Raw genomic sequence first — 57671 nt, forward strand, 5'->3', positions numbered from 1 at the left:
ACCACCATCGTGCGGAAAGAAAACTCGACTATCGCTATTTTTTCCGCGAACGTTTTTGCGCGGGTCGGCCGTAGGAGGCAACCAACAAATCGTGGAATGCCTGTGCGGCAGGCGCCAGCGGCCGGCCACGAAGCCTCGTGATACCTATGGTGCGAACAATCTCTGGCTCGACCAGCGGGACGCCGACCAAACCGGCCGGATGGTTGCCAGGCACCGCGTAAGCGGGCACGGCGCCGATACCAATGCCCGCTTCGATCAGGCTCACCAGCGCCGGTACATGGCGGACTTCGCAGGTCCACGCCGGCCGCGCTGCGATGGCCGATAAGCCCTGATCGATCAGCATGCGATTGCCGCTGCCCGGCGCAAGCGTCACGCATTCATACTCGGCCAGCTCGGCCCAGGTGACCTGACGCCTCTGCGCCAGAGGATGGTCCGGCCGGCACGCCAGGACGAATGGCTCCTCAAGCAGCGGCTCGAACTCCAGATCCGGCTCCTGTGTTCCCAGGTAACTGACGCCAAAGTCCGCCTCCGAGCGCCCCACGGCCAGCAGGATCTCGGAGGCGGTCTCGTCCAGCAATCGGACGTGGATACGCGGGTACGCATGGTGAAACTTCCTGACGACATCCGCCAAAAAATTACCGATGGCGGAAGGAATGCAGGCCACGGAAACCTGTCCACGAAGGCGGTCAGACAAGTCAGTCATGCCAAGCAACGCGCTCTCAAGCTCGTTCAGGACGTGCCGGGCCTTGGGGATAAAGTTTCTGCCCATGGCGTTGAGCTCCACCTTGCGCGTGGTGCGCTCAAGCAAGCGAAACCCCAGCGCTTGCTCCAGCTTGTCCACCCTGCGTGAGAGTGCCGGCTGGGAAATATGCAGCGTCGCCGAGGCCGCCCAGAAGCTGCCAAGGTCCGCAACAGTCACAAATGCACGCAAGTCTGCGAGATCAAAATTCATTCGATTTCGGCATCAATCGATAGGATATTTGCACTTTACAGCAAATTCCGTCCGCCCGATCATTGCCGCTCAGGCAGGCGTGCGGCCCGTCGGAATACCCGCGCTGCCACGCTACCCGTGGAAGCGATGCATGGCCGGCACGCAACCAAAATAACGGAGACACACGCATGTCCATATCCATTCGCGGTGCGCTGGCCGCGCTGGCGGCATTCCCGCTGCTGGCGGGGGCCGAGCCCGCCTACCCTTCCCGGCCGATTACACTGGTCGTCCCATTCGCGGCAGGCGGCGGCACCGACAGCATCGCGCGTGACATCGCAAAGAACATGTCGGATCGCCTTCACCAGCCGGTGGTCATCGATAACCGTGGCGGCGCTGGCGGTGCGCTGGGTGCTGACATCGTGGCCAAGGCCAAACCGGACGGCTACACGCTGCTGTTCGCCACGTCGACCTTCGCCACCAACGCTGCCGTCGAAGCCAGGCTCCCATATGACCCGGTCAAGTCCTTCACCCCGGTCGCCATGATCGGCCGCGGGCCGCTACTGGTCGTGACCTCCAAACAACTTGGCGTGCAGAACGTAACGCAGTTGATTTCGGCTGCGAAGGCACGACCCGATGGCCTGAATTTCTGCTCGGCTGGCAATGGCAGCATTAACCACCTGGCAGGCGAAATGTTCCGTCAGAAGGCCAGCCTTACGATGACGCATGTGCCCTTCAAGGGCAGTGGTCCGGCCACGGTCGAATTGCTGGCCGGACGCATCGATCTTTTCTTCGCCACCGTGCCGACCATCCTGCCCTACGTACGGGGTGGCAAGGTGTCAGTGCTGGCGGTCACCAGCACGAAGCGCTCGCCGCTGTTCCCCAATGTGCCGACGATCGCCGAGGCTGGCGTCCCGGGTCTCGACATCACCACCTGGTGGGGCGTGCTCGCGCCAGCCCGAACACCGGCACCGGTCATCGACGCACTCAATCGCGCGGTCAATGAAGCCGCCGCTGCCGATCCGGTCAAGGCCCGACTGGTGCAGGAAGGCGCCGATTCTGTCCGGCTCACGCCAGCCGCCTTCGGTCAGGAGTTGAACAAGGAACTCGCGTTGTGGCGCGGCGTGGCAAGCCACCCGGGCATCCAATTGCAGTGACGGGGCTCCCCGCTTCGGTTCGATCAAGGAGACATGGATTGGAAACGGCCACCACAGACGCCCGGGCGCTCACGGACCGCCGGCGACTCCTGCGCGCGGGCGTTGCTGCGGCAGCCTGCGGCATCCTCGGCAACGCGTGGGCAAGCAAGGACTATCCGGCAAAGCCCATCACCGTCATCGTGCCCTATGCCCCGGGCGGGCAAGGCGATGTCTTTGCCCGGCTGATCGGTGAACGACTCTCCCGGGTACTAGGGCAACCGGTAGTTGTCGACAACCGGCCCGGCGCAAGCGGGGCACTGGGTAGCCGGCTCGTGGCCAGGACGCGGGGCGACGGCTATACGCTGCTGTTGGGGCAAACCGGTGAGATTGCGATCAACGGATCCGCGATGAAAGCGCCCGGCTATGACACGCTGAAGGACTTCCGGGCTGTAGCCCTGGTGGGCAACGCCCCGCTGGTGCTGGCCGCACCCGCAGGCGCGCCTTTCAGCAGCCTGGGCGAGTTGCTGCAGACGGCGCGCAGCAAACCAGGCAGCGTGTCCTACGCGTCGTCTGGCACGGCCACGCCGGGCCACCTCGCAGCAGCCGCCCTGGCAATCGGAACCCGGACTCAGATGGTCCATATTCCGTACAAGGGTGCCGGACAGGCAATCACGGACCTGATGGGCGGGCAGGTGCAGTTCTTCTTTTCCAGCGCCTCCGCCATCATGCCTCACCTCAAGGGTGGCAAGCTCAAGCCACTGGCCGTATCCACGCCCCGCCGGGTGCCAGCGCTGCCCCAAGTGCCTACGGTCGCGGAACTGGCCTTGCCGGGCTTCGATTTCAGTCTCTGGGGTGGCTACTTTGCGCCACGCGAAACGCCCGAGGCCATCGTCACGCTGCTCAATGCCGAGATCAACAGGATCATTGCCGAGCCCGCGATCCGCACGCGCTTCGAGGCGGACGGCAGCGCCGTCGAGCCCGTCACGCCAGCGCGATTCGATGCGTTCGTGCGCGCCGAACGCCAAAAGTTCGCGCAACTCGTCAAGGCAGCGGGTGCTTACGTCGAATGACCGTGCCCGCGTATCGCTTTGCCCCTTCCCCTCGCACAATCAAGGACCAAACATGAAAATCGTCGTGCTTCCCGGTGATGGCATCGGCCCCGAAACGATGGCTGCCACGCTCGAGGTGCTGCGAGCCGTATCGTCGCGCTTCCGGCTCGACCTTGAATTCGACCTGGACGTAGCCGGCCATGAGAGCCTGCGCCGACACGGGGCCACCGTGACGCCGGCCTTGCTGCAGAAAGTGAAGTCCGCCGATGGCCTGATGCTCGGACCGATGGCCACCTATGACTTCAAGGATGAAGCCAAGGGCGAGATCAATCCCTCGAAATTCTTCCGCAAGGAACTGGACCTGTACGCCAATATCAGGCCATCCCGCACCTATCCGGGCCTGCAGCACCGGGCTGGCGAGTTCGACCTCGTCGTCGTGCGCGAGAATACCGAGGGTTTCTATGCCGACCGCAATATCGAGTCCGGCGGAAGCGAGATGCTGATCACGCCGGATGTTGTCGTCTCGTTGCGTCGCATTACGCGCCAATGCTGCGAGCGCATTGCGCGCTCAGCGTTCGAGCTGGCCATGACACGCCGCAGGCATGTCAGCATCGTGCACAAGGCCAATGTGCTGAAAATCGGCGATGGCATGTTCATCGACATCTGCCACCAGGTGGCGCGCGAATTCCCGGAAGTACAGGTCGACGACTTCATTGTCGACGCAATGATGGCACATGTGGTGCGCGCCCCGCAGCGATTCGACGTCATCGTCACGACCAACATGTTCGGCGACATCCTGTCCGACCTGACCGCTGAATTGTCCGGCAGCCTGGGCCTGGGCGGCTCGCTGAACGCCGGCAAGGACCATGCAATGGGCCAGGCGGCACACGGATCGGCGCCGGACATTGCCGGCCAGGACATTGCCAATCCTTTCTCGCTGATCGTGTCCGCCGGACAACTGCTTGGCTGGCATGGCCAGCGCAGAAACCTGCCTGCCTTCCTGGCTGCTGCGCGCGCCATCGACGAAGCGATCATCGCCGCGATCCAGGCGGGCGAGGCCACGCGCGACGTCGGTGGCCGCCTGGGCACCGCTGAAACGGGCCGCGCCTTCGCCCGACGCCTGCTGGAAGGGTGACGACATGCGCGACGTTCCTGAGCTACCGGCAGGCGCCTGGGACTGCCACACCCACGTCATCGGCGCGCGCACCGACTATCCCATGATCCCGGAGCGGCACTATACGCCAGGACCGGCATCGCATGAGGACCTGCTTGCCCACCTGTCGCGGCAGGGTCTGCAACGCGTAGTGATCGTGCAGCCCAGCGTCTATGGCACGGACAACCGATGCATGCTCGACAGCCTCGACCGCCTCCAGGGCGCGGGCCGCGGTGTGGCTGTGCTGGACGAGGACGTGGACAACAAGACGTTGCGCGAAATGCACGCACGCGGCGTGCGTGGGCTGCGCCTCAACCTGGAAAGCAGCGGCCTGCGCGACGTCGGCGCCGCGCAGGCGGCGCTCGCACGCCGGGCCGACCGCATCGCCATGCTCGGCTGGCACCTGCAGCTCTATGCCAGCCTGGATGTCATCGTGGCCATGGCTGGCCACCTCGCGAATCTGCCCGTTCCGGTCGTGCTGGACCATTTCGCCATGGTGCCAACCACACTGGCCCATGACGACACGCGCGCGATCGCCTTGCAGCCGCTGCTGCGCTCCGGCAACGTCTACATCAAACTCTCCGCGCCATACCGGCTCGCGTCTGCAGGCATGCCGCCAGACGACGCGGCCAGCGCGTGGGCTGCGACATTCCTGCGAACTGCGCCGCGACACGTGCTGTGGGGCAGCGACTGGCCCCACACCGCACGGGATCCGGGCAAGGCAAGGCACGACGTCTCCGCCTACCGAACGCTACCAGAGGCAGCGCTCGCGCGCTCCATCCCGGACTGGCTTCCCTCGCAGGAGCTCAAGCAGCAGGTCCTGGTGGAGAACCCAGCTCGCCTCTACGCGCCTTGAAGAGAAAGTGGTGAAGATTGGCAAGCGCCGGTGTGAGACGGACGTGAACCGGGCACTGCGTTGCGAAAAAGGCCGACGAGCGGTATCCCCCAGCTCGTCGGTTGAGGACAGCTCGCCTCTCTGCTGCAAGGGTGCAGATAGGCCCCACCGGGGAGCAAATGGAGAGTCAGCGGAGTGAGAAGCGCTCCGCCTTGCACCATAGAGACCGGACAAGTATCAGACAGCGAGTGAAATCGCGTGCGTTTGTCCGTTTACCGCATATTCGCCGTCAACCGACCCGCGCCACTGCATGAGCGAGCCGTGACACGCCATCGCCAATCTGCGCGGGGTCGGCGCCAGCGAACGACAGCCGGAATGTGGGCCGTGCGCGCCGCTCGGCATAGAATCCGGCGCCCGGGACGAACAGCACCTTCTCGGCAATCGCGAGCGGCAGCAGCGTGGCCGCGTCATCAATGCCGTCGATGGACGCCCACAGGAACATGCCTCCCCCCGGCTCGGCAAACCGGATGCGCGCGCCGAACACCTCACGCAGCGCCCGCGCCAACCGGTCGCGCTTGTCGCGATAGACGGCCACCTCGCGCGCGACCTGCGCGGGCAGCCCGCCTGCCTCCAGATAGTACGCGGCGGTCAGCTGGATCCACGGCGGCGTGCACAGGTCCGACACCTGCTTGGCAATGACCGCACGGCGCACGATCTCCGGCGCCGCTACCATCCAGCCGAGCCGCAGCCCGGGTGCCAGCGTCTTCGACAGGCTTGCCAGATGCACGAGCCATGGGCGCGCGTCGGGCACCTGTGTGCACAGGGCGAGCAGCGAGGGCGGCGGCGCGCCGTCGAAGCTCAGCGCGCCGTAGGGATCGTCCTCGACCAGCACCACGCGATGCCGCGCCACCAGTTCCAGCAGCCGCAAGCGGCGCGCGGGCGAAAGCGTCGTGCCGGTCGGGTTGGCGAAAGTCGGCACCGTGTAGATCAGGCGCGGACGCACCGTCGGGTCGGCGAGCATGGCCTCCAGGGCGTCCACGTCCATGCCGTCATGATCGGACGGCACGCCGCGCACATCGGCCCCGGCCAGCCGCAGCGCCTGCAGCGTCGCCGAATAGGTCGGCTCTTCGACCAGCACCATGCTGCCGGGCTCGACCAACGCTCGCACGAGAAAGTCGAAACCCTGTTGCGAGCCGCTGGTGACGAGCAACTCATCCTGCGCCACGACAGCTCCGCGCCCGGCCATCAGCGCCGCCAGCGCGCGGCGCAGCGAGGGCGTCCCCTCCGTCGCGCCGTACTGCAGGCACTCGGCGGGACGTTCGCGCAGCGCCTGTGCGGACGCGGCGCCGATACCCTCCGCATCGAACAGTGCGGCGGACGGATAGCCGCCCGCGAACGAGATCATCTGTGGGTCGGACAGGTACTTGAACAGCTCCCGGATCGGCGAGCCCTCCGGCTCGCGCAGTGCGGAAACGAATGGATAGTGGACTGTCATGGCGCGCTCGTCTTTAGCAGGCCGCGGCGGTCATCTTGAAGATGCCCTGCGCGTTGCCCGCGTCGAAGCCCAGGTCGGTGCGCGTGACGGCCTGCGCCTCGTCCACATAGCGGTCGCGCGTGATGAACTCGTAGAACGAGCCCGGCACCTCGCGCACGACCTCGGCGCCGTCCGCGCCGACGAACGCGCGCCGCACGGGATCGGCGCGGAACGCAGTCTGGCGCACGCGACCGCTCTGTGAAACCTCTACCTTCTCCTTCATCGGGCGGCCAATGCGCTTCTGCTGATCGGCGAGCGCGAACACATCTTCGACGCGGTCGGTGGCATGGTTGAACGCGTTGCCTTCGGTGGCGAGCCACGCCATCTCGGCCGACTCGGCCAGCAGGCGCTCATAGTCTTCCAGCCGCGGCGTCGCGTGCTGGCGCTCGAAACAGCGTGCGAGCACGCCGATCAGCTTCCCCGCGTCATCCAGCGGCAGCGCGCCGTCACGTTCGAGTTCCCACAGCAGCGCCTGCGCTCTGGGCGTCAGCGGATCGGCAGAGGTGCCGGTCACGCGACTGACGGCCTGCCGGAAGCCCTCGCTGTAGCGCTCCGGGTGGAACTCGCTGACGAAGAACTGCGCGATCTCCTCCGGAGCATCTTCATGCGCATAGGAGCGGCCCGTCATGCCGATACGGTCAAGTGGATAGGTACCGTTGAGCCGGTAGCCGAGCGGGCGCAGGATGCGCGTGAAGGCGGCCTCGCCGGCAGGCAGTGCACCGTTGTCCTGCCAGCGTACGGTGCGAAGCGCGCCATGGTCGAAGTGCACCTTGCCGCCGGCGGCAGCCACGTCTTCGGTATAGGCCTTTCCGGTCGGCACGCGCTCGAGGATGCCGGCGAACAGCACCAGGTTCAGCGCATGGGCAATCTCGGCGCGCGCGGGGCGGCCGGGCTCGCCGGCAGGCAGCCGCGTGGGCGTCGCGACCAGATGCGTGAGGCGCTCGGCGGCCTCTGCGCCGAGGTTGATGGAAACGAGACGGGTGACGTTGGAGCTCATGATGGGATGCAACCTGGAAACAAATGGGAAAATTGTGGCGGCCTTCAGTCCACCGCGGCACCGGACAGGCGGACGATCTCGCCCCACGTCTGACGGTCCTTCTTCAGCACGTCGGCGAAGGCCTCGGGCGTGCTCGGCGCGGGCTCCGCACCGAGGTCGCGCATCTTGGCCTGCACGGCGGGTTCGCCGAGCACGCGCGTGAGGTCCTGGCTGATCTTTTGCGCCACCGCGGCGGGTGTGCCGCGTGGCGCGAGCAGGCCGAACCACGGGCTCGCATCGAAACCCGGCACCGGGCCTGCGGCGGCGACCGTCGGTACATTGGGCAGAGCCGACGAGCGGGCCGGCGTGGTCACCGCCAATGGCTTGAGCTTGCCCGAGCGGATGAACGGCAGCGATGCCGGCAGGTTGTCGAACATCACATCGACGCTGCCGCCCATCAGGTCGGCGATGGCCGGGCTGCTGCCCTTGTAGGCCACATGGCTCATCTCGGTGGACGTCATGCGCTGGAACAGTTCGCCCGCGAGGTGCGTGGAGGTGCCGTTGCCGGCCGAAGCCATGTTCACGCGCTTCGGGTTGGCTTTCAGGTAGGCGATGAACTCGGCCAGCGTCTGCACCCGGGCGCGCTCCGCGAAGGCGGGCGACAGCACGACCACGTTGGGTACCCGCGCGACCATCGTGACGGGCACGAAGTCGGCCGCCGCGTCATAGGGCAGCTTCTTGTACAGCGTGGGGTTGATGCCGAATTCGCCCACCGAGCCCATCAGCAGGGTGTAGCCGTCCGCCGGGGACTTGGCGGCCGTGCCGGTGCCAACGATACCGCCGGCGCCGGGCCGGTTGTCAACGATCACCGACTGCTTCCATTGCGCGGTGAGTTGCTCGCCGATCAGCCGCGCCACCATATCGGTGGTGCCGCCCGGCGGATACGGCACGATGATGCGCACCGGCTTGGTCGGGAATTCCTGGGCGCCGGCGATGCCGGGCATCGTCATGCCGAATGCGAGGCCGCTGGCGGCGAGGACGCTGAACAAGCGCTTCATGTTGTCTACCTGTCTTCTGGTTGTTGTTCGTTATTGGCGTGCCGCGAGGGGGCGGCGGGACAAGGTCGCATCATTTCTCATCAAGTCGAGGCTTTCAAGCGAGATTTCGGTATAGGATGATGACTTTTAGTCATCAACTCCGCCTCCCCCCATGCGGCAACGCCTTCCGAGCCTCTCCAGCCTGCGCGCCTTCGAGTCCGCCGCGCTGCACCTGAATCTGCGCCGCGCGGCAGCGGACCTGTTCATCACCGAAAGCGCGGTGTCGCGCCAGATCGCGTCGCTGGAAAGCCTGCTCGGGGTGCAGCTCTTTCACCGCGCCAATCAGCGCATCACGCTGACGGCGGCCGGCGCGCTCTATAGCGGCCAGGTGCGCGAGATGCTGCGCAAGCTGCAGCGCGACACGCTGGACATCATGGCGCACGAGGGCGCGGGCGGCACCGTCGAACTGGCCTGCGTGCCGACGCTGGCCGTCGAGTGGCTGATCCCACGGCTGCCGGATTTCTACGCGCGCCACCCCAAGGTGGTCATCAACATTAGCGCGCAGTCGGACGTGTTCCTGTTTGACGGCACGCCCTACGACGCGGCGATCCACTTCGGCGAGGCGGTCTATCCCGGTGCGCGCGCGGACCCGCTGTTCGGCGAGGAATCGGTGGCCATCTGCCATCCGGACTTCTTCAGCGGCAGGAAGCGGATCGGCGCGCATGACATCGCGCGTGCGCCGCTGCTGCACCTCGCCACGCGCAGTTTCGGCTGGAAGCAGTGGATGGAGGCTGCCGGCATCGACGACGTCAACGCGATGCGCGGCGCGCGCTACGACCACCACAGCATGGTCATCGCCGCCGCGCGCGCCGGGCTCGGCATTGGCCTCGTGCCGCGTTTCCTCGTCGAGGAATACCTCGCGAGCCGGCAGTTGGTGATACCCGTCGCCCGCGCGCTGCGGGCCACGAGCGCCTACTACCTGGTTTCGCCCGACACGCGGCCGATGAGCGACGCGATGCAACGGCTACGCGACTGGCTGCTGGAGGCTGCGGGGGAGTTTGCCGGGCAATCCACCCAGGATTAGCCTCCACAAGACTTATAAGCTGCAGTGTCGATGCGCTTTATGGCGAGGCGGACGGGGCGTGGTGTTGAGGATCGCTTCGCTAACGAAGACCACCAATTCTCTTCTGGGTAACGCCACATCGGAATGAGATTGGCCTGACGTCACGCTTCCCGCCGGCCGTGGCCGTCACATACCGACAGCCAGCGTGTCAGTCGTCCGTATCGAATCAGCCGGGGCCGCTCTATGCAAGCGGGTCCAGATGCTTACCTGACCGGCCGGGCTAGCAACCCTTGCGATTGACCAAGTTGCCAAAGGCAATGGCAACAAGTGGAAGTGCCACGGCAGCGGAACAGAACAATGACGTCTCCCCGAAGGCGTCGATCATTACCGCTGCCAACTCCATCCCAAGGGCCTGACCGAAGAACAGACTCGCCGCAAATAGTCCCACCGCGGTGCCTCTTGCCTGTGGCGCCATCTGCGTTGCCTCGGTCTGCAAGGTGTTGTGAAGCATGTAAAAGCCAAGTCCGCCAAGGAAGCATCCCAGCACGCTCCACTCCCAGCGCGACCCGCCAGCGACGATTGCGAATGCCGCTCCAAGTAAAGCGCCACCGAGTCTTGCGAGACTGCCAGGAGAAAAGCGCCTGATCAATACGCTGGACAGGGTCACGTAAGCCAGGCCGCCCCCTCCGTACATCGCCATCACAGCCCCTGCCGCACCGATACCAATGCCGAAACGCATGTGCAGATAGGCCGGCACAAAGGCAAACCCCGCGAGGGTGAACAGGCCTTCTATCGCAGTAACCAGCAGGATCAGCCTCGCCCATCGTTCACTGAGGACTGCCCTGATTTGATTGGCAAAACTCTGCCTGCTGCTCAAGTCCGGCGCGGCGCCTGATGCCTGCGCTCGCACCAGTAAGGCAGCCACGCCAAAAGCCGTTGCGAGCACGCAAAAGACAACTCGCCAGTGGAGCACATCGGCGAGGAATCCGGATAGCCACTGACCGCCGATCAGCCCACCGACCGTCGCAAACATGAAGCGAGCAAGCGCCTGCTGGCGCTTCTCGATCGGCACCGTATCGCCAATTCTTGCCATGCTCAAGGGAATGATGCCTGCCGCCGCGGCACCCGATAGGCCGCGCGCCAGTGCAAGGAACGTCATGGACGGAGTCATTGCCGCCATGACGTTAGCCATCGAGCAAGCCGCCAGCGCTGCCGATATGACACGAAGCCTCCCAAAACGGTCGCCCAGCGGCCCATATAAGAGTTGCAGGAAACCATAGGCCAGCACAAAGGCAGATATGGACTGTGCTGCTACGCCGACAGGTACGGCGAAGTCCGACGACAGCGCGGGAAGGAGGGCATCGCAGGCGCGCATCGACGCCATGCTCAGGGCCGCGGCTATCCCAAGGGCGCCGCACGTGGCCCCATTTTCACGAAGTCTGCCCGGCGGCGCAGTCATTGACGCATTCTCCCTCATGCCCCGCTACGTTGACTGCGCATGTCGATACGTCACTCAGCCGCCCTGCTGACCCGATAGTCATGCTGCGGATTCGCGATCAGGAAGACGGCGCAGGCCGCGGCCAGCGCCGGCACCGCCAGCAAGCCAAATACATCGCCGAAGTTCCAGCCAAAGCCCAATAGCGCGGCGCCAATGAATGAGCCGGTGACACCGCCGATCCGCCCGATTCCTTGCATCCATGCGACGCCGGTATTGCGCGCCTCGGTCGGATAAAGGCTCGCGGCATAGGTGGACATTGACGTCGCGGCGCTGGTGACAAGGGTTCCGCACAGGAATAGCGATACCCCAAGGAATCCCGGATGGTCGACGCAGCGCCCGACTGCGACGACGAGAACGCCTGCCAGCAAGTACGCAAAGACAATGGTGCGATTGGCGTCGAAGCGATCCATCAGCCAACCGGCGACCAGGTTGCCGAGCAGACCGCCAAGGGGAAACAGCGAGGCCAGCAAGGCACCGTGCTCGATACTGAATCCTGCTTCGCGGAACAGCGTCGGCATCCAGTTCGTCATGAGGTAGTAGATCACCAACCCCATGAAGCACGACAACCAAAGCAATAGCGTGCGGCGCCGATATCCTTCCGACAGGACGAGTGCCAGTGCAGAGCTTTTTCGCTTCGACCCGGGTAGCGCCATTGGTGCGACGAACGTGCAGTCATCCAGCCGCTGTTGCGGCGCAATGCGCTTCAGGATTCGTGCTATCTGCTTGCGGGTGCCGGAGCGCACCGCAAGGAACTGGGGCGACTCAGGAAGCAAGACAAAAAGCAGCACGGCAAGCGCCAGGGGCCCGATGCCGCCGGCCGTCAGGACGCTGCGCCAGCCGAAATGGGGAATCAACCACGCTGACGCCGCGCCGCCCGCCACTAGCCCCCCCGAGAATCCACAGTACATGGCGTTCACGGTAAAGGCGCGAAGCCGCGCTGGTGCGTACTCCGACATCAGGGTGATGGTCGTCGGCATCGCTGCACCAAGCCCGAGCCCCGTCAGAAAACGTAGCACCGTCAGTGCGGTAATGGTCTGCGCATGCGCCGCTACCAGCGTCCACGCGCCAAAGCACGTCACCGCCACCACCAGCACTGCCTTCCGGCCGATGCGATCTGCGACAGGGCCCGCGAAAATGGCGCCCAGACTGAGGCCGACGAGTGCCGCACTCATGACCACACCCAATTCGCCGCGGGCGATGCCCCAGTCGTGGACGAGGGATGGTGCGATGAAGCCGATCGCGGCGGTGTCATAGCCATCGGCCGCTACGACCAGGAAGCAGAAAATAAGAACCAGCCATTGACAGGGGGAAAAGCGTTCGGCGTCGATGAATGACTGCACATCGACGGTACGGGATACCTGCTTCATTGGTTGTCTCCTTGATAGTGGGCAAGCGCTGTTTGCGCTTGCATCCTTTATGCGTTTCAGGCAGCCAGGTAACCGCCGTCTACGGGCAAGATCACGCCGGTCACGTATGTCGACATCGACGACGCGAGGAACAGCACCGCTCCGACCAGTTCCTCCGGTTTGCCAACCCGGTTCATCGGAATGCGGGCCATGAATCGTTCCAGCTTCGCCGGATCGGAGCGCGTCGATACGGTCATCGGTGTTTCGATGACGCCCGGCGCGATGGCATTGACGCGGATGCCGTCGCGCGCCAGATCGGCGGCAAGCGACTGGGTCAGCATCTTCACGGCACCCTTGGATGCGGAATAGCCGAGCGTGTTGGGCTGGCCCGAGAAGGACGCGATGGAGGCGACATTGACTATGGCGCCCCTGGTCCGGCGCATGGCGGGCAGCCAGGCGTGGCAGACATTGAAAGTGCCTTCATGGTTGACCTTCATGACCTGCTGCAAGTTATGTCGGGCATTGGGGCTGTCGATGCCCTCGCGGATGAGGATGCCGGCGTTGTTCACCAGCACATCGACGGGGCCGACACTGGCTTCGACCTCCCCGGCAACGGCGTGGCATTGGCCGGCGTCGGTCACATCCAGCGAGCAGGACCGTGCCGCGTGGCCGCGGGCGTTGATCATGTCGGCCGTCTGCCGGGCATTGGCCTCGTTCATGTCGGTGACGACAACAAGCGCGCCGGCTTCGGCCAGGCCAATGGCAATGGCGCGGCCATTGCCCTGCCCTGCGCCGGTAATAAACGCGACCTTCCCGGTCAGCAGATTGGGAATCATCATGGTGTGTTGCGAGAGAAGAGAAAGAAGCTGTCACGGCGACAGCGCGCGCAGCGCGGCCGCCTGACGACTGAGCCGGTTCCGGCCGTCAGTCCATCGTTGCCAGTGCCTGTCGCGCCGGCGTCGCAAGGCGCTGCGGAGGCGAAACCCTTGTCTGGTCGGCGATGTGGTTGCCTGCCACGTATCCGAAGGTCAGGCCCGGGCCGAGCGTAATCCCCGCCCCGCTGTACTCGCCGCCCATAATGCTGGCGGCGTCATTGCCGGCGGCATACAGGCCGGGGATCGGCATCCCGTGGGCATTGATCACCTGGGCGTGCTCGTTGGTCCTGATCCCCATAAAGGAGCCCAGATCACCCGGCACGAGCTTGAGGGCATAGAACGGCCCGGTGCGCAGCGGCGCGACGCACGGGTTGGGGCTGTGCAGGGCATCGCCCTGGTAACGGTTGTAGGCCTTGCTGCCGCGCCCGAACTCGGGATCATGTCCGTGCTGCGCGGTCTCGTTGTACTGCCGGATGGTGTTCTCCAGCGTCGGCGCATCGATGCCGAGCTGCCGGGCCAGGTCGGCAACGGTCTTGCCCCGCTTCAGGTAGCCGTTGCGCAGGTGGTTGCCGAGTGGCATCGGGAAGGGCTTGACGAAGCCGAGGCCATATCGCCGCAGCGCTGCATGGTCGGCGACCAGCCAGCAGGCGGTTTCCGACTTCCCCTTCGAGGCGGCGATCATCGCCTGCACGAGGTCGTGGTACGAGTTGGCCTCGTTGGCAAAGCGGCGCCCGTCCAGGCTGACGGCGATCACGCCCGGTTTGGCCCGGTCGATGAAGTGGGGCATGATGCCCGTCGAGCCATCCTTGCGCGGCACCAGCGACATGGGCGTCCAGGCGGCGGCATTCGACAGGCTCTGGTCGAAGACACCGCCTACTGCCTCGGCCATGCGGACACCATCGCCCACGTTCGTTTGCGGTGTAGGCGAATAGTGACCATGCCCGGCCTTGACGTGCGGGTAGGTCTGCTTGCGGCGCTCGAGGTTGTGCGGGAATCCGCCGCTGGCCAGGACGACGCCGTGGCGCGCCTTCACAGCGACCTTTTTGCCGTCGCGCTCCACCACCGCCCCCGTGATCCGATCACCATCCTGCAGTAGCTGGATGGCTGGGGCAGAGAGCCAGACCGGAATCGACAGATCAGCTGCGGACTTTGCCAGACGCGCGGCCAGCGCGTTACCGTTGGTAAGCGTCATCCCGCGCCCATACTTGCGCACCTCGAGGAAATGTTTCGCCAGGCGTTTGGTGACATACCAGGCGGATGCCAGCGACCGCGTGACACGCATGAAGTGGACGATCTCCTTGCCCGAGCCGATCGTGACGCCGAACACGGTCAGTTCCGGCAATACCGGTCCCAGCGTCTTGAGCAGCTGGCCTAGCTCGCGAGCGTCGTAGGGCCGCGTCACCATCGAGCGCCCGCCCTGCGCGGCACCGGGGGCCTCCGCATGGTAGTCGGGGAAGGTCAGCGGCATGTCGAACTGGACCGCGGTGTTCGACATAAAGAACTCGATGGCTTTCGGCCCGTTCGCGAGGAAGGCGCGCACGCGCGCTTCGTCGAATCCCGCGCCGGCCTGGTTCCGGATATAGGCGAGCGCCTGGTCGGGCAGCTCATGATGGCCATACGCCCTGGCCAGATGGGTGTTCGGAATCCATAGCCATCCGCCGGAGCGCGCGGTCGTCCCCCCGTAGTAGCTGGCCTTCTCGGCCACGATCACCCTCAAGCCACGGCTGGCAGCAGTAATGGCCGCCGACATGCCGGCGACGCCTGATCCAATGATCAGGACGTCACATTTTTCCCCATACGTTGTAGACATCGAGTTCTCCCTTCAAGAACGCCGGGGCCGAGCAACGCCGCACAACCCCGTCAATGTCGCTAGATTAGAACTAGCGCGCTTGAAATGATCTACTCGTTAACCCTATGCAATAGCATTAGATAATATCTAGTGCTACACTCACGGCATCATCCATCTCTTCGCAGGAACGTACGTGGATCACACCGAGCCGGTGCCTGAGCGCGAGCGCCGTGGCATACAGTCGATTGAAGTCGGGGGGGAAATTCTCAAGGTGCTGGCATCCGAGGCCAGACCGATGGCGCTTCGCGACCTGGTGAAGGCGGCCAATATGCCGTCAGGGAAAATCCACCCTTACCTGGTCAGCTTTGGAAAGATTGGCCTGGTCGCCCAGGACCCGGTCACGGGCCACTACCTGCTGGGGCCCATGGCTATCCAGTTGGGACTGACAAGCCTGCAGACACTGAACCCGATCCGCGAGGCCACACCGTTTGCGGAATCGCTGTCTGAAGAAACCTCGCACGCCGTCGCGCTTGCCGTATGGGGAAATCTGGGGCCGGTCATCGTGCGCCTGATCGATGCGACATATCCCATCCATACGAACATCCGCACCGGCACAGTCATGTCGCTCGCCAATACGGCGACGGGCCGGGTCTTCTCGGCGTTCCTGTCGCCCAAGTTCACCGAGAAGCTGTTGTTGGACGACCGCATACGCCTCGGCCCCGACATCGCACATCCGCTCGACGCAAAGGTGGTGGAGGGCATGATCGAGGAGACGCGCACGCGCGGGATGTCTCGAAGCGTCAACCATCCGACGCCTGGTATCGTCGCTTTCTCAGCGCCGGTGTTCGATTATTCCGGCAATATCGCCTTGGCCATCACGATCATGGGGCCGACCGGTACCCTCGACACAGATTGGGACGGCCCGGTTGCCAGAGCCTTGCACGGATGTGCGGAGGCCGTTTCGAAGCGCCTGGGCTACCGACACTCCCTCTGATTTCCCAGCGGCTCAGGCTTGGCCCAGCAGGCTCTGGGGCGCCGACCCAACTGCTGCCAAGCGCAGGCCGCCCGCTGCTGGCCATTCTTCGATCGCTGGCACCTCCCATTGCCATGGCCCAAAAATCGGCTATGAAGTGGTTCGCGTCTGCCGGCGTGCGCGATCCCCGGTGGAGCAAGCTTCAGCGATATCTACCAGTTTCAGTCACTCGGCTTCGCCCTGCTGAACCAGCAAGCCAGGTAGTCGTTCTAACTTCTAACAAAGTCTCTTTATCGCGGCGGACAACGTTTGACGCGTTGTCCAATAATCCGCCCAAGGGTCTGCGCGCTGAAAGCTGAGGTATTCACGCGCGTCTCTGATGGTCCAGTGAGCACCGCTCTTCAGCTTCGGAAGGTCGTCCCAGGAAACCGGCATCGAGACGCCCATACCCGGCCTGGCGCGCGCTGAGAACGCTGCAGCTGTTGTCTGCCCATGGCCGTTTCTCAGGTAGTCCACGAATATCTTGCCTTTCCGGTTGGGCGGCCCGGACTTCGCGATGAAGCGCTGCGGTAGCGTCGCGGCCAGATGCTGCACGGCGGCGCGCGAAAAGTCCTTTACGACCTCGTAGTTCTGTCTCCCGGTAAGTGGAACAACGACATGCAGGCCTTTGCCGCCGCTTGTCTTCAACCAGGACCGCAGGCCCACTTCGTCGAGAAGTGTCCTCACGAGTAGCGCTCCCTCCTGCATCTTCGACCACTCAAGTCCTTCGCCGGGGTCAAGATCGAGAATGAAGCGGTCGGGTGTATCGATGCGACGCTCTATTGAATTCCACGTATGGAACTCTACGACATTCATTTGGGCCGCCGCGACGATTGCCTCGACAGAGTTGGCCACAAGCAAGGGCGCGTGGCCTGGCCAGCGGCCCCTCGGCAGTTCCGTCAATCCTGGTATCGCTGTCTCGGTATGCTTCTGGAAAAACATGGTACCGGCAATGCCTTCAGGCGCCCGCACAAGCGAAAGCGGCCTGTCCTTCAGGTGCGGAAGCATCAGGCTCGCCACGCTTTCGTAGTAGCGAACCAGATCCAGCTTGGTGATGCCCGTCGCCGGGTCAATGACCCTGTCAGGGTTCGTCACCTTCACGCTCGACACGCCCTGAGGCGCGACGGACGCCCGTATGGCCTCCTTTCGCACGGACTTAGCTTGGAGATCCGAACGCAGCCCCTTGAAAATGGCATGGCGCACATGTCCTTCAGCTGTCCATTCGGAAAACTCCACCTCAGCAACAAGCGACGGCTTCACCCACCGAGCCGTTTCGGAACCGCCCCTGCCCCAGCGCCCGGCCTTTGTGTACTGATCGAAGGGCATGGATTCTATTTCCAACGACACAAGCTTTCGCATGAGAGCAGCCGCGGTCGAGCTGTCCCACCCCGTACCGACACCGCCGGTATAGCGCAGGGCACCATCCTCATACACGCCAAGGTACAACCTCCCTACCTCTTGCCTCGATCCGGTGCGAAGGGAGAAGCCACCGACGACAAACTCCTGCCGAAGCTTGCATTTGGCTTTGAGCCATGTCGGCGTCCTGGCGGAAACGTATGGCGCATCCGCTCGCTTGAACATCAAGCCTTCCAATCCGAGGCCGCATGCCGCCTTGAAGAGCTTGGCTGGTGGCGCATCGAAAGCTTCGCTGAACCGGACTCGTTCCGAAGCGCTCCCCAGGATTCCCGCGAGGAGTTCTTTCCGTTGGGAAAGGCGGAATGCTCGCAAGTCCCGCCCGTTCAGGTAGGGAACATCAAACGCGAAGTACACGATTTCATCGTCTTGATGTGCAGCAATCGCGCTTTGCAATGCATTAAAATCGGGCACATCGTTGCGAAGGACGACTATCTCACCATCTATCCAGGCTTCATCCGCATCCAGTGATGCCAGCTCAGAAACAAGAGAGGGAAACTTTGCGGTCCAGTCGTGCCCTGCCCGGGTGAACAGCCTTACGGTGCCATTTGCTATGCGCGCCAGCAAGCGATATCCATCGAACTTCGTCTCAATGATCCATCCTTCTCCCGTTGGAACCGTTGGAGAAAGGGACGCGAGCTGCGGCGCGAGCTTCGCGGGCAATGATGCCCTCGGTGCGCGATCTATCGACAAGCTCGCGGAAGCGAGATCCTCGTCGGGTAAGGATTCATCCTGGCTTGTTTGCGGTGTTGACGTGACGCTGTCTGGGAGCGCCGTCAGGACATCGAACTCGGCTAGGGGCCGTGCCCATGCGTCGGGCTTCTTAAACAGGATCCATTGCTCTGACTTGTCACCGGGCTTTGCGATGCGCACCAACTCCCACCGCCCTTCCAGTTTTACCCCGTGAAGGTCGAACAGGATCTTTCCCTCCGCCATGCCTTTACGCGGGTCGCCCACCGGATCCCAGGTACCCCGGTCCCAAACGATGACTGAGCCGGCGCCGTACTGTCCCCGTGGGATATCTCCTTCGAAGTTGGCATACTCCAGGGGATGGTCCTCGACATGCACAGCGATTCGCTTCTCCTTGGGATCGTAGCTCGGCCCCTTTGGCACCGCCCAACTCAAGAGCACACCATCAAGCTCAAGGCGAAAATCGTAATGCAGTCGCCGTGCCCAGTGCTTTTGAATCACGAAGGACAGCTTGCTCCTGGCTTTGCGGGCATTCGTGGCGCGCCCTGACGGTTCAGGCGTGATGGCGAAATCGCGCTTTTTCTCGTAGCGCTTCAGGTCGGCGTTGGTCTTCATGCCGGAAGAGCACCGGGTCAGCGAGTCAGCATGCGATACTGGTTGTAGTGCCGCAGCGCGTCCTTGATTCGACCGGCGCTGTCATACAACCTCCCGATGTTGAAATGCGCGTCCGCGTTGTCAGGCTCAAGGTCCAGGCATTGCTGGTAGGCTCTCAACGCATCCCGGAAATCCCCGGTATCCTCAAACGCAAGGGCTTGGTTAAACAGCAACTCGGTGCTCGTCGGGAAGCGCCTGCGCGCCTCAGCAAGGACCTTCAACGCCTTTGTGCAACTCCCTCGGTCACACAGCAACGCGCTAAGGTTGACCCACGCTTCATACAAGCAGGGATCCCACTCCACCGCTTGCCGATAGGCTGCTTCTGCTTCGTCATCCAGGCGTTGGCGCTCGTATTCGTTCCCTAGCTCGTATGAACGCCGTGCGTCGTCACTGACCGCCCCCACATGCGGCACTACGACGGTGTTGTCGGCGTACCGCGTCAGATCGAATCGCATTTGCCCAGAGTCAGCATTCCACTCATCGCCATTGGCACTGGCGATGACGTCATTGCCCTCCGCACGCAAGGACGTGGCGGACGGATGACGGTCACGCGACAGCGACTTCGTGCGAAGCATCGACCTGCGGATGCGCCCGGAAGAGATGTTGGAAAGCCGCAGCGCATTGGCCGTGCGCAGCACGACGAGATCTCGAAAGCTGAAGCGATACTCGCCCCGTTCGCCTCGGCTTGGCGCAACCACTCCGGCTGCGACGAGCGACATGACTGCGGGGCGCGGTATGCCGACGATTTCCATGACGTCGCGCATCGTGTAAGAACGCATCAGGCCTGCTTCTTGGCTCGCTTAGTCGGGATTGTCGCGGTTGTCGGCGTATCGGCACGTTTCGCTGCACGGCGCGCCGGCGCCTTGGCGCCTTTCCCGGCTTTCGCCGCGGCGGCAGCAGACTTTGGCGCCCCAATACTCTTCCTGAGAGCATCCATCAAATCGATGACTTCTGCGCCACCCTCAGCCGCCGCAGTCTCGGGGGAAACTGTGATGGCCTTGCCCTCTATCTTCTTGTCTATCTGGGCCAGGATTCGCTGCTTTTCTTCGTCTGTGTACTCCGTCGGGTCATAACCATCGACCGAGTTCTGGTCGATGAGCTGCTCCGCCAGGGAAAGCTCTGCCTTGGACACATCGACAGTCTCCACGTGCAGATCCGCCATCGAGCGAACCTCGTCTGCGTAGAGCAGCTGCTGGAGGATGAGCCCGTCGTCGCCGACCCGTATTTGCACCATATATTGCTTGCCCTTCCACGACCATTTTGCGAGCGCACATTTGTCCGTGGCTCGCATCGCCTCCGAAAGCAGGCTGTATGGCTTTGCGCCGCGCTTGTCAGGTCCCAGGTAGTAGGCCTTGTCGTAGTAGATTGGGTCGATGGCCTTCACGGGCATGAAGGCAACGATGTCGATGGTCTGTTGAGCCGCCTCCTCCAGCGCCTTGAGCTCATCCGGAGTGAAGACAACGTATTTGTCCTTTTCAAACTCGTAGCCCTTGACCATCTCTGAACGGTCGACTACCACCCCTTCCCTCTGGCAAATGTATTGTTGTCGCAGTCGTGAACCACACCCCTTATGGAGCAGGTTGAAACCCACAGCGGACGTGCTCTCCGTGGCGGAGAAGACCTTCACAGGGATAGAGACAAGCCCGAAGCTGATGGACAGCGAGGCGATAGAGCGCGCAGCCATTTTGGCACTCCTGGTGAGGGGGACATACGCTAGCAGCGTAGTAAATGGCGGGCCGTTGCGCCGTAGGTAAAAGTCGCATTCCACGAGCGGTGCTGACCGACGCGAGCGAGTTCGCCTGGCTGGAGAATTGCGAGTCGACTTGACGCCCCTTGGTGGGGCGCTGGGATAAGCAATCCAGCCCTGCAGGGCTGCTCGAGGCCAAGGCGCCGGCATGGTGTCATGCCCTTCACATTGCGGGATCATTCCCGAAGGGATTACGCATCCGTATTTGCCCGTCACCGACGTGAACCAAGAGATCGACACGCCTCTCTCCATCCCAGCGCAATCGCTTCGTCCTGGGTTCCGAAGAGCATGCCTGCGCCAGGGTCGCTCTCCATGTGAATCATTCTCGCCGCTTGTAACGCCTCCCGACAGAAAAACGGCCTTTTCCCGCACTATTTTGCGCGTGCGCTTTTGCTGGACTGGAAATCCGTATGCCGCGCCAAGGGACGGGTGATGGCTCAAATACCATGCCGCGGCGCCTCGTTCTGCGCTTCTTGCAGTTCGCGCCACTGGATCTTTCCGGTGGCCGACTTCGGCAGCGCCTCGACGAACTCGACCACGCGGGGGACCTTGTAGGCGGCCAGGCGCTCGCGGCACCACTGCATGATCTGTTCGGCGCCGGCCTCCTCGCGCCCCTGCATGCCCGCCTTGAGGACGATGACAGCCTTCACGGTCTCGCCGCGCCGCTCGTCGCGGGCGGCGATCACGCAGGCCTCATGGATGGCCGGATGGCCATAGAGCAGGTTCTCCACCTCGGCCGGCCAGATCTTGAAGCCGGACGCGTTGATCATGCGCTTGAGGCGGTCGCGCATGAAGAAATAGCCGCCATCGTCGACGAAGCCAAGGTCGCCCGTGCGCAGGAAGCGCTTGCTGTCGATCTCGATAAAGCTCTCGGCATCGGCCTGCGGATTGCGCCAGTAACCTCGCATCACCTGGGCGCCGCTGGCGATGATCTCACCCAGCTCGCCCCGCGGCAGCTCCACGCCGCTCTGCGGGTCAATCACGCGCGCGTCGACCCCGAAGGTGGCGATGCCGAGACACTCGCGCTTGGGCTGGTGGCGCGGGTTGGACAGCAGGAAAGCGGCCGTCTCGGTCATGCCGTAGGCCTCGATATAGACCAGGCCGAAGCGCTCCTGCAGCAGGTTGGCCACCGCATCGGGCATGGGCGCGCCACCGCCGCCCAGGAAGGCCAGGCAGGAGAGGTCGCGCTCAAGAATACCCGGCTGGGAAAAGAAATCCACCAGCATCGCCGGCGCCGCGCCCCAGTTCGAGACCCGGTAGCGCTCGATCAGGTCGGCTGCCAGCACGCGATCCCATCTCGGAAGCAATACGATGGTGGCACCCAGGTAGAGCGGTGCGTGAATGCCGTTCTGCATGCCGAGCAAGTGGAACATCGGCGCTACCGACAGGAACACCGCATCGGGCGTGTTGCCGCGCCAGATCTGCGAGCCTGCCGCGGCGCTCATCAGCGTGCCGTGGGTATGCATGCAGCCCTTGGGATGGCCCGTCGTGCCGGAGGTGTAGGCCAGCATGCACAGCGTGTTGTAACCGGCTGCGTGGGGCATCGGCACCAGGCCGGCCGCATCCGCGTCCTGCCAGCGCACCAAGGTGCCGCCAGCCGGAGCCTGCCCCGGCAGCGGGCTGCGCGCGCGCAGCCAGGCCGGCACGGCCGGCCCGCCATCGGATTCCGCCTCGCCGGGCAACATGTCGGCGTAGTCATGGACGACCACATGCGGCAGCACGTCGCCGTGCAGCGGCGCCAGCCGCTCGTAGAGCTCGGCCGCGGCAAAGGCCACGCGCGCGCCGCTGTCGGCGGCCACATGCTCCAACTCGGCGGTCAGCCACATGGGGTTGGCCGGTAACACCACGGCTTCGGCACGCAAGATGGCGTAGTAGGCGATGATGAACTGCGGGCAATTCTGGCTGTACAGCAGCACGCGGTCGCCGGGCGCGACGCCGCATTTGCGCTGCAGGTAGCCGGCCATGCGCTCGATCTGCCCGAGCAGCGCGGCATAGGAAATCGCGCTGCCGAAGTACTGGATGGCGGTCTTGTCCGGGTAGCGGTGCGCGGCCACCTCGACGTTATAGACCAGGCTGGTGCGAGGTATGCTGGCCTCGGCAGGCAGGCCCGGCGGCCAGAACGGGGAGCGACGGATGGGGGCGGGCGCACGCGATGGCGATGCGCCAGAGGTTGGAGACTGCGTCATGTTGTCGTTCTGCAAGTCTTCTCTTATTGCGATCGCTTCAGCGAAACCGTTCGCGGCACCGTATATTCCAGCAGCCCTTCGACGCCGTTCTCGATGCCCACGCCCGATTGCTTGTGGCCGGCCATGGGCTTGTGGGGCCCAAGGGTGTGAATCTGGTTGACCCAGACGGTACCGGTGTTGAGCCGCAACGCGACTTGCATGGCGGCCTCCGCGTCGCGGCCCCAGACCGAACCTCCCAGTCCATATTCGCTGTCATTCGCGCGCGCGATGGCATCGTCCACGTCGCGGAACTTCAGCAAGGGCAGGATTGGGCCGAATGGTTCTTCGCGGACCACGCGTGCGCTGTCCGGCGGGTTGTCCACCAGCGTGACAGGGAAGAAATAGCCACGTCCCTCCGCCACTTCGCCGCCGGCAAGGATGCGGTAGCCGGCGCTGCGTGTATCCTCCAGCAGCGCCTTGAGCCGCTCGAACTGGCGGCGGTTCTGCACCGGGCCAAGCTGAACGCCTTCCATGTCACCCCGGCCAACGCGCGTCTCCTGCGCCAGCCTGACCAACGCCTGCGCCAGCCGGTCGTAAACATCCTCATGGATATACAGCCGCTTGATCGCCAGGCAGTACTGCGCGTTGTTGGCAAACGCGCCCCAGAAGATCGCAGGCGCGATGGCCTCGACATCGGCATCGGGCAGGACAATGGCGGCGTCATTGCCACCCAGCTCCAGTGTCAGCCGTTTCAGGTTGACCGCAGCGGAGGCCATCACTGCGCGGCCGGTCTGGGTAGAGCCCGTAAAGCTCAGCTTGTCGATGCCCGGGTGGCCCGACATCAACGGGCCGAGGGCATCGCCGCCACTGATGACATTGAGCACGCCAGCCGGCAGGACATCGCGCAGCAGTTCGCCGAGCTTCAGCGTCGTCAGTGGCGTGAATGGCGATGGCTTGAGCACCATCGTATTGCCGGTAAGCAAGGCCGGCGCCACCTTCCACATCGCCAGCGCCAGCGGAAAGTTCCAGGGCACGATGCCGCCAACGACGCCTAGCGGCACGCGCAGGACACACACCTGTTCGGTGGCAGACTCGCTGACCGTCTCCACCGGGAGTTCGAGCCTGGCCATCTCGGTGCACCAGAACGCCGCTTTTTGCACCTCCTGCCGCGCCTGGGCAAGGGGCTTGCCCTGCTCCCGCGTCAACAGGTGCGCCAGTTCCTCCAGGTTGGTGGTGATGGTCTCACCGATCCTGACGACATATAGCTGGCGCGCCTGCAGCGGCAAGCCGGCCCAGGCCGGCGCGGCGCGGCGCGCGCTGGCAATGGCCTCGTCCAATTGTGCGGGGGGCGCGTCGGGTGCTGCGGCAATGACGCGTTCCGTTGCGGGGTTGAGTACATCAAATCCGGCCAGCGTGGGCGCGGCTTTGCCATCGATGGTCATGCTGAATCCAGCGGTGTCACCCATGATGATTGGGACCTCTTTTTAACCAAACGGATTTCGACAGGCCACACCGACGACACGCGGCTGTCCGAAGCCGAGCCTGCGTCGCCGGGTAGCGGATTGGCGCTTCAAAGATCGAGGACAAGCCACGAAGATTTCGCGCGCGAGCAACAGGGCGTGAACTGGTTGCCACAAGCGTGTTCTTCATCAGTCAGGAAGACGTCCCGATGATCGGCCTCGCCCTCCAGCAGACGCGTCACGCACGTCCCGCACGTGCCCTCCTCGCACGAGGTGTAGATGTCGATGCCAGCTTCGAGCAGCACCGAAGTGATCGAGCGGTCCGCGGGAATATGGAAGACCTGGCCGGTGCTGGCGATCCTGACGTCGAAGGCGCCGTCATGCGAGGTATCGACCGGCCTGGCGCTGAAGTACTCGTATCGCACCCGCTGCTTCGGAATTCCCGCTTGCTCGGCCGCGCGGCAAACCCATTCGATAAAGCCGGAGGGGCCGCAGACGTAGATCTCGTCATCGCTTCCGGCCTGGGCGAGCAGCATGACGGGATCCAGCTTCTGCGCATCGCCCTGATCGTCGTAGTGGAAGGCGACTTGCTGCCTGTAGGCGGATTGCTCGATACGGCTGCGGAACGCTGCCTTGTCCTGGCTGCGTGCACAGTAATGCAGGGCAAAGCCGGTTCCCGACACATGCAAGGCCTCGGCCATGCATAGCATCGGCGTAACACCGATCCCGCCTGCGATCAGGATGCTGCGGGTGCCCGCCTTCAGCGGAAAATGGTTCCGGGGCGCGCTGATCTCAATGACAGCGCCCGCCTCCAGCCGCTCATGGATGGCGATCGAACCGCCGCGCGAGGCGGGATCCCGCAGGACGCCGATCAGGTAACGGTGGCGTTCGGACGGTGCATTGCAAAGCGAATACTGCCGCACGACTCCGGGAGCGACGTGGACATCGATGTGGGCGCCGGCCTCGAACGGTGGCAGCTCGCCCCCCTTCGGGTCGCGCAGCTCCAGGCTGACGATGTCGTCGGTTTCGCGGTTGCGTTGCGCAATGCGTACAAAGAGTGTGTCTTGGGAATTCATGGCGCGATGCCTTGCTGCAGACTGCGATGGAATGGCTACTGCATGACGCAGCGAACGGGAAGATGCTTGGGTCCGCCGACGAAGCAGGAAGCGATCATCTCCATCTCGCCCGCCGCTTCCACGCGTTGCAGGCGCGGAATCATTTCCTCGAACAGGATGCGCATTTCCATCTTGGCCAGATGCTGGCCCAGGCAGACATGGGCGCCGAAGCCGAACGCGAGGTGGCGGTTTGGCTTGCGGTCGATGCTGAAGTCAAAGGGCCGGTCGAAGACCTCTTCATCCCGATTGGCCGAGCCGTAGCACAGCATCAGCCAGTCGCCCTTGCGAATCGTTCGTCCGCGGATCTCGGTGTCTGCCGTCGCGGTCCGCATGAAATGCCGGACCGGCGAGGCGATGCGCACCGCTTCGTCAATGAACTGCGGAATCAGCGACGAGTCGGCCTGGAGCCGGGGCAGCAGTTCCGGATACTGGCTCAGCGCCCACATCGCGACCGCGGACGAGGACGATGTGGTGTCGTGGCCCGCCGTGGCAATGATGACGTAATAACCCAGCCGGCTGACCTCGCTGATCGGCTCGCCGTTGACGACGGCGTTGGCGAGCAGCGTTGCCACGTCATTGCGCGGATTGACCCGCCGCTCGGCGGTGACATTCTCGAAATAGTCCCGGAAGTCCGCCACCACCGCCATCAAGTTCTTTGCCAGCGCGCCGTCATTCGCGCTTGCTTCCTGCTTGGCGCGCTTGAGTTCAGGATCCTCGCCACCAAATAGCTCCTGGGTCAGCAGCAGCATCCGGGGCTCATCCTCCGGCGGCACGCCGAGGATGTCCATGATCACGTGCAGCGGGTAATGCAGGGCAATGTCCTTGGCGAAATCGATGGCGTTGCCATCGCTTTGCTGCAGCTTGTCAACGATCTGCCTCGCCAGCCCACGGATGCGCTCATCCAGCTTCAGGATGCTGTTAGGCATGAACCACGACTGCGTCAGCGCACGCAGGCCCTTGTGTTCGTCGCCATCCACGTGGACCAGCGCCTTGACGATATTCGGGCGGCCGGTGGTCGCGATCACATGGTCGATCGAAGCCTTGGGCCGGCAGACGACGGAGTAGTCCCCGTTGTGGAAGAGATTGTGGTCGCGCGAGATGGCGGTCACGTCGGCGTGCTTGGTCACGACCCAGAACGGATCGAAACCGCCATTGACGGCGCGCCCCAGCGGATTGTTCTCGCGCGCCCACGTATAGGCCGCGTGCAGCCGGGCGGGATCGGCATAGGCGCTGGGATCGACCAGGACTTGCGCCACGTCGCCGGGAAGATCGAAATCGGTGTGGTTCATGGTATCGAACTGGATGGTGGGGTTGGGGCTCAGGGCAGCAGCACGGGCTTGACACACAGCCCCTGCTTTTGCTCCGCGACGGCACGGTTGATTTCGGCAAGGGGATAGGTCTTGACCAGCCTGCCGAAGGGGAAACGTCCCTCGAGGTACAGGGCCATCAACTGCGGGATGAACACATCGGGATCGCTATCGCCTTCGATGATCCCGCGATAGGTGAAGCCGCCGCGCATGACCTCGCGCAGCGTGCCCGGCAGGCCCAGGCTCGTCGCATGGGCGGGCGGCACGCCGACAAAGCCGAAGGTGCCGCGCGGCGCCAGCAGCTTCGGCACCGCTGCGATGACCGCCGGGATGCCGCTGGTATCCAGCGCAAAGTCGACTCCATGGGGCGCAATGGCGCGCACCGCAGCAGCCAGGTCAGCGCTCTGGCCCGGATCGATTGCATGCGTGGCGCCGAGCGACAAGGCCAGGTCGCGCCGGCTGGCGTCGGGCTCGACCACGATGACCGTCCCGCATTTCTGCAGCACGGCGCCCATCACAGCACTGAGCCCGACCGCGCCCGCGCCCAGCACCACCAGCGATGCGCCTTCATGACATGCCATCGAGCGCATGACCGCGCCCGCGCCGGTCTGGATGCCGCAGCCAAGGGTGCCGGCGATCTCGAGCGGAACGCCGTCCGGCACCTTCACCACGTTGCGTTCGGTCGTCACTGCATGCGTCGCGAATGAGGACTGGCCGAAGAAGCTGCCGGAGATCTCGCCATTGCCGTCGCGCATCGATTTGGAGCCATCGCTGCGCTGGCCGACGAAATTCAGCGCTGCCATCGCATGGCAATAGGCCGGCGCATGGCGATCGCACTGCGGACAATGGCCACAGGAGGAGAACGTGATGGCCACATTGTCCCCGGGCTTCACCTTGGTTACGCCGGCGCCGACCATCTCGACAACGCCGGCGCCTTCGTGCCCGAACACGGCCGGCATGGCGACGGGGAGCAAGCCTTCGGCAGCGACAAGATCGGTATGGCAAAGCCCGGCGCCGACAATCCTGACCAGGATTTCCCCTGCCTCTGGAGGGTCTAGTTCGACCTCTTCGAGGACGAACGGCGCGCACGGCGCCCGTGTCACGGCAGCAGTGATTTTCATGGTGTCTCCGCTTGGTTTTATTGGCTGGGCGGCGTGGCGCCCGGTGCTTGTTAAGAATCAGAATTCTGGTTCTATTATTGAAAGGCGACGAACCTGCTTCAATGCGGGCTTTCCCCTACGGAAGCAGTCGAGGTGGGCGCGGCCAGCCGTGAAGCGCCAGCGGATGCGGCTTCCGGGCGAGGTGGGGCCGGTGCTGCATAATGCTGACCTGTCCCAGAATCAGGATTGCCGTTTCCATGGCTGCCACCCTAAAGCGCCAAGAAGATCACAAGAGGCGTCCTACCCGCGCCGTGCACACCGCCAGCCAGGCTGCAGAAGCGGCGCCGGCGCTGCGCCCTCCTCGCCAGCTACGCAGTGAGGAAACCCTTGCCAAAATGATCCTGGCCGGACGGGACCTTATCCAGCAGCACGCGAATTTCGATCTGGTCCTGATCAGCGATGTCATCCGCACCGCGGGCACCTCTACCGGAGCGTTCTATGGCCGCTTCAAGGACAAGGACGCCTTCATTGCGTCGGTCCTCGAGGCCGCCTTTGTGGAAATGGAGGCCGAGGCGGACAAGACCATCCGGGACGACGAGGCCTGGGCGCAAGGCACGGCATCGGAGTTCGCCGCCCTCATCGTCCGGTACTACGTCGACATGTGCCGACGGAACCAGGGCATGTTCAAGGCCGTGCTGCGCCACTTCGGCGCGATCGACCCGGAAGCCAACCCGATGCGCCGGCTGAATCGCAACATCCAGAGCGTGGTCGCGCCGGCCCTCGCGCAGAAGATGAAGGCCCAGGGCCAGGACGCTTCCGAGACAGAAGTCCGGATCGCCATGCAGATGGTTGTGGGCACACTTACCCTGACCCTGCTGACCGACCCGGGGCCTTTACGTTTTGACGGGGATCTGATCGAGGCCAAGCTCACGGCGATGATGCAGCGGTTTTTGCTGTTGCCTTGATTTCCGCTCGGAGCGCGTCGACAAAGCGAAAATGTCGAGTATTTCCTTAGCTACCAGCGTGGATCATCGGCGACCACTTTGTTTCTTCAGCCATGCCACTGCCACCTCGACCATTGGGTGGTAACGGTTGGCATAGGCGTCCGACGGGCGCGATGGTACTGAGGGCAGCGCGCAATCGCGAGGCATGGCCACTGCTATCGGCACAGCGCCATCAGCTGTACCCACGCCTGCGCATGAGCCGGATCGAGCCACGCCATCAGTGCCACCGCGCACAGGCCCGCCAGGCTGAGCACCGACAGCCATATGCCGAGCGCCGGTCCGCAGCGCGGCCTCATGGCCGCGCCGGCGCGAGGCCGGTCCTGACGATCTGCCGGTCGTCGATCGGCCAGTGCAACGTCGCCGCCAGTACGCCCAGCGCCATGGCGCCGAACCAGACCGGGTCGTACGAGCGCGTCAGCTCGAACACCAGCCCGCCCAGCCATACGCCGAAAAACGAGCCCAGCTGGTGGCCGAAGAACACGAAGCCGAACAGCGTGGCGAGATAGCGCACGCCGAACACCTGTGCAAGGATCCCGTTGGTCAGCGGCACGGTGCCGAGCCACAGGAAGCCCATCGCTGCGCAGAACACGTACAACGTGGACGTGCTCAGCGGCAGTAGCAGGAACACCGCCATCGCCACGGTGCGCGCGAGGTAGATGCCGGCGAGTAGGTATTTCTTGCTGTTGCGGCCGCCCAGCAGGCCGAACACGTAGATGCCGGCCACATTGGCGAGCGCGATGATGGCGAGCGCGGCCATGCCGTCGGCCGGACGCATGCCACGGTCCAGCAGATAGGCGGGCAAGTGGCTGGCGATGAAGGCGAGTTGGAAGCCGCAGGCAAGAAAGCCAAGGTTCAGGAGCCAGAAGCCGGAATGGTCGAAGGCCTCGCGCACCGCGCCCAGCAGCGGTGGCTGGCCGCGGGCCATGTTCGTCTCATCCGCTGTCGGCGCGGGCGCGGCGGCGATCCGGTCCCGGAATGGCAGCGCAAGCGGCAGCAGCACGGCCAGTGCCAGGGCGAGCATCAGCAGCGTGGTCGCCCATCCCGATGCGACCAGCAGCCCCTGGGCGGCCGGCACCAGCGCAAACTGCGCGATGCCGCCGACGGCGCCGGCCAAGCCCAGCGCGCGGCTACGCTGCGCGGCGTCGGTCATCCTGCTCAGCGCGCCATAAATCACGCCGAAGGTCGTGCCGGACAGCGCAATGCCGATACAGACGCCTGCCGACCAGACGAAGGCCGCTGACGTGTCCGCCTGTGTCATCCCGTACAGTCCGGCGGCATACAGGGCCAGTCCGCCGGCCATCACCTTCCACGAGCCGTACCGGTCGGCCAGCATGCCGGTGAAGGGCTGCATCACTCCCCAGGTCAAGTTCTGCACCGCCATCGCAAAGCCGAAGGTCTCGCGGGTCCAGCCGCGCTCGGCGATGATGGGCAGCAAGAACAGCCCCTGCACATGGCGCACGCCCAGCGCCAGCCCCATCAGGAGGCCACCCGCCAGCACGAGCACCCACAGCTCCCGCCACCACGGCGTGGCGGACTGCGGCGAGGCGATGGTAGCGGACGAGTGCGGCAGGCGGGAAGTCATGACGGCCCTTGTCGAATGATGGCGCCGGCAGGCGCGCGATGGCTCTATTGCAGTCGCCCTGGCGCCGTGCTTCAAGCGATCATTTGGTCGTTCTGCCATGCGCGCCGCGCATGGCAAGGGGGTCGCGGATCGTGCTGTAATGGTGGTTCGCGTGTCTGCCAGGAGGCCATCGCATGTCCGTCCCGCTCGTCCGACTGTTTCCGCTCGACCTGCTCAAGGGCTTCGTCGCCGTCGGCCGACGCATGAGCATTACGCAGGCGGCGGACGATCTGTGCCTGACGCAGTCGGCGGTAAGCCGGCAGATCCACGCGCTGGAGGAGCAGCTGAAGGTGCCGCTGTTCGTGCGCAAGCATCGCGGCGTGGCGTTCACTGCCGAGGGCGAACGGCTGTTTCGCAGCGCCGACAGCGCGCTGCAGCAGCTGCAGGACGTGGTGGCCGAGGTGCGTCGCAACGAGGGCCAGCGGTCGGTCACGGTCACCGCCAGCATCGGCGTGACCGGCTTGTGGCTGCTGCCGCGGCTGGGGAACCTGCAGAAGACGCATCCGCATCTGGATGTGCGCCTGTCCGCCAGCAACCGTATCTGCGACCTGCGTGCCGAGGGCATTGACCTCGCCGTGCGCTATTGCCGCGACGCCGCGGCGCCGCCCGATGCCGTGCGCCTGTTCGGCGAGAACATCGCCCCGGTCGCCCATCCATCGCTGGTGTCCGGGGTCGGCCAGCACGTCGATGCGCTGCTCCAACTGCCGCTGCTGGAATTCGACGATCCCCGTCCGTGGCTGCAATGGCGCAGTTGGCTCGAGCCGCGCGGCTACCATCAGGCGAGCCAGCACGGCATGCTTCGCATTAATCAATACGACCAGGTCATCCACGCGGCGCTGGCGGGACAGGGCGTCGCACTGGGCCGGCTCGAGCTGGTGCGGCCCCTGATCGATGGCGGCCAGCTGGTGATCGTGCCGACGGCGCTGCAAGCGCCGCCGAGCCCGAACGCGTACTGGCTGATCCATGCCTCCGCCCATCCGCGCGAGGACGTCAAGCGCGTGGCCGAATGGATTTGCCGGGAAGCCGTGCACACCGTCAGGTCACCCGCGCGCCCCGCAGCCACCTGAACCACCTGAGCCAAGGACGGCCGGCGCGACGCGGGTGCGGCGGCGCTTCGATCCCGCACAACGCGGGGCCGGCGCCGTGCAGCGCGGCGAGAAACACCTCGGCGTCGCCGTGCAGCCGATAGCGCTCGCCGGGCGCGAGCAAGATGTCCGGGGACGGCCGGTCCCGCGCTTCGAACGTCAGCCACAGGCTGCCGCCGCGGCAGACCAGTTCCGCGCCGGCCCGCAGTCGCAGGCGCAGGCATTCTGCTTCAAGGGAGAGGGTGCATGACATGAAAAGCTCCGGTGGACCTTTCAATTGTGCGAACCGGCGTCGTGGCTTGCCATGAGCATTGCGTCGGCCGGCCATACGTCAGCGGCATGCAAGGCGCGACAGCCCGCTGCACGGGTTCCAAATGTGGACTATCTGCATTACCGGGTGGCAGCCGTGGGCTCTGTCTTCAGCGGCCGCATTCACCTAAGCGGCCGGACGGCCATCGTACGCACGTTATTCGCCCGCACACTCTCAGCGCAATGTCCAGGCGCAAACTGGGGCGACGCTGTACGGCGTGATCGACGGCTCGGTGGAATACGTAAATCGCGTCGCTGCATACGCCGCCACACTTGCCACCGGCGGTAGCCGCTTCGTCAATGCCCCTCACGTCACTTTCGACTTAGCCATCGTTCACCAAATAGAACTCTGAGGTCAAACTTCCCCGCCTACTCGGTCATGTTCCCCGGACCTATTCTCCTTCCATCGCCGCCACGCATTCGGCAACGGCACCAAAGGGAATTAAGGTGAGAAGAGTGCTCGGTATCCACTCCGAGGCGTTCACCCGCAACGGTGGCGCCCTGGAGATGGTGCAACTCTGGGGCAACCTGCCCGCCCGGCAGAAGATGACGACAGCGTGTCGCTGGATGCCTCCACCGACGCCACCGTGCTGCTGCTCGCGGGCGGGCCCATCGACGAGCGCGTGGTTGGCTACGGCCCGTTCGTGATGAACACCGAGCAAGAAATCCGGCAGGCCGTGAGCGACTACAACAGCGGCCGCCTTGTCCCTGCAGCCACCTGATCTTCCCTCCCGCCGCGCCAGGCACGGCGGGGCCTCTTCACGCAGTACGCCCTTCTGACAAGGAGCAACACCATGAGCCAACCCGCAAACTTCAATGGCAAGCGCCCCGCCATCGACCCGGCCGATACCGCCATGCTGCTGATCGACCACCAGAGCGGCCTGTTCCAGACCGTCGGCGACATGCCCATGCCGGAACTGCGCCTGCGCGCGGCAGCCCTGGCCAAAATGGCGACGCTATCCAAGCTGCCCGTCATCACGACCGCTTCGGTGCCCCAAGGTCCCAACGGTCCGCTGATTCCCGAGATCCACGAGAATGCCCCGCACGCCAAGTACGTCGCCCGCAAGGGTGAAATCAATGCCTGGGACAATCCCGATTTTGTTGCCGCGGTCGAGGCGACAGGGCGCAAGACGCTGATCATCGCCGGCACCATCACCAGCGTCTGCATGGCGTTCCCGGCGATCAGCGCGGTAGCGGACGGCTACAAGGTGTTCGCCGTGGTGGACGCCTCAGGCACGTACTCGAAGATGGCCCAGGAAATCACGCTGGCGCGCGTGGTCCAGGCAGGCGTGGTGCCCATGGACACGGCCGCGGTAGCGTCCGAACTGCAGCAAACCTGGCACCGTGACGACGCGCAGCAATGGGCTGAGGTCTACACCAAGATCTTCCCGGCCTATCAGCTGCTGATCGAAAGCTACATGAAGGCACAGGACGTACAGAAGAACGGCGAGGTCCTGGACTCGGCACGTTGATCCCCGGCGCTGCATGGCCCTCGCGGCCATGCCGCATGCGGCGCAGCGGCCAAGGCGGGCCTGGATTGGCGGCGCTTCAACGCGCGGCGTCACTACATGATTCGTCAGCGACATGACACGCACCGTCGTTCCTACCCTGGCGCTTGCCCTGGCATTGGCTGGCATGCCATGCCACGGCAGCGCGCAAGGGTCGGCCCCGGCCTACAGCTTCCTCCGCTACAACGAGGACTACCGCTACCTGCAGGATCCGGCCAGGCGGAGCGACCCCTGGGACCCGATCAAGTTCATTCCCGTAGGCGCGCCAAGCGCCTACTTGAGCCTGGGCGGCGAAATCCGGGAGCGCTTCGAAGACTATTCCGCGCCCAACTTCGGCGTGCCGGGCCCGTCCGCGGACGGCTACCTGCTGCATCGCATCCTGCTCCATGCCGACCTGCACGCTGGCGACTATGTCCGTGGGTTCGTCCAGCTCGGCAACCACTTCGCATTCGGCAAGGACATCGCCACGCCGCCGTATGAAGACCGGCTGGATATACAGCAGGCTTTTGTCGACATACGCCTGCCAACCGCGGACAGCCCCCCCACTTCCGAGCTGCCAGTCCTGCGCGTTGGACGTCAGGAAATGGCATTTGGCTCGCAACGCCTGATCTCCGTGCGCGACGCGCCCAACGTCAGGCGCTCCTTCGACGGTGCTCGCCTTGGGGGCAATGTAGGCGATGTGAGGCTGGATGCGTTTGCCACACGCCCGGTACTACTGAAGACCGGCAATTTCGATGACCAGCCCAACCACGCGCAAGGCTTCTGGGGTCTCTACTCAACCTTTCCGAAGACGTTCATCGCGAATTCGGGTGTGGATCTCTACTACCTCGGCTTCGAGAACAGCCGGGCCCTCTACAGCGTTGGAACGGGCGTGGAGCGAAGGCATTCGGTCGGTGGGCGTGTGTTCGGCAGCCACGGCCGGTGGGACTGGGACTGGGAAGCGCTGGCGCAATTCGGCAGCTTCGGCCAGCAGGACCTGATCGCCTGGGGCTTCTCCACCGATACCGGCTATGCCTTCCTGCTGGGGGGATGGGGCGCGCGCGCCGGCGTGAAGGCCACTGTGGGCAGCGGCGACCGCGATCCCCGCGACGGCAAGCTGGGGACCTATGGCGGCTTGTTCCCCAAGCTCGCCTATTTCAACCAAGCGGGCCTGCTCGGCGCCTCGAACGTGATGGACCTGCAGCCTTCGCTGACCCTGAAGCCGACGGCGAAGCTGCGGTTCACCGTGTCCTGGGACTTCATCTGGCGCCAGACCACAAACGATGCGGTCTACACGGCGGCGGCATTTCCCATTGCCGGCACAGCGGGACAGCCCGGGCGCTACACCGGCAGCCAGCTGGCTTTCGACGTCTACTGGCAGGTCGACCGCCATATCGTGATCAATGCCGGTTTGGTCCACGTGGACGTGTCCAGGGTGCTGAGCACGGTGGGCGGGCACAATACCAACTTCACATATGTGTCGGCAGCCTATTCGTTCTGACGGCATGCACACAAAGGCGCGGCATCGCTGCACTTTCGGCGGAGCTCACGCCAGATTCGCGCGGACGACGCTACGGTAATACGCGACCAAGGCATCCATCACCACCTGCCTAACCGTAACGTCGCTTGTCCCTGGATTCAACAGAACGGTTTGGGTCATCAGATGGGGCGCGGCCGCCCAACCGATCCTGCTGCTCGCCAACCACATCCGCGATCCGGCCGTGCTACGCCAAGCCATGGCGCTGGTGCGCGAAGGCATCGCGGTTTCCGCGCAGGCCGCGCGGGCCGCGACCCGGCTACAGGTGGCACCGGGTGGCGCCGCAAGCGCTATTCGCGCATCTTCTCCTCCATGAACGCCCGCAGCACGTCCATCGCGGGTGCCTCGGTCCGCCCCTGCAGGCTGATCAGCGCAAACTGCGCGCTGGTATGGAGGCGCCGACACCGAAAGGCAACACTGGAGACGGCGTCGCCATGGCCGAGGCCGCCGGCTTTCGTCAAACGGTTGGGAATGTGGTCTTGTCTGCCGTGCGTGCCATGGCAAGAATGACCAGTCGTCTTAAATGTCAGATGCAACATGGCGCATACGCCACTATTGGTCGCGATCCTCCCAACCGATGCATGGCTTTTTGTGACGCACAAGTGGTCGATCGCTGCAAGACCGCCATCGAGGCCACACCAACGACAGCATGTGGCACGCTGGTGCTCTCTGGGTGGGCTGAGTGACCGTGCCGGTGGTTTAAGGCCAGGCCTCGCCGCGGTGTACCGGAGAGGCCCACACTTTGGTGGCCTTCCGCAAAAGTTGCCATGAGGACCATATTTGGTCTAAATTTAGTCATGACTAAAATTGCGTACGCTTGGAGCCGACCATGAAGTTCTCTACCCAAGTCAAACCCATTAGCTACCTCAAGAGCCATGCGGCCGAAATCGTCAAGGACATTTCCGAATCGGGCGAGCCGATGCTGATCACGCAGAACGGCGAGGCAAAGCTAGTGGTCATGGATGTCCGCTCATATGAACAGCAGGAGGAGACCCTTGCCCTTTTGAAACTCCTTGCCATGGGCGCACGTGACATCGATCGCGGGCATTTTCGCGATGTCGAGGAAGTCTTTGCCGACCTGGACAAGGAAGACCGCGAATGAGAGCGGTTTTCCTTGCAGGGGCCGAAGAGGATTTGAAGGACCTTCGCCGCTACATCGTCAAGAGCTTTGGCAAACCAATCTGGCAAGAGACCTTCCAGACGATCAAGGATTCGATTCGCGCAATTCAGACCTTTCCGGAAGGCGGCTCCGTTCCGGATGAACTTGCAGACTTGAACCCTCAGCAATATCGCCAGGTCATCTCAGGCATGAACCGAATCATCTATGAGGTCAGGGAGGAAATAATCTACATCCACATCACTTGCGACACCCGGCGTGACTTGAAAACACTCCTCTCCCGCAGGCTCCTGCGATCGTTTCCCTGAGGACCGGCTCACTCGATTGCGGCGCCTCGTCTATGCGCAACTGGAGATTGTACTGGTCTCTCACTTGGTGACTGTTGCCGTGGTAATCAATCGACAGAGCCAGCCAAGGCCTGCACGGCGCCTGTATCCTTCCTGCCGTGGTTCGAGATCAGCAAGACGGCGACAGCGGCCACCACGCCAGGGATGGCGAACACCATGAAATTGAACGTGTTGGGAAACTGCTGGCTCAGCATGTATCCCCCCAACGCCGGTCCTGACACGGCACCGAACCGCCCCGCTGCAGCTGCCCAGCCGACTCCCGTCGAGCGGATTTGCGCCGGGTATAGTTGTGCAGCAAAGGCATGCACGATGCACAAGGTACCGATCGTTGTCGCACCCGCACACATCAGGAGCAAATTGAGTACTACCTGTGTCTGCTTGTATCCCAGCAATTCGATCGAGATGGCGGCCACAGTAAAAAAGAGAATCAGGGTCGGCTTGCCGCCATAGCGGTCCGCCAGCCATCCGCTGCACAACCCGCCCAACACGGCGCCAATATTGAGAGTGATCAGGAACGACAGACTCGAACCAAGGGAATAGCCGTTGGCCGCCATCAGCTTCGGTAGCCACGTGTTGAGCCCGTAGACCATCAGCATGCACATGCCAAACGCGACCCACAGCAGGAAGGTATCGGCAGCCCTGCCGTGCGTGAACAGCTCCGCTGGGCGCAGGCGTTCGCGATGTTGAACTTTGGTATCGTCCAAAGTCGTCGCCAGGCCGGCCACGCTGCCTTGGTACTGCGGGGCGTAGCGCCTGAGAAGGGGTTCGGCTTCCGCGAAGCGGCCACTTCCGACCAAGAAGCTGATGGACTCCGGCAGCCAGCGATAGAGCAAAGGAAATGTAAGTAGCGGAAGTCCCGCGATAAGGAAGTTCGCACGCCAGCCAAATTCCGGGGTCATCGTCTTTCCCAGCATGGCAGCAATGACGCCGCCAACGGAATAGAAGCTGAGCATGATCGTCACCATGATATTGCGCTTTCTGGGCGGAGACATTTCCGTCATCAGGGCGACGATGTTCGGCACCATTCCACCCAGTCCCACGCCGGTCAGGAAGCGACAGATCGCGAACTGCGTTGTGTTCTCACAAAAGCCGTTAGCGAGCGCCGCCACACTGAAGAAGACCAGGCAGGCAAGGATGACTTTTCTACGGCCGAAGCGATCCGATGAACTGCCCAGTGTCAGCGCCCCTACCATCATGCCGAACAACGCACTGCTGCCGATGAAGCCCGCCGCGACGGGGGACAGATTCCAGTCGCTCATCAGGTGCGGTAGCACAGACCCATAGATCACGAGGTCATATCCGTCGAACAGCATCAACATCGAACACCAGAACATAATCATGAGGTGAAACGAATTGACGCGCGTATCCTTCAGTACATCGTCGGCGATGTTCTGTTTCATGGTGTCTCCAAGTTAAGTAATTTGCCGTTCTATGCCGGCTTGTCAGGTGCTACCGCGGGAATCTGTAATGGCGAACATGTGCGTTCGGAATCAGACGGCGAAGCGCTCAACCTCGCCTTCCCGCCAGACGATGCCGGCTCCAGCGGATTGACCGAAGTGAGCCATGCCGTTCTTGAATTCGATAGCTGGTTCGAGAATCGGGCCGGCGAGATCCATCCGCTCGAGCCAATGACAGGTAGGGGTTACCGCTAGAAGATGGGCGCTGAACTCCTGGAAGATGTGACTCGACATGGGAAGCCCGGCTTGCTCGGCCAATGCGCTGGCATGTAACCATCCGCTTACGCCGCCGATCTTCATCAGGTCCGGCATGCAAAGGTCACACGCTCGCGCTGCGAGCGCCTTGGCCATGTCCTCCGGGCCGAACCAGTTCTCGCCCAACTGCACGGGGACGTTCAGGGCGGCGCGGACCGCGGCATGGCCCTCGTAGTCGTGCTGCAAGGTCGGCTCTTCGATCCAGGCAATCCCTTCCTGTTCAAGCGCGCGCCCCCGGCGGGTGGCTTCCGGCACGGTCAGGCCCTGGTTGTAATCGACCAATATCTGGACGTCGCTGCCGACGGCGGCGCGAATGGCGCGTACGACGGCGATATCCTCCTCCAGCGTCGGATACCCGATCTTCGTCTTGACGGCGGTGAAGCCCTGCTCGACCGCTGCTTTCGCGCGCTCCCTGCCCAGCGCTACGCCATCCATGCTGTGACTGTCGTACGCGCGTAGCGGCCGCGCTTTGCCGCCAAGAAGTTCCACAAGCGGCAAGCCGCACGCCCTTGCCAGGGCATCCCACGCTGCCATTTCGATACCCGCTGTTGCCATCCTCACGATGCCGGTATTGCCGATGAGGCGAAAGCGCGACTGCAGCGCCTGGTCGATGGCGTACGGGGCGAGCGGCATACCGCCGACTACGGTCGCCAGCTCTTCGACCATCCGATGCACGGGCTTCAGCGCGAGCGGCGTATAAGTGAACACATAGGCCCGTCCCGTGACCCCGGCATCGGTCAGCAGGTCGATCAGTACCAGCGGCGACGACGCCACCGTTCCAACCGCGGTTCTGACCGGATACTGCAGCGGCACGTTGACGGACCGCGCACGCAGGCCGGTAATCTTGATCTCGTTCTTCATGGTGTACCGCAAAGAAGCGGCTCATTCGAATGCCGGTCTCCCTGTGCTTGCGGAGTGGCGGCCCAGATATAGTCACTGTTCAGTTGCGTCACGGCCGGACAGCCGATTTGCGCGAGGGTGGTATCGATCTCGCCCCTGAGCATGGACAAGACCGCTTCCACGCCGCGCTCGCCGTGTGCCGCGAGGGCATACAGCGTTGCCCTCCCGAGCAGCACCGCGCTTGCGCCCAACGCAACGGCCTTGACCACGTCGGAACCGCGGCGCACGCCACTGTCGATCAATACCGGCGCCGCGACACGTCTCACCGTGGCAGCCAACGTGTCGAGCGGCGCGATGGCCCCGTCCAGTTGCCGACCACCGTGGTTGGACAGGATGACGCCGTCCGCACCGAGGGCGATGCAGCGCTCGGCATCGTCGGGGCGGCTGAGGCCTTTGATCAGCAACGTGTGCGGCCACATGTCGCGCAGCCATTTGAGGTCGTGCCACGCAAAGCTGGCATCCATCTGGCGGCTCATCAGAGCCGCCTGTAGCTCGGCGTCCCTGACGTCTTCTGACGCAAAGTTGGCGAGCTGCGGCATGCCATGCCGGACGAAATCGCAGGACCAGCGCGGATGCAAGATGCCATCGAGCAGCGTGCGCAGGCTGTAACGCATCGGCATGGCGAATCCGTTGCGCAGGTCGCGTTCGCGCTTGCCATTGACGCCGACGTCCGTGGTCAGTACCAGCGTCGTATAGCCGGCGGCCAGCGCGCGCTGCACGAGCCGCTCGGCGAGCTTCCTGTGCACGATGTACAGCTGGAACCAGAGCTCGCCCGAGGCAACGTCCGCCACGGCCTCGATCGACGACGTCGACGCCGTGGACAGCGCGAAAGGTATGCCGAATTTGCCTGCTGCCCGCGCCAGCGCGAGGTCGCCATCCGGCCAGAAGATGCCGTTCAGCCCCGTCGGCGCGATCACCATCGGAGCGGACAACGGCTTGCCGAAGAGCGACGTCCGGGTGCTGCGACTGCTGATGTCGACTAGGCGGTGTGGCTGGAACTTGACCTTTTCGAAGACGTCCCGGTTGTGCCGGAGGCCGAACTCGTCCTCCGCTCCGCCTTCGAGGTAATCGAACACCATGCGCGGAAGACGCTTCCTGGCGGGGGCGCGGTAATCTGCCGTGTTGACAGGCTTGTTCATGACATAGTCCCCGGCCCGGTCAGGCACGCGTCTCCACCTCGATGAGCACGGGCCGGTTGCCGGCAAGCGCCTGTCGAAGCGATGCGATCAGCGCCTGGCTGCTGTCGGCGTGCAGCGCCTCGACGCCGTAGCCTCGCGCCAGCGCGCAGAAGTCCAGTCCAGGCACATCCAGGCCCGGCACATTGTCTGCTTCGAGCACGCCAGCAAACCACCGCAATGCGCCGTACGTGCCGTTCTTCATGATCAGGAAGATGGCCGGAATGTTGTACTGCGCTGCCGTCCACAGCGCCTGGATGCCATAATTGGCAGAGCCGTCGCCGATCACGCCGATGACTCGGCGATCCGGCTTCGCCAGCTGGATGCCCACTGCAGCAGGCAACGCAAAACCCAGTCCGCCGGCCGCGGCGAAGTAGTAGCTGCCCTGCTCGGTCATGCGCAACCGCTGCCACATGATGTTGGTCGTGGAGGTGGACTCGTTCACATAGATGGCGTTGCGCGGCGCCATCTCGTCCAGGATGTCGAACACGCGCTCGGGCGCCAACGGGCCGGTCTCTTCCTCGGCCAGCGCGGGACGCTCGCGTGCCGTCGGCATCGGACGCGACGCCTCGCTTGCCGCCTGGGCAAGCGCACGCAGCGTGCCGGCGATGTCAGCGATGACGGCGTCACCCATCGGGGCCCGCGCAGCCTCGTTGATGTCACAGGTAATCGAGATAAGACGCGTGCCTTTGGGCAGGAAGTCGCCCGGCTCGTACTGGTGGTACCTGAACACCGGCGCACCGACGACCAGCACCAAATCGTGGCCTTCGAGCAGCCGGCTGATGCTCGCGATACCGGCCGGCAGCAGGCCTCGGAAGCATGCATGCGTGGTCGGAAACGAACAACGCGGTGCGGAGGGAGCCATCCAGACCGGCATCGCCAGCTTTTCGGCCAGCGCGACAGCCGATCCATTGGCGCCGCACGCGTCGACATCCGGGCCGACGATCATCACCGGATTCGATGCCGTCTCCAGCGCGCGTACGAGCCGCGACAGCCCATCCGGCCCCGGCATGCCTGCCATCTCCACGCGCCGGCTGGCAAGGTGCTCGACCCCAGGACCCGCCTCCTGTTTCCAGTCGTCGTATGGCACCGACAGATACACCGGACCTGATGCGGGCGTCGCGGCCATGTGGATCGCGCGGCTCAAGGCCAGCGGCACCTCCTGCGCGCAGCTTGGCTCGCCACTCCATTTGACCAGCGGGCGCGGCAGGCTGGCGGCGTCCACGTTGGCCAGCAAGGCCTCGACACCGATCATCGGCCTGACTTGCTGCCCCGCGGTCACCACAAGCGGGGTATGCGAGTTCCAGGCATTGGCGAGCGCCCCCATGGCATTGCCGGTACCGGCCGCCGAGTGGAGATTCACCAGCGCCGGCTTGCCGTTCGCCTGGGCGAACCCGTCGGCCATGCCCACGACGGCACCTTCGTGCAGGCCGAGGATGTACCGAAAATCCTCGGGAAAATCCTTGAGAAAGGGAAGCTCGTTGGAACCTGGGTTCCCAAAAAACGTGGTCAATCCCTGCGCGCGGAGGATCTCGTAGCAAGCCTGGTGGACGGTCGTCATAGCGAATATTCCTGGTCAACGCAGGCATGCTAGGGGTCCACCATAAATAAATCCAATCATCATTTTTTGGATCTTAAAATAGATGCCATCTATATGAACGCGCGGACTTATGACCACGGACCTGAACCTGATCCGGACTTTCGTCGCTATTTACGAGACGCGGAGCGTGAGCGCGGCAGCGAAGCGGTTGAACGTTACGCAGCCGTCCGTCAGCTACGCATTGAACCGCTTACGCGATGTGCTAAATGACCCGCTTTTCACACGCACGCGGGACGGCATGGTGCCTACCTTTAACGCCACGCAGCTCTTCCATGCGTTCAGGGTTGCGCTGGACAGCATCGAAGCGGCCATCTCGGCGACGCGACAGTTCGAACCACAACGCTCGAAGCGCTCGTTCCGGCTAGCGCTTTCCGATTTGGGCGAACTGTATTTCCTGCCGCTGCTGGTGCGCGAACTGAAGCAGATTGCCCCGCACGTCGGCCTGGAGATCGTACAGATGGACAGTGAGCGTATTGGCGACTGGTTGCAGACGGGCAGTGTCGACGCAGCAGTGGGGAACGTACAGCTTGCTGGCGCACGGGCGCGAAAGAAGACGCTTTTCACGGAAAGCTATTCCTGCCTGTTAAGCGCCACACACCCAACAATCGGCGACACACTGAGCCTCGGAGAATACGTGGCGGCAGAACACGTCGTGGTGGCGCCATTCAGTGGTCATCACCTGGTCGAGGACGTAATGAATGAAATGGGACTCGCGCGCAAGGTCGCCTTGCGGGTTCCACACTTCACCAGCCTTGTTGCGGTGATTGCCTCCACCGATTTACTGCTGACGCTGCCAACCCGCATCGCCCATGCATTTGCTGAGGAAGGCCGCATGCGGGTGCTGCCGTTGCCGTTCCCGATTCCGTCTTTTGACGTCAATCTGTACTGGTATCCGCATGCAGAAGATTCGAGCGCACAGCAATGGTTTTGCGACACCATCAGTCAAGCCCTCAGCACGGTCTGACGCTCGCCGCAGGCCGTTGAGGCGGGGATGCCAGATCCCCCCCAATCTGATACGGGCGATAGTTGCCGAGGCAGGTGCGAATTCCACCTGAGTCCGCGAGCGCAGCGGCCAACAGTTCCCAGACAAGTGTCGGGACGTTCCCGACTAAGCAGTCTGCCGCCGCCGACTGGCCACCTTTTTCGTTCCCGCGCGCACAGGATTATCTTCCACGGGCGCATCCTCGCCTCTTGCGTGCAAGGCGTGGCCGCAGTCCACACCGGGCGTTAGGCGTAGCGCCCGGCACAAAAATAATTTACATTGCGCTTTAGTCAGCATTTCAGCCCGGTTCCAGATGGCTTCTGCTGAATATTGTTATAGCTCAAGCACTTAGCGCTGCCTCCATGGCTCAGGATCCCAGTACGCACGCCGTCACCAAACTCACCCGCACCGAATTTGCCGTGGTCCGTGCCTATGCGCAGGGCATGCGGCCGGTGGACATCGCCAACCGCTACTTGCTGGACCCGGATGAGGACGAGCACCTGAGCGAACCCCAGGCGATCCAGCGCATCCTGGCCTTGCGCGACCGGCTGGTGCAGTTCGCCCTGCAGCATGGCCAGCCCGAGATCGCCGGCATGTTCGAAGCGCTGCGCGCGCGCTCAGAGGTTGGCATGTCCCGGCGGGTAGACGCCGTATCGGCGCTCGAGCGGCTTGGGCAAGGCTACCCGCAGCCCCAGCACGAGGTGTCGCTCTGGTTCAAGCCGAGCCTGGCACGCCGGCTGGTGGCGGCCAATATCCGGCGGATTGAGGACCTGACGTCCTTGGCGAACCGGCGCGGCAGCAGCTGGTGGCGCACGGTACCACGCATCGGCGCGCAGTCGGCCGAGGTCATCACGCACTGGCTGGTGCGCCAGCGCCCGGCCATGGGCGCCGCGGCGGTCAAAGCCTATGTGCTGCCGCCTGCCGCCCACGCCCGCCGCGACGCGCTGGTGCCCTTGGCCTTGGCCCCCGGTATGCCGTATCCCGTACCACTCGAGCATATGCTGGCGCCGGCCCCGAGTACCGCGGCAGGGCCAGCGCTTGCCGCCGATCTGGCGTTCGTACGCGCCTGGCTGCAGGACCGGGCGCCGCATACCCGCAACAGCTATCGGCGCGAGGCCGAGCGGCTGCTGTTGTGGAATGCAGCGCGCAAGAAGGGGCTGCAGGCGTTGGAGGCCTGCGATCTTGAAGCTTATGCGGAATTTTTAGCGGACCCTCAGCCGGCGGCGTTCTGGTGCGGCCCGAGCGGGGCGCGCGACAGGATGCACTGGCGGCCATTCGAAGGGCCGCTGGGAGCCAGTTCGGTGGCGGCCGCCTTACGAGTGGTTCGGGCGCTGCTACGCGCAATGGTCAAGGCCGGGCATCTGGCGAGCGCCCCGCTCATCCCAAGGCAAGCCACCGCCGCTGCGCCCACGGCGCTGCGCGCGCCGTCCGTCCACCCCGACGTGGAGGCCTTCCTGGTCTGGTTGGGGGAGGCGCGGCAGGGTCCGAGACATCGTGCTGCGCTTGCTGCAATACAGCTCATGCGCAGCGCCAGCTTGCCACTGAGCGAGCTGGCGGCGCTGCGCTGCGCCAGCCTGCATGCGGGTCCCGACGACACCTTACTGCGACGGCCGGGTTCGCGGCAGCAGCTGGTGGCCCTTGACGCTGCCGCCCGACAGGCCTTGCAGGCGCATTGGGCCGATCGTGGCTGGCCAAGCATGATGCCGCCGGCGCAAGCAGCGCTGTTGGCCCCGACGGTACAGCCTGCCACCAAGCGCGGGCGCAACAAGCGGCTTGCGGGCGTGGCGGCAGGCTACTCGGCCACCGGCCTGGATCAATTGCTGCGTAGTCTGTGGCGGCACTTCTGTGTGCAGCGCGGGGAACTATCGGAAGGGTTCACACCCGGCCAGCTTCGCACCCGCGCCAGCCGGGCCTGAGCTACTAGCGCCTGGAGGCCAACGTCAGCCGAGTTTCGCGCTGCGCGAAGCTCCAGAGCCAACAGCCTTTTCCCCACCGCGATTTCAAGCGATGCAAGCAGGTCGCAGAAGCCTTCCTGCCCACAATCCTGGCATTGCGAGAGTGCGCGTAGTACGGGGCCGGCCTCGCCGTTTTATTTACCATTATCTGAATAATGGTAATTGAATGTCGGCGCTGGCTATAATGCGTCGCATTGGGCTGGAGAACCGCCTCGGGTCTGGCCCGGCGACGCGCCAACCCGGCCGCCCACCGCCGCCTTGGCCCGCCATGACGATTGACCAGAGCCCTGCCCGTACTGCCGATGAATACCTCAGCCCTTCCGCCGAACGCACTGGCTAGCCCGGTGCTGCCAGCAGGGCTCTCCGACCCCCAACTGGTGCTCGCCTGGCTCGACACCAAGTCCGCCGCGGGTCTCGGTCTGCGCACCAGCACGCGCAGTCAGTACGAACTCGAGGCGCACCGACTGCTCTGGTACGCGCACGAGCTCGGCCGGCCGCTGCGCACCTGGCAGGTCGCGCATGCCAGCAGCTACCTTGCCTTCCTGCGCGACCCGCCCGCGCACGCAGTCGGCGACGGCCGAGCGCGCCGCGCCAGCCCTGGCTGGCGGCCGCTGCGCGGCCCGCTCTCCGAGGCGTCGCGGCGCCAGAGCGCAGTCATTGTGGGCATCCTGTTCGACTGGCTGGTACGGGTCGGCGCGCTGCGGGTCAATCCGTTCGCCATGGTTCCGCGTGCGCGTGCCGTTACCGGCCCGGGCTCGCAGCGGCGCTTCCTCGAACTGGAACAGGTCGTCGCGGTATTCGAAGCGATCGAGGCTCGCCCGGCGCCGACGTTGTGGGCGCAACTGCACAAGGCGCGCGACCGCCTGTTGCTTGCGCTGCTGGTCCAGACCGGTTTGCGCGCCTCCGAGGTTGCCGCGCTGACGTGGGCGGACTTCGAACTCCAGCCTGGCCGGTCACGCACGTTCTGGACTGTGCGTATCCGGCAGGCGAAGGGTGGCGACGATCCGCTGGTGCCGTGCGACAACGCGATGGACGAACTGGCGCGTTTCCGACGCCTGGTGGGTCTGCCCCCCGCGCCGAGCGCCACTGACACCATCGCGGTCATCCCGGCGATCGGGGGCGGACGTCAGCGCGCCGCGCCGGTAGCCGACCCGCTCGAGCTACAAGCAATGCTGGGCCGGCCGCTCCGTACGCGCCAAGGCATCTATGTGATCGTGCGATCGGCCTTTGCCGAGGCGGCCGATCGCCTAGAGCGAGAGCACCAAGGCGAGCAGGCGGCCAGGCTGCGCGCAGCGTCGACGCACTGGCTGCGGCATACCCATGCCACGCAGCTGCTACGCGCTGGCGTGCCGGTGACCGACGTGCAGCGCGCCTTGCGACATCGCGACATCAACACTACGCGGCGGTACACCCACGAGACGCTGGAAGACGTAGCACGCGCGTTGGCCGGCAAGATTCCGGGCGCCGCGTAGGGGGCTTCGTCGAAAGACACTCTCGTATCCGGCCCGATGGCCAAGCATTCCCCGCAGTGGGGCCAGACCACGCTGCGCAGCATACTCGCACGCGCTTGCGGGATCCTTCGGTGCATTCAGTCGAATGGGCCGTGATTTGATGACGTAGACAAGCGCCGTCCCCTCTGGGCATTGGCGACTCTTCCACTAAGCGCTGAAGCAAAAATTGTGGCGGTATGCAGTGCTGCGCCGGGATTCTTCTCTCTTCCCCAGCTTGGCTGCACCCGGCATCTGTGTAGCCTGCTGGCCCGCACGCGCTCAGACATACCCTTTGGGAGCCAGGCCGTCGCCCGCGAAACAGTACCGCGTCTGAGAGCAGAAGCGGGGCGATACGCAACGGCATGCGGCGTGAGTGCAGCGGCCGTTTGGCTACGCGTCTCTGCAAGCTTTGCCGCTGTTCGCACCGAGCGGGCACGACGCCAGCAATTCGCCGCGCTCTATCGCAAGCGAACTTCGCACTCATGGCCGGGCGGTGACCCAGCCTTCCTCGGCTGAACGGGTCGGCATGCCGGCGGATAATGCCGCTCCCCAAATCCTTTGCCTACCCGTCGTGACCTCCCGGGATTTTGAGGTACTGAGACGGGTCCGAACTTGGGAAGGTCTGCGAGTAGCAGTTGGCACCGTCCCAACTTGGGAAAGTCAGCGAGCTTCACATGTGGCGCCGTCCCACCCACCTTGGGAGCATCCGTGAGCTGCGCTAGGACTGTCCCAACTTGGGAAACTCGACGAGCTACGGCTAAGCACCGTCCCAACTTGGGAAAGTCTGCGGCCTGCAAGTGGCGCCGTCCTTGGGAACGTCGATGAGCCGCGCCTGGACCGTCCCAACTTGCAAACCTCGATGAGTTGCGGTACCACCGTCCCAACTTGGGAAGGTCCGCGAGCCTGCACGCGGCACCGTCCTACCATGGGAAGGTCTGCGATTGGCACTGAAGCGTCCCAACTTGGGAAAGTCGGCCTGCATGTGGCGCCGTCCTTGGGAACGTCGGCGATCTGCGCCTGGACCGTCCCAATTTGGGAAACTCGCGGAGCTGCGGCTAGCACCGTCCCAACTTGGGAAGGTCCGCGAGCCTGCATGTCGCACCGTCCTACCGTGGGAAGGTCTCGATTGGCACTGAAGCGTCCCAACTTGGGAAAGTCGGCCTGCATGTGGTGCCGTCCTTGGGAACGTCGGCGATCTGCGCCTGGACCGTCCCAATTTGGGAAACTCCCGGAGCTGCGGCTAGCACCGTCCCAACTTGGGAAGGTCCGCGAGCCTGCACGTCGCACCGTCCTACCGTGGGAAGGTCTGCGATTGGCAGTCAAGCGTCCCAACTTGGGAAAGTCGGCCTGCATGTGGCGCCGCCCTTGGGAACGTCGGCGATCTGCGCCTGGACCGTCCCAATTTGGGAAACTCGCGGAGCTGCGGCTAGCACCGTCCCAACTTGGGAAGGTCCGCGAGCCTGCACGTCGCACCGTCCTACCGTGGGAAGGTCTGCGATTGGCAGTCAAGCGTCCCAACTTGGGAAAGTCGGCCTGCATGTGGCGCCGTCCTTGGGAAAGTCGGCGATCTGCGTCCTGGACCGTCCCAACTTGGGAAGGTCTTCGAACCGCACCTGGCACCGCCCTACTTGGGGAGCTCTACGTCGGCACTGAAGCGTGCCAACTTGGGAAAGTCAGCCTGCAGCATGTAGCGCTGTCCGTGGGAACGTCGACGAGCCGCGCCTGGACCGTCCCAACTTGGGAAACTCGATGAGCTACGGCTACCACCGTCCCAACTTGGGAAGGTCTTCGAGCCGCACCTACCGTCCTACCGGGGGAAGGTCTGCGATTGGCACTGAAGCGTCCCAACTTGGTCTACGGCCTGCATGTGGCGCCGTCTTGGGAACGTCGGCGAGCCGCGCCCGGACCGTCCCAACTTGGGAGGCTCGACCCGCCGCTAGCTCCGTCCATACTTGGGAAAGTCTGCTCGCGGCGATGTCAGCGTCGAGTAGACAAAAAAAAGCCCGCTCGAGGCGGGCTATGTACTCTTCTAGGAAAGCTTATTTGGGCTGGTGGTGGAACGTCTCGCTAATTAGCTCCCGAATCTGCGTCTCCAGGGCTGCGGTTAGCACCCCAGCTTTAACTTTCACCGTGAAGCCGTTGACATCCTTCGTAATGGAACCTGCTTGTTCCTTGCCCGAGAAGAATTTATCAATGCTTCGCTCACTCGCGGCGCTTGGCGCCGAGGCGCGCCGGGTCGCAAGTGCCTTGATAGCGCCAGCGGCCTTCCCTTGCTCCATCTTTCCCGATGCAACAAGTGGCCAGATCTCTTTAGCGGCGTCATTCCCCGCCTCGCCATACTTTCGGATTGATGTGACGATTGCTTCCGCCGCACTCCCACCCAGCAGACGCGGCTGAAGGTCGAGGTCCTGCAACACGAAATCTGGCAATTGCCCGAAGCTCAAGAACCGGTAGAGGCCGCTTTTTGACAGGCCAAGCGCCTCGGCGAGCCGCACACGCGACGGAAATTCCTTCTCCGTCTGCCGGATAGACAGGGCGATTTCGTAGTCCGACAGGTCATCGCGGCTGATGTTTTCCACCATCGCGAGCACCGCCATGTCGGCGTCAGAACACTCCACGACAACCGCCTTGATCGCATCGAGCCCCAGCATTTTGTGAGCGCGCCACCGGCGCTCACCCGCCACGATTTGGTAGCCGCCTTCAGCGCGGCGTACCACGATGGGCTGCATCAGCCCGACTTCACGAATCGACTCCGCCAGCTCCGAGAGCTTGGATTCGTTGAAAACGCGCCGCGGCTGCCACGGATTCGGCCAGATATCCGCAACAGCGAGCTGCGAAGCGACGCCGGCCGCCTCCAACTCCTGGACACGGATCTGCGCTACGGCCAATGCGCCAGCCAGGCCCGGTGCCGTCTGCGTCCGGTCGTTACGCTTGACCTCGTCCTGCTGAATAGCCGAGGTCTTCCGGATGCTGGCCGTCTTCGCCAACAGCTGTTCCCGCATATTGCTCATTGCGCGTTCCTCCACTTTTCCGCATAGATTTCATCCAGCCATCGGCAGTATTCGACAATCGGCTGGCGCACTCGCTGCAGCGACTTGGCTGCGCTATGCGTGCTGCTCACGTCAAAAACCGTTGAGAACGCCAGAGCCCCGGTGCTCATCACAGAACTCGAGGGCACTTCAATCGAATGCAGCCAGCTCTCGTAAGCGCTCTGCGCCCAGGCTCGTACGATGGGGGCCGACGAAGTGCGCCCGTAGTCAACCTTCGAGAGCAGCAACGAGACGAAGTCGTATTTCTTGTCCGCCTCGTACTTGATGAAGCTCTTGGAGACGTCTGAAAACAGGCGCCAGAACGACAGCGAGCTGATGAAGTCCAGATTCTCAGGGACCATCGGCATGACCATCGCGTCTGCAGCCAGCAAGGCATTCAGGTTGAGGTACGAAAGCGACGGCGACGTATCCATGAGGATATAGTCGTAGTCCTTGCGCAATGGCTCCAGCCCCTCCCGCAGTACGGTCCAGAAACGAAAGCCCGGCTTGATCTTCTGCATAGCGGGCAGATGGAACTCTGCCCCAATCAACTCGGTGTGCGCTGGAATAATGTCAAGGCCATCCCAGTAGGTCGACTGAACGCGTGCCTGCAGCCCACCTTCGATCTGCTGATCATAGATATACGGCAGGATGGTGTCTTCCGGCGTGACGTCCTTTTCGGCATACAAGCCACAGAGCTCCGAAAGTGAGGCTTGAGGGTCGAGGTCGACCACCAGAACTTTTCGGCCGCGCAATGTCAGCCCCTGGGCAAGACACATTGTCGTGGTGGTCTTGGCCGACCCACCCTTGAGCTGGGCGGTAATGACGATTTTTCCTTCCGGCTGTCTCGTTCCCGTGACAAGCGGCGTCTGATAAATGTCCGAGACCTTCTGAACCCAGATGCGAGCCTCTGCCAGCGTGAAGGTCCTGGTACGCCCAGTACCGGCCGCAGTGCCAGGGGGCAGCTCGCCATCGCCCTTGGTCGCCAGATACTGAACCTGGGAGTGTGAGATGTTGCACATCTCCGCAATCTCCCCTGTTTTGAAAATCGGTGCGGTCTTTCTTGGCCGCGGTGCGAGAATCGTCTCGCGAAGTTCGTCCGTAAAAATGGTGACCTTTTCCGCGAACTGGGATATCTGCTCAAGCGGTACAGTTCGGTCGACTGCAGGAAGTTGGCTCGTTTTCACCATTCTGAGGTTTTTCCGGAAAATTCGAGAAAGCTCAGAATACAGGAAATACTTGAGCCATGGCTCATAAACCGCTGTTTTTTAAGCAAAGACTCCTCAAAAACAACAGATTTGCCTAAATTTTAGGCACTTCCTGTAAGCCGCTGGGGTCACAAGGGGCACCTCACTCTGCAGTGTTTGTTTCAGCCCTTGGAAGCCGCCACCGAAAAGCGGCACAAATGACCTCACCTTCAACGGCCCGCATCCTTGAACCCCATCAGCAAGGTGAGGTCGTTTGTGCAATTCAGCGGATCTCCACAGCTGTACTTGCAAGCAACGCGGCACAATCAACCTCACCTTCATTTGTCCCGTGAGGCCCAAGGCAGTGCGGAAGGGAGTAGGTTCCTTGTTTCTGCACAATCAACCTCACCTTTGCCTTGTCGGACAACAGAGTCTCAGCAGGGGAAGCCAGTCAAGGTGAGGTTCATTGTGCTGCTTAACGCCGTGGCTGCCGCGTTGCACAAACAACCTCACCTTCGTGACACGTTGCATGCGTTATCCAAGACGGCCAGTCGGGGAGGGCGGCCCAAGGGTGGCCCACAAGGGCGAGTTCGCCAATACAGCACAATAAACCTCACCAAGACCCATGCACTCGCTCTCGCGCGATGGTGAGGTTCATTGTGCAACTGGACGTATGGTCGGACGGGGCAGCACAATGAACCTCACCTTAATCCTGCACAAATAACCTCACCATGATGCTGGGCGCCAGTGGATACGGCGCTGCGCACGCTCCGCGCGTGGCATTGCCTGCGGTCGTAAGGGTGATTTTGTTCGCCGCATGAGCACTTGCTCCGCTTTCTGCCCTGAGCGGAGCCTATAGGAAAGCCAGGAATTCTCCGAGGATGCAGGCTCAGTACCGCAAATCTGGTGCTCCGCGGTGAGCGGCTCGTATGCGCGGATAGGTTTCATGACTGCGGGCCCGGTGTTGGTTAGGTTTTTTTTTGAAGTAAACAAGCCAACCTACAAACAAGGAGCGCCGAAATCCTTTTTCATCAAGGATTTAACCTTCAAAAGGTGAAGTTCATTGTGTCAGAGGTGAGGTTTGCTGTGCTGCAATGGTGCGGTTTACTGTGTGGGCAAGGTGAGATCTGCCCCGCAACAAGGTGAGGTTCGTTGTGCTCGAGCCACGAAGGTGAGATGGATTGTGCGTGACCTGTGGAGAAGTCTTAGCTACCCAAGCTAGACAAAGGCTAGAAGGAAACGGCTGCTGATGTAGGTGAGGTTGTTTGTGCGTGTGGTGAGGTTCGTTGTGCGCGTCGACCGGTAGGGCCGGCGCACGTCGTCAATGGTGAGGTTCATTGTGTTGACAGAACCTCACCATCACATGCTAGAGTGCCCGAGCACCAAAACGAGCGGGAAGACGAGTATGGCGACGGAGAATCCGGTGGAGGCCGCAGCGAGGACAACGCCTCGCCAAATGGCGCTCGCGTTGTTCGAGGACATGTTTGACCTCGGGATGCCCATCAACGAGGCCAACCGCGAAATCGGCTATCAGCGCAACAATTTCTTCACGGAAATCGTCAACATGGGGTTGGCGGCGCGACGGTTCCTCGATGCCGCGTATTTCATCGTCGCACAAGAGCCGGAAGCTCGTGACCAATACGATGTCGAGCTGAACTACTTCAAGTGGTTGATGCGCTATGACAGCCGCAACCTGAAGCATCTGCGTACTATCGCGGACGAAGCGCAGAACGCGAAGGTCCGTGTCACTAATACACCATCAGACCGTGAGCCCGAGGAACAGGATATCTGGGTTCAGGTTCAGCTGATAGGCATGGTGGCTCTGCATCGCGGCCGCGTCCGTTTCGATGTGCATCACAGCTTGATTCCACACATTCGAGACCCCCGCAAGTCTCACTGGCTCAGCCTTCGAATCTCCACGTCTTTTACCCGCAGCCTTGCGCGCGCGATCTATGACAAGGTTCTGCCAAGTGTGCCTAACGCGCGCACAGACTGGATCAAGCTGGATGAGATGCGGACTTGGCCGGGAAAGATGGGCGCGAATGCGACCATCTTCAAATACTTCAAGCGCGACTGGCTTGAGCCGGCGGTCCGTGAAATCAATGAGATCTCGGACATCGACCTGTCATATGAAACCAAGACCGAATCCACGTCGTCGAAGAAAGTCGACCGGATTCGGTTCCTGCTCAAGCGTAAGGACACCGCCGACGCTGTCATGGCCAGCCTGTCCGATGCCAGTCAGCTCTACAAGATTCTGAAGGAAGAGTTCAACCTCTCCACCCGGCAGTTCAGCGAGATTTCCGAGAACCGCGAGACATGGAGCGATGATCGCATTCTGCAGGCAATCGAGTACACACGGTTTAAGTTGAATCGCGGGCAGATCAAGAAGAGCCCCGCTGGGTACCTGATGAAGGCCCTGCGCGACAACTGGCGGATGTCAGATGCCGAACGGACGATGGTTCAAGTTCAGACCAAACTCCTCACCGAGGAAGCAGAGAAGGAAGCCGCGAAGATTGCTGTCAAGACAACTGTGGAGCGCAGCGTTGCCTCGCGCGAAGACGAGACCCGCGCTCGCATGAACGAAGAATCGCGGCAAGGGCGCGAGCACTTCGGGGCATCGGATACCAAAGCTCGACGGGAGTTTGTCCGTGCATGGCTGGCCTCGCGCGAGGGCAAGCTTGTGTTGAGACGGATGAAGCTGGAGGCATCGTCCGTATCCGAAGACGACATCCTGGCAAACTCGGAGTTGGCATGGTATCTGGGCCAATTCGTGTTTGGGCGTCTGGCAACCTCGCGCGCCTGAAGCTGCAGATTTTTCCTACCGGGCCGATCGCGTCAGCGCGCGCAACTATCGCGAGGCGCTACGTTCGATCTCCGCGGAGCTATCAAGTCTATCTCTGCGTTCCGCCGTCGGCGGTTGCGGGCCCGCGCCCCTGGAGAGGCGCGGCTATCCGGCTTTGGTCTCTGACGCTTCCGGCCCTCCGGCCTGCGCGCTACGCTTACCAGTAGTTTCTGCGGGAAGGAGAGGACGGTCTTGCTGTTCCCTTCACCGTTTCACGACGTTCTCGCCGTCAAGGGCTGTGCGCCTTGGGCGCTTGCGGCCGTGGCCGCCTTCGACCCGCACGCAACGGTACAGCTACATCCCGACCGCAACTGTCTTGCAGGAACTGCGCGGTGAAGGGTTCCAGCCCTTCATGGTGTGCCAGACCCGCGTGCGGCAGGAAAACCGCTGCCACTACACCACGCACATGATCCGGCTGCGCCATGCCAGCCAGATCAACGGCAGCGAGGCCAACGAAATCATCCTCTTGAACTCGCACGACGGCACGAGCAGCCGATATGCGAGGATGCCGAGTCGGCCACGGCTCCTTTCGGTGAGGTCGGCCCATGCGTCCTTTAGCTGTTGTGCATCCTGGCAGGGGCGCGGCTGCGCCTCGGTCTTCATGGCCGCAACCTTCCGGCACCAACAATTTCCCCGCCGCTGCGCGGCTTCCTCGTGCAGCAAATTGTTCGCCCCTCCAGGTCCTCCACTGCGTGTCGGCCGCAAGCGGTGCAGCCAGCCCGGCCCCCGCTGATCGGATCACAACAAGGACGCGATGGGCGCGACCTTGGATAACCCGAAAGGAGAAAGCATCATGGCCAACATCGGCACCTTCACCGCTCAGAACGACGGCTTCATCGGCACGGTTCGCACCCTGACGCTCAACGTCAAGGTCCGGTTCATCCCCGACGACAAGGCGAGCGAGAACGCCCCCGACTTTCGCGTCCAGGCGGCCGGCGGCTATGACCTCGGCGCGGCGTGGAAGAAAGTCAGCCAGTCCGAGCGGCCCTACCTGTCCGTGACCCTGGACGATCCTTCATTCCCGGCGACGATCTATGCCCGGCCGATCGAGGAAGAAGACGGCATGCACAACCTGATCTGGTCGCGCGGCAAACCGGTAATCTGACGGCGCCCCCACGGCGCCCCGTCCATGCGGCGGGCGCCGTGCCGCTGACGCAGCCTGTCACGCATGCGCCTGCGGGTCGTCGCGTTCCTTCAACCCCGCCTCCAGCTCCCGGCGCATTCCCGGCGCACCTGCGCCAGACGCTGGTCGGCTTTGCGCGTGCTGTCGCCGGCATAACCAGCGTTAGCAGCGTGAGCGGATGCACTTCCATGACCTCGCACAGCTCGGTCAGCTTGTGCATGGTCGGGCTTTTCAGGCCGCGCTCCAGGGAACTCATGTAGGTACAGCTAGACACGTCGGAGAACGCTTCCTGGCTCAAGCCGCGCGCTTTCCTGACTGTGCGCATTGCCGTCGCGAGTGAGTCGTTCGCCGTCACTAACGGTTTCTAGAAATGCGCGTCGTAGTCCTAGACGCTGCCAGTCAGGGAAGTCACCAGCCCGGCGGGCGACTTAGCACGCCGCATGTTCGCGGTTTATATGGCGGGCCATCCAGGCTCAGGTCGTTGCGGCGCATTCTGGCTATTTCAGTCTGATTCAACACGACTGCGGTCTAGATCGACATACATGGGTGCAGCGCAGAAGTAAGTCAGCCAGTCCGAGAGGCCTTACCGGCCCGAGACTTTCGGCGATCCTCGCTCCCAGCGATGATCTGTGCCAGGCTGATCGAGGAGGAAGAAGGCAACTTGATTTGGCCGCGCAGCGAAACGGCAGCCGGACGGCCTCGCCCATTGCGGCGGGGCGCTTTCGCTCCGCCTACGTCCGAGGGACGGGGGCTTCACCCCACTAGGTCGACAAGCAAGGCGTACCCATTTCTGCGTGAGGTGCGATCATGAGCCTCGCGGCGCGATGCGCGGTACCTCATACGCTAAAGTCGAACATTCGCCTTGTGGGGAAAGGACGGTTCACGGACTCGGTTCACGGACCCATTGCAGGCGGTAAGAATGCCGACGTCGATGGTGGCTCGCAGAGCGGAATGAGACATTGGGGCTGCAGAATCGCCAGAGTTACCTGCAAACTGCTCGAGAGCTATGCCTGGAGAGTGCGCCGATTTTGGCGACTAGAAGCGCTGCAGACACAGGCCATAGGGCAGCCACAGCCAGCGGTACCTTGCCCCAAGGCCGGCCCAGTATTGCGTTGCTGTGGCTTGCACGCCTCAGGCGACCGCACCTGGCGGCGCATGGCGTGCCAGGAAACGGTCCAATTGGCCAGCGAACGCCTTGCTATCCTGTGGGGCGTACGGTGCCGGTCCGCCGGTATCGACGCCCGAGCCGCGGAGCTGGTCCATCACCTCGCGCATCGTTAGGCGCTCCTGGATATTCTCACGGCTAAACCAGGTTCCTCGTGGGTCGAGCACGTAGGCGCCCTTGTCGAGGGCAGCGGCGGCAAGAGCTATGTCCGCCGTAATCACGAGGTCACCGCTGCTGACCAGCTCGATGATACGGTCATCGGCTACGTCGAAGCCCGCCGGCACTTGCAGTGCCTTGATAAAGCGGGAAGGCGGCGTGCGCATATACTGGTTCGCCACCAGCGTGACGCACACCTCGAGACGCTGTGCGGCCCGATACAACATTTCCTTGACGACAACCGGGCAGGCGTCTGCGTCAACCAGTACTTGCATCGCGGGATTTCCAATTTAGGGAGGGAACGCCCATATTACTGCCTCCCCGCGTCTCGACGGGACGAACGTCGGCCGGCGAGTGGTCTCTTATCGGTGCGTCCGCCGGCAACGGTCCCCGTACCAACGCAGACCGGCCGTTCGCCAGCACTATGCGCTTGTTCGTTGCTATCCGGTAAACGTTTACTCCGGCGATAGTCGACCCCAAAGCAGCCAGGTAGGCACGCTGATGTCCGACTGCGGCTCCCCAACCCAGAGTAGGACATTAGCCAATCAGCACCCATTGTTTCGCAGTGGCGTTGTTTGACCCCTTGTTCCAATACTGGCCGCCTGACAGCTTTGCAGCTGTCGGAGACTCGATCATCAGTGCGCGAGAATCAGTCGCCGTCGCGACGCCCGCATTGGTGTCGTCGAAGCGCAGCATGTGAATGGTCGCTGCAGGGTCGGCGCTCTTGCAGATGCCCTTGTTCGTCCCCGAAAACACACGCGGCCAGCCAAGAGGGGCGCGCTTCGCCGAGATGGTGCCAGTTGCTGTCTGATCGGCGATGCCTGCCGCGGCATTGGCATCCGCGGGCCGTCGGGCCGGGAGGGCAGGGCGATTCTAAGGGTCGCGCGGCCGGGCAGAAAATGACAAGATCGCCGCCAGCCTATGCTGGCGCGACATTGCCCAGTCACGGCGATTCCACGCTCTTGCGGCCCTTGCGGTAGGAGGTCGGGCTGCGCTGCATCCATACCTTGAACGCCCGCGAGAATGCTGCGGTGTTGGCAAAGCCCACCAGCGTGGCAATGCTGTCGATGGACGCTCGCGACTGCGTCAGCAGGTGGACCGCCATGTCCCGGCGCAGGTCGTCGCGGATGGTGCGGAAGGGCCGGCCTTCGTCTTCCAGCTTGCGCGTCAGCGTGCGCACCGACATCCCCAGCGCCCTGGCAACGTCCGCGACCTCTGCCGTGGGCGCGTCGTCCGCGGCAAGGTGGCGGCGTACCTTGGTACTCAACAGCCCCTCGTTCACCGTGGTAAAGGCCCAGTCCTCGGGGGCGCGGCGCAGGAACGGCCACAGGTCGACTCGCGTGCGCCGGAACGCGGTGGCGCCATAGCTGGCGGCAAGCCAGACCGCGCTGTGTTCATGGTTGAAGCCGACCGGCCCGGGAAAGAGGAAAACGTAGTCGTCGGCGTGCTGTGGCCGCGCAAAGGAGAACTCGACCGACTCCAGCGGCACCTCCTTGCCTAGCAGCCAGCTCACCACGCCGTGCACCAGCTTGAGCAGCAGTTCATGTCCCAGCAGGTTGACCGGCGTGCCCGGCGCACGCGGCTCCAGCACGATGCCGATGCGGTCGGGTTCGCGCGCCAACGACAAGCGGTAGTCGTCGAGCAGCAGGTTCCAGAAGTGGGCGAAGCGGTTCAGCGCGATGCCGAGGTTGGCCGCGTCGAGCAGGCTGAGCATCAGGTACTTGAGCGTGCCGCTGCGGATCGGCCGCGACCAGAGCCCGTGCATTTCATCGTCCAGCTCGGCGGCCACCGCCTTGTAGGCGACCACGAACTGCGCGCGAGTGATGCGCAGGTCGGCGTGGTCGAGGAAGGCCGGCACCACGCCGGACCGGTCGAGCACGCGCATGGCGGCATCGTGCCCGCCGCTCAGCAGCACCTTCTCCAGCATTCCCTGCAGGAAGTGACCGGAGATCGTCAGGGGCAATTC

The 57671-nt window shown here is 63.5% G+C and carries 48 protein-coding genes and 3 pseudogenes (1 of these 51 only partly in view); 20 read left to right on the top strand and 31 right to left on the bottom strand.

Annotation, left to right across the window (positions count from 1 at the left end; translation table 11 throughout):
* Window positions 1-34 precede the first annotated feature (34 nt).
* A complete protein-coding gene (locus tag ABNX08_RS42220) occupies window positions 35-952 on the bottom strand; it encodes a LysR family transcriptional regulator (RefSeq protein ID WP_349606817.1) in 918 nt (305 codons plus the stop codon).
* A gap of 167 nt (window positions 953-1119) precedes the next feature.
* On the opposite strand from ABNX08_RS42220, the gene ABNX08_RS42225 reads away from it, so the two are divergent.
* The 4 genes from ABNX08_RS42225 to ABNX08_RS42240 are packed head-to-tail and all read left to right on the top strand — an operon-like array spanning window position 1120 to window position 5122.
* Entirely contained in the window at window positions 1120-2085 is a 966-nt protein-coding gene (locus ABNX08_RS42225; RefSeq protein WP_349606814.1) for a tripartite tricarboxylate transporter substrate binding protein, read from the top strand.
* 38 nt (window positions 2086-2123) lie between these two features.
* Window positions 2124-3134, top strand: coding sequence for a tripartite tricarboxylate transporter substrate binding protein (locus ABNX08_RS42230; RefSeq protein WP_349606812.1), 1011 nt, complete (start codon window positions 2124-2126; stop codon window positions 3132-3134).
* A gap of 52 nt (window positions 3135-3186) precedes the next feature.
* Window positions 3187-4248, top strand: coding sequence for an isocitrate/isopropylmalate family dehydrogenase (locus tag ABNX08_RS42235; protein WP_349606810.1), 1062 nt, complete (start codon window positions 3187-3189; stop codon window positions 4246-4248).
* 4 nt (window positions 4249-4252) lie between these two features.
* Window positions 4253-5122, top strand: coding sequence for an amidohydrolase family protein (locus tag ABNX08_RS42240; protein WP_349606808.1), 870 nt, complete (start codon window positions 4253-4255; stop codon window positions 5120-5122).
* A 268-nt stretch (window positions 5123-5390) separates the two neighbouring features.
* Here the strand turns inward: ABNX08_RS42240 and ABNX08_RS42245 are convergent, their stop codons facing one another.
* From ABNX08_RS42245 to ABNX08_RS42255, 3 genes are read right to left on the bottom strand one after another with little or no spacing between them, the layout of a single operon-like run.
* A complete protein-coding gene (locus tag ABNX08_RS42245) occupies window positions 5391-6596 on the bottom strand; it encodes a PLP-dependent aminotransferase family protein (protein WP_349606806.1) in 1206 nt (401 codons plus the stop codon).
* A gap of 13 nt (window positions 6597-6609) precedes the next feature.
* On the bottom strand, window positions 6610-7632 hold the full coding sequence (locus ABNX08_RS42250; RefSeq protein ID WP_349606804.1) for a DUF1338 domain-containing protein: 1023 nt from the start codon (window positions 7630-7632) through the stop codon (window positions 6610-6612).
* A gap of 44 nt (window positions 7633-7676) precedes the next feature.
* Window positions 7677-8669 (bottom strand): tripartite tricarboxylate transporter substrate binding protein, encoded by a 993-nt coding sequence (locus ABNX08_RS42255; RefSeq protein WP_349606802.1) that lies wholly within the window; start codon window positions 8667-8669, stop codon window positions 7677-7679.
* A 151-nt stretch (window positions 8670-8820) separates the two neighbouring features.
* Here ABNX08_RS42255 and ABNX08_RS42260 point away from each other — a divergent pair, with 151 nt between their 5' ends.
* Complete coding sequence (locus tag ABNX08_RS42260; RefSeq protein WP_349606800.1) at window positions 8821-9732, top strand: LysR substrate-binding domain-containing protein; 912 nt, start codon at window positions 8821-8823, stop codon at window positions 9730-9732.
* A gap of 259 nt (window positions 9733-9991) precedes the next feature.
* Here the strand turns inward: ABNX08_RS42260 and ABNX08_RS42265 are convergent, their stop codons facing one another.
* The 4 genes from ABNX08_RS42265 to ABNX08_RS42280 form a co-directional block, all read right to left on the bottom strand.
* Entirely contained in the window at window positions 9992-11170 is a 1179-nt protein-coding gene (locus ABNX08_RS42265; protein ID WP_349606798.1) for an MFS transporter, read from the bottom strand.
* Window positions 11171-11220: 50 nt separating this feature from the next.
* Complete coding sequence (locus ABNX08_RS42270) at window positions 11221-12576, bottom strand: MFS transporter (RefSeq protein ID WP_022540492.1); 1356 nt, start codon at window positions 12574-12576, stop codon at window positions 11221-11223.
* A 56-nt stretch (window positions 12577-12632) separates the two neighbouring features.
* The gene (locus tag ABNX08_RS42275) at window positions 12633-13391 is read right to left on the bottom strand and encodes a glucose 1-dehydrogenase (RefSeq protein WP_349606796.1); all 759 of its coding nucleotides are present in this window, start codon (window positions 13389-13391) and stop codon (window positions 12633-12635) included.
* Between the two features lie 88 nt (window positions 13392-13479).
* Complete coding sequence (locus tag ABNX08_RS42280) at window positions 13480-15240, bottom strand: FAD-dependent oxidoreductase (protein WP_349606794.1); 1761 nt, start codon at window positions 15238-15240, stop codon at window positions 13480-13482.
* 172 nt (window positions 15241-15412) lie between these two features.
* Between ABNX08_RS42280 and ABNX08_RS42285 the strand changes: the two genes are divergently transcribed.
* A complete protein-coding gene (locus ABNX08_RS42285) occupies window positions 15413-16213 on the top strand; it encodes an IclR family transcriptional regulator (RefSeq protein ID WP_349606792.1) in 801 nt (266 codons plus the stop codon).
* A 255-nt stretch (window positions 16214-16468) separates the two neighbouring features.
* Here ABNX08_RS42285 and ligD read toward each other — a convergent pair whose 3' ends face one another.
* From ligD to ABNX08_RS42325, 8 genes are all read right to left on the bottom strand, one after another.
* On the bottom strand, window positions 16469-18949 hold the full coding sequence (ligD, locus tag ABNX08_RS42290; protein ID WP_349606790.1) for a DNA ligase D: 2481 nt from the start codon (window positions 18947-18949) through the stop codon (window positions 16469-16471).
* Between the two features lie 17 nt (window positions 18950-18966).
* Window positions 18967-19767 (bottom strand): tetratricopeptide repeat protein, encoded by an 801-nt coding sequence (locus ABNX08_RS42295; protein ID WP_349606788.1) that lies wholly within the window; start codon window positions 19765-19767, stop codon window positions 18967-18969.
* A complete protein-coding gene (locus tag ABNX08_RS42300; protein WP_349606786.1) occupies window positions 19767-20672 on the bottom strand; it encodes a Ku protein in 906 nt (301 codons plus the stop codon). The genes ABNX08_RS42295 and ABNX08_RS42300 overlap by 1 nt, the downstream gene beginning before the upstream one ends.
* 500 nt (window positions 20673-21172) lie before the next feature.
* Window positions 21173-22921 (bottom strand): long-chain fatty acid--CoA ligase, encoded by a 1749-nt coding sequence (locus ABNX08_RS42305; RefSeq protein WP_349606784.1) that lies wholly within the window; start codon window positions 22919-22921, stop codon window positions 21173-21175.
* A 23-nt stretch (window positions 22922-22944) separates the two neighbouring features.
* On the bottom strand, window positions 22945-24366 hold the full coding sequence (locus ABNX08_RS42310) for an aldehyde dehydrogenase family protein (RefSeq protein ID WP_374063773.1): 1422 nt from the start codon (window positions 24364-24366) through the stop codon (window positions 22945-22947).
* 104 nt (window positions 24367-24470) lie between these two features.
* The gene (locus ABNX08_RS42315) at window positions 24471-25436 is read right to left on the bottom strand and encodes a PDR/VanB family oxidoreductase (RefSeq protein ID WP_349606780.1); all 966 of its coding nucleotides are present in this window, start codon (window positions 25434-25436) and stop codon (window positions 24471-24473) included.
* 35 nt (window positions 25437-25471) lie between these two features.
* A complete protein-coding gene (locus ABNX08_RS42320; RefSeq protein WP_349606843.1) occupies window positions 25472-26764 on the bottom strand; it encodes a cytochrome P450 in 1293 nt (430 codons plus the stop codon).
* A gap of 29 nt (window positions 26765-26793) precedes the next feature.
* Window positions 26794-27903, bottom strand: a complete 1110-nt coding sequence (locus ABNX08_RS42325) for an NAD(P)-dependent alcohol dehydrogenase (RefSeq protein WP_349606778.1) — start codon at window positions 27901-27903, stop codon at window positions 26794-26796.
* A gap of 236 nt (window positions 27904-28139) precedes the next feature.
* On the opposite strand from ABNX08_RS42325, the gene ABNX08_RS42330 reads away from it, so the two are divergent.
* Window positions 28140-28847 carry a TetR/AcrR family transcriptional regulator gene (locus ABNX08_RS42330; RefSeq protein ID WP_022540504.1) on the top strand — a complete coding sequence of 236 codons (708 nt, stop codon included), beginning with the start codon at window positions 28140-28142 and terminating at the stop codon, window positions 28845-28847.
* Window positions 28848-29041: 194 nt separating this feature from the next.
* Here ABNX08_RS42330 and ABNX08_RS42335 read toward each other — a convergent pair whose 3' ends face one another.
* On the bottom strand, window positions 29042-29182 hold the full coding sequence (locus ABNX08_RS42335) for a hypothetical protein (protein WP_349606775.1): 141 nt from the start codon (window positions 29180-29182) through the stop codon (window positions 29042-29044).
* The gene (locus ABNX08_RS42340) at window positions 29179-30468 is read right to left on the bottom strand and encodes an MFS transporter (protein WP_349606773.1); all 1290 of its coding nucleotides are present in this window, start codon (window positions 30466-30468) and stop codon (window positions 29179-29181) included. The genes ABNX08_RS42335 and ABNX08_RS42340 overlap by 4 nt, the downstream gene beginning before the upstream one ends.
* A gap of 173 nt (window positions 30469-30641) precedes the next feature.
* Here ABNX08_RS42340 and ABNX08_RS42345 point away from each other — a divergent pair, with 173 nt between their 5' ends.
* The gene (locus tag ABNX08_RS42345) at window positions 30642-31574 is read left to right on the top strand and encodes a LysR substrate-binding domain-containing protein (RefSeq protein WP_349606771.1); all 933 of its coding nucleotides are present in this window, start codon (window positions 30642-30644) and stop codon (window positions 31572-31574) included.
* Here the strand turns inward: ABNX08_RS42345 and ABNX08_RS42350 are convergent.
* Window positions 31543-31845, bottom strand: a complete 303-nt coding sequence (locus ABNX08_RS42350; RefSeq protein WP_349606769.1) for a DUF2917 domain-containing protein — start codon at window positions 31843-31845, stop codon at window positions 31543-31545. The genes ABNX08_RS42345 and ABNX08_RS42350 overlap by 32 nt on opposite strands.
* A 625-nt stretch (window positions 31846-32470) precedes the next feature.
* Here ABNX08_RS42350 and ABNX08_RS42355 point away from each other — a divergent pair.
* The 4 genes and pseudogenes from ABNX08_RS42355 to ABNX08_RS42370 all read left to right on the top strand — a co-directional run.
* Window positions 32471-32623, top strand: a pseudogene (locus ABNX08_RS42355) (pirin-like C-terminal cupin domain-containing protein); the annotation flags it as partial.
* A gap of 72 nt (window positions 32624-32695) precedes the next feature.
* Entirely contained in the window at window positions 32696-33373 is a 678-nt protein-coding gene (locus ABNX08_RS42360; protein ID WP_349606768.1) for a hydrolase, read from the top strand.
* 112 nt (window positions 33374-33485) lie between these two features.
* Entirely contained in the window at window positions 33486-34889 is a 1404-nt protein-coding gene (locus ABNX08_RS42365; protein ID WP_349606767.1) for an alginate export family protein, read from the top strand.
* A gap of 184 nt (window positions 34890-35073) precedes the next feature.
* A complete protein-coding gene (locus ABNX08_RS42370; protein WP_374063826.1) occupies window positions 35074-35241 on the top strand; it encodes a hypothetical protein in 168 nt (55 codons plus the stop codon).
* Here ABNX08_RS42370 and ABNX08_RS42375 read toward each other — a convergent pair.
* Window positions 35216-35464: a hypothetical protein gene (locus ABNX08_RS42375; RefSeq protein ID WP_349606766.1), complete on the bottom strand. Its 249-nt coding sequence runs from the start codon at window positions 35462-35464 to the stop codon at window positions 35216-35218. The genes ABNX08_RS42370 and ABNX08_RS42375 overlap by 26 nt on opposite strands.
* A gap of 290 nt (window positions 35465-35754) precedes the next feature.
* Between ABNX08_RS42375 and ABNX08_RS42380 the strand changes: the two genes are divergently transcribed.
* On the top strand, window positions 35755-36027 hold the full coding sequence (locus tag ABNX08_RS42380) for a type II toxin-antitoxin system Phd/YefM family antitoxin (RefSeq protein WP_349606764.1): 273 nt from the start codon (window positions 35755-35757) through the stop codon (window positions 36025-36027).
* Window positions 36024-36350 carry a type II toxin-antitoxin system RelE/ParE family toxin gene (locus tag ABNX08_RS42385; RefSeq protein ID WP_349606762.1) on the top strand — a complete coding sequence of 109 codons (327 nt, stop codon included), beginning with the start codon at window positions 36024-36026 and terminating at the stop codon, window positions 36348-36350. The genes ABNX08_RS42380 and ABNX08_RS42385 overlap by 4 nt, the downstream gene beginning before the upstream one ends.
* 86 nt (window positions 36351-36436) lie before the next feature.
* Here the strand turns inward: ABNX08_RS42385 and ABNX08_RS42390 are convergent, their stop codons facing one another.
* The 4 genes from ABNX08_RS42390 to mdlC form a co-directional block, all read right to left on the bottom strand.
* Entirely contained in the window at window positions 36437-37789 is a 1353-nt protein-coding gene (locus ABNX08_RS42390; protein ID WP_349606760.1) for an aromatic acid/H+ symport family MFS transporter, read from the bottom strand.
* A gap of 90 nt (window positions 37790-37879) precedes the next feature.
* Window positions 37880-38962: an enolase C-terminal domain-like protein gene (locus tag ABNX08_RS42395; RefSeq protein ID WP_349606758.1), complete on the bottom strand. Its 1083-nt coding sequence runs from the start codon at window positions 38960-38962 to the stop codon at window positions 37880-37882.
* Window positions 38959-40140 (bottom strand): alpha-hydroxy-acid oxidizing protein, encoded by a 1182-nt coding sequence (locus ABNX08_RS42400; protein ID WP_349606756.1) that lies wholly within the window; start codon window positions 40138-40140, stop codon window positions 38959-38961. Before ABNX08_RS42400 ends, ABNX08_RS42395 begins: the two co-directional genes overlap by 4 nt.
* Window positions 40141-40159: 19 nt before the next feature.
* The gene (mdlC, locus tag ABNX08_RS42405; protein WP_349606754.1) at window positions 40160-41737 is read right to left on the bottom strand and encodes a benzoylformate decarboxylase; all 1578 of its coding nucleotides are present in this window, start codon (window positions 41735-41737) and stop codon (window positions 40160-40162) included.
* Between the two features lie 109 nt (window positions 41738-41846).
* Between mdlC and ABNX08_RS42410 the strand changes: the two genes are divergently transcribed.
* The 3 genes from ABNX08_RS42410 to ABNX08_RS42420 all read left to right on the top strand — a co-directional run bounded on the left by ABNX08_RS42410 (window position 41847) and on the right by ABNX08_RS42420 (window position 46185).
* Window positions 41847-42740 (top strand): LysR family transcriptional regulator, encoded by an 894-nt coding sequence (locus ABNX08_RS42410; protein WP_349606752.1) that lies wholly within the window; start codon window positions 41847-41849, stop codon window positions 42738-42740.
* Window positions 42741-43120: 380 nt separating this feature from the next.
* A complete protein-coding gene (locus ABNX08_RS42415; RefSeq protein WP_349606750.1) occupies window positions 43121-44674 on the top strand; it encodes a phage integrase family protein in 1554 nt (517 codons plus the stop codon).
* Between the two features lie 341 nt (window positions 44675-45015).
* Window positions 45016-46185: a tyrosine-type recombinase/integrase gene (locus ABNX08_RS42420; protein ID WP_349606748.1), complete on the top strand. Its 1170-nt coding sequence runs from the start codon at window positions 45016-45018 to the stop codon at window positions 46183-46185.
* A 2057-nt stretch (window positions 46186-48242) separates the two neighbouring features.
* Here the strand turns inward: ABNX08_RS42420 and ABNX08_RS42425 are convergent.
* Both ABNX08_RS42425 and ABNX08_RS42430 read right to left on the bottom strand, forming a co-directional pair.
* Window positions 48243-49214, bottom strand: coding sequence for a ParB/RepB/Spo0J family partition protein (locus ABNX08_RS42425; protein WP_349606746.1), 972 nt, complete (start codon window positions 49212-49214; stop codon window positions 48243-48245).
* The gene (locus ABNX08_RS42430) at window positions 49211-50422 is read right to left on the bottom strand and encodes a ParA family protein (protein ID WP_022539867.1); all 1212 of its coding nucleotides are present in this window, start codon (window positions 50420-50422) and stop codon (window positions 49211-49213) included. The genes ABNX08_RS42425 and ABNX08_RS42430 overlap by 4 nt, the downstream gene beginning before the upstream one ends.
* A 1402-nt stretch (window positions 50423-51824) precedes the next feature.
* Here ABNX08_RS42430 and ABNX08_RS42435 point away from each other — a divergent pair.
* Together ABNX08_RS42435 and ABNX08_RS42440 are read left to right on the top strand one after the other, a co-directional pair.
* A complete protein-coding gene (locus ABNX08_RS42435; protein WP_349606745.1) occupies window positions 51825-53222 on the top strand; it encodes a replication initiation protein in 1398 nt (465 codons plus the stop codon).
* Window positions 53223-53538: 316 nt separating this feature from the next.
* A pseudogene (locus ABNX08_RS42440) lies at window positions 53539-53754 on the top strand (DUF932 domain-containing protein); the annotation flags it as partial.
* Here the strand turns inward: ABNX08_RS42440 and ABNX08_RS42445 are convergent.
* Entirely contained in the window at window positions 53655-53864 is a 210-nt protein-coding gene (locus ABNX08_RS42445; protein WP_022540519.1) for a hypothetical protein, read from the bottom strand. The pseudogene ABNX08_RS42440 and the gene ABNX08_RS42445 overlap by 100 nt on opposite strands.
* A gap of 190 nt (window positions 53865-54054) precedes the next feature.
* Here ABNX08_RS42445 and ABNX08_RS42450 point away from each other — a divergent pair, with 190 nt between their 5' ends.
* Window positions 54055-54366, top strand: coding sequence for a DUF736 domain-containing protein (locus ABNX08_RS42450; protein WP_041682329.1), 312 nt, complete (start codon window positions 54055-54057; stop codon window positions 54364-54366).
* Window positions 54367-54423: 57 nt separating this feature from the next.
* On the opposite strand, the pseudogene ABNX08_RS42455 reads toward ABNX08_RS42450, so the two are convergent.
* The 4 genes and pseudogenes from ABNX08_RS42455 to ABNX08_RS42470 all read right to left on the bottom strand — a co-directional run.
* Window positions 54424-54739, bottom strand: a pseudogene (locus ABNX08_RS42455) (helix-turn-helix domain-containing protein).
* A gap of 776 nt (window positions 54740-55515) precedes the next feature.
* Window positions 55516-55980 (bottom strand): YaiI/YqxD family protein, encoded by a 465-nt coding sequence (locus ABNX08_RS42460; RefSeq protein ID WP_022540515.1) that lies wholly within the window; start codon window positions 55978-55980, stop codon window positions 55516-55518.
* Between the two features lie 262 nt (window positions 55981-56242).
* The gene (locus ABNX08_RS42465) at window positions 56243-56401 is read right to left on the bottom strand and encodes a hypothetical protein (RefSeq protein ID WP_349606743.1); all 159 of its coding nucleotides are present in this window, start codon (window positions 56399-56401) and stop codon (window positions 56243-56245) included.
* 247 nt (window positions 56402-56648) lie between these two features.
* Window positions 56649-57671, bottom strand: the 3' portion of a protein-coding gene (locus ABNX08_RS42470) for an AraC family transcriptional regulator ligand-binding domain-containing protein (protein WP_349606742.1). 12 nt of this gene lie beyond the right edge of the window; 1023 of the gene's 1035 nt are visible here — the last part of the coding sequence; the start codon falls outside the window, past its right edge; it ends in the stop codon at window positions 56649-56651.

It is taken from the genome of Cupriavidus sp. DF5525, from assembly GCF_040149425.2.
In the GTDB taxonomy this organism is placed as follows: Bacteria; Pseudomonadota; Gammaproteobacteria; order Burkholderiales; family Burkholderiaceae; genus Cupriavidus; species Cupriavidus pickettii_A.

Coding starts and splice junctions, on each gene's coding strand:
- ABNX08_RS42445 (WP_022540519.1), bottom strand. CDS start 53,864: ATGAAGACCGAGGCGCAGCCGCGCCCCTGCCAGGATGCACAACAGCTA.
- ABNX08_RS42420 (WP_349606748.1), top strand. CDS start 45,016: ATGAATACCTCAGCCCTTCCGCCGAACGCACTGGCTAGCCCGGTGCTG.
- ABNX08_RS42465 (WP_349606743.1), bottom strand. CDS start 56,401: ATGCTGCGCTTCGACGACACCAATGCGGGCGTCGCGACGGCGACTGAT.
- ABNX08_RS42360 (WP_349606768.1), top strand. CDS start 32,696: ATGAGCCAACCCGCAAACTTCAATGGCAAGCGCCCCGCCATCGACCCG.
- ABNX08_RS42340 (WP_349606773.1), bottom strand. CDS start 30,468: ATGACTTCCCGCCTGCCGCACTCGTCCGCTACCATCGCCTCGCCGCAG.
- ABNX08_RS42260 (WP_349606800.1), top strand. CDS start 8,821: ATGCGGCAACGCCTTCCGAGCCTCTCCAGCCTGCGCGCCTTCGAGTCC.
- ABNX08_RS42330 (WP_022540504.1), top strand. CDS start 28,140: ATGGCTGCCACCCTAAAGCGCCAAGAAGATCACAAGAGGCGTCCTACC.
- ABNX08_RS42225 (WP_349606814.1), top strand. CDS start 1,120: ATGTCCATATCCATTCGCGGTGCGCTGGCCGCGCTGGCGGCATTCCCG.
- ABNX08_RS42265 (WP_349606798.1), bottom strand. CDS start 11,170: ATGACTGCGCCGCCGGGCAGACTTCGTGAAAATGGGGCCACGTGCGGC.
- mdlC (WP_349606754.1), bottom strand. CDS start 41,737: ATGACGACCGTCCACCAGGCTTGCTACGAGATCCTCCGCGCGCAGGGA.
- ABNX08_RS42275 (WP_349606796.1), bottom strand. CDS start 13,391: ATGATTCCCAATCTGCTGACCGGGAAGGTCGCGTTTATTACCGGCGCA.
- ABNX08_RS42385 (WP_349606762.1), top strand. CDS start 36,024: ATGAGAGCGGTTTTCCTTGCAGGGGCCGAAGAGGATTTGAAGGACCTT.
- ABNX08_RS42220 (WP_349606817.1), bottom strand. CDS start 952: ATGAATTTTGATCTCGCAGACTTGCGTGCATTTGTGACTGTTGCGGAC.
- ABNX08_RS42280 (WP_349606794.1), bottom strand. CDS start 15,240: ATGTCTACAACGTATGGGGAAAAATGTGACGTCCTGATCATTGGATCA.
- ligD (WP_349606790.1), bottom strand. CDS start 18,949: ATGAAGACCAACGCCGACCTGAAGCGCTACGAGAAAAAGCGCGATTTC.
- ABNX08_RS42450 (WP_041682329.1), top strand. CDS start 54,055: ATGGCCAACATCGGCACCTTCACCGCTCAGAACGACGGCTTCATCGGC.
- ABNX08_RS42415 (WP_349606750.1), top strand. CDS start 43,121: ATGGCTCAGGATCCCAGTACGCACGCCGTCACCAAACTCACCCGCACC.
- ABNX08_RS42375 (WP_349606766.1), bottom strand. CDS start 35,464: ATGTTGCATCTGACATTTAAGACGACTGGTCATTCTTGCCATGGCACG.
- ABNX08_RS42320 (WP_349606843.1), bottom strand. CDS start 26,764: ATGAACCACACCGATTTCGATCTTCCCGGCGACGTGGCGCAAGTCCTG.
- ABNX08_RS42250 (WP_349606804.1), bottom strand. CDS start 7,632: ATGAGCTCCAACGTCACCCGTCTCGTTTCCATCAACCTCGGCGCAGAG.
- ABNX08_RS42410 (WP_349606752.1), top strand. CDS start 41,847: ATGACCACGGACCTGAACCTGATCCGGACTTTCGTCGCTATTTACGAG.
- ABNX08_RS42255 (WP_349606802.1), bottom strand. CDS start 8,669: ATGAAGCGCTTGTTCAGCGTCCTCGCCGCCAGCGGCCTCGCATTCGGC.
- ABNX08_RS42295 (WP_349606788.1), bottom strand. CDS start 19,767: ATGCGTTCTTACACGATGCGCGACGTCATGGAAATCGTCGGCATACCG.
- ABNX08_RS42310 (WP_374063773.1), bottom strand. CDS start 24,366: ATGGGTGACACCGCTGGATTCAGCATGACCATCGATGGCAAAGCCGCG.
- ABNX08_RS42380 (WP_349606764.1), top strand. CDS start 35,755: ATGAAGTTCTCTACCCAAGTCAAACCCATTAGCTACCTCAAGAGCCAT.
- ABNX08_RS42240 (WP_349606808.1), top strand. CDS start 4,253: ATGCGCGACGTTCCTGAGCTACCGGCAGGCGCCTGGGACTGCCACACC.
- ABNX08_RS42315 (WP_349606780.1), bottom strand. CDS start 25,436: ATGAATTCCCAAGACACACTCTTTGTACGCATTGCGCAACGCAACCGC.
- ABNX08_RS42325 (WP_349606778.1), bottom strand. CDS start 27,903: ATGAAAATCACTGCTGCCGTGACACGGGCGCCGTGCGCGCCGTTCGTC.
- ABNX08_RS42335 (WP_349606775.1), bottom strand. CDS start 29,182: ATGAGGCCGCGCTGCGGACCGGCGCTCGGCATATGGCTGTCGGTGCTC.
- ABNX08_RS42460 (WP_022540515.1), bottom strand. CDS start 55,980: ATGCAAGTACTGGTTGACGCAGACGCCTGCCCGGTTGTCGTCAAGGAA.
- ABNX08_RS42305 (WP_349606784.1), bottom strand. CDS start 22,921: ATGACGCAGTCTCCAACCTCTGGCGCATCGCCATCGCGTGCGCCCGCC.
- ABNX08_RS42235 (WP_349606810.1), top strand. CDS start 3,187: ATGAAAATCGTCGTGCTTCCCGGTGATGGCATCGGCCCCGAAACGATG.
- ABNX08_RS42400 (WP_349606756.1), bottom strand. CDS start 40,140: ATGAACAAGCCTGTCAACACGGCAGATTACCGCGCCCCCGCCAGGAAG.
- ABNX08_RS42350 (WP_349606769.1), bottom strand. CDS start 31,845: ATGTCATGCACCCTCTCCCTTGAAGCAGAATGCCTGCGCCTGCGACTG.
- ABNX08_RS42390 (WP_349606760.1), bottom strand. CDS start 37,789: ATGAAACAGAACATCGCCGACGATGTACTGAAGGATACGCGCGTCAAT.
- ABNX08_RS42435 (WP_349606745.1), top strand. CDS start 51,825: ATGGCGACGGAGAATCCGGTGGAGGCCGCAGCGAGGACAACGCCTCGC.
- ABNX08_RS42300 (WP_349606786.1), bottom strand. CDS start 20,672: ATGGCTGCGCGCTCTATCGCCTCGCTGTCCATCAGCTTCGGGCTTGTC.
- ABNX08_RS42365 (WP_349606767.1), top strand. CDS start 33,486: ATGACACGCACCGTCGTTCCTACCCTGGCGCTTGCCCTGGCATTGGCT.
- ABNX08_RS42345 (WP_349606771.1), top strand. CDS start 30,642: ATGTCCGTCCCGCTCGTCCGACTGTTTCCGCTCGACCTGCTCAAGGGC.
- ABNX08_RS42395 (WP_349606758.1), bottom strand. CDS start 38,962: ATGAAGAACGAGATCAAGATTACCGGCCTGCGTGCGCGGTCCGTCAAC.
- ABNX08_RS42430 (WP_022539867.1), bottom strand. CDS start 50,422: ATGGTGAAAACGAGCCAACTTCCTGCAGTCGACCGAACTGTACCGCTT.
- ABNX08_RS42425 (WP_349606746.1), bottom strand. CDS start 49,214: ATGAGCAATATGCGGGAACAGCTGTTGGCGAAGACGGCCAGCATCCGG.
- ABNX08_RS42245 (WP_349606806.1), bottom strand. CDS start 6,596: ATGACAGTCCACTATCCATTCGTTTCCGCACTGCGCGAGCCGGAGGGC.
- ABNX08_RS42270 (WP_022540492.1), bottom strand. CDS start 12,576: ATGAAGCAGGTATCCCGTACCGTCGATGTGCAGTCATTCATCGACGCC.